Annotated in this window: 50 protein-coding genes; 31 read left to right on the forward strand and 19 right to left on the reverse strand. The window is 72.1% G+C overall.

Features of this window, described 5'->3' with window-relative positions; all coding sequences use genetic code 11:
- Nucleotides 1–1536: 1536 nt before the first annotated feature.
- Nucleotides 1537–2637, forward strand: coding sequence for a Replicase polyprotein 1ab (locus KZ829_RS43170; protein ID WP_372453889.1), 1101 nt, complete (start codon nucleotides 1537–1539; stop codon nucleotides 2635–2637).
- Nucleotides 2634–3650: an HAD-IIA family hydrolase gene (locus tag KZ829_RS21155; RefSeq protein ID WP_220145669.1), complete on the forward strand. Its 1017-nt coding sequence runs from the start codon at nucleotides 2634–2636 to the stop codon at nucleotides 3648–3650. The genes KZ829_RS43170 and KZ829_RS21155 overlap by 4 nt, the downstream gene beginning before the upstream one ends.
- 193 nt (nucleotides 3651–3843) lie before the next feature.
- On the opposite strand, the gene KZ829_RS21160 is transcribed toward KZ829_RS21155, so the two are convergent.
- Nucleotides 3844–4110 (reverse strand): hypothetical protein, encoded by a 267-nt coding sequence (locus KZ829_RS21160; protein ID WP_220145670.1) that lies wholly within the window; start codon nucleotides 4108–4110, stop codon nucleotides 3844–3846.
- A gap of 216 nt (nucleotides 4111–4326) precedes the next feature.
- On the opposite strand from KZ829_RS21160, the gene KZ829_RS21165 reads away from it, so the two are divergent.
- Nucleotides 4327–5541: a methyl-accepting chemotaxis protein gene (locus KZ829_RS21165; RefSeq protein WP_308285599.1), complete on the forward strand. Its 1215-nt coding sequence runs from the start codon at nucleotides 4327–4329 to the stop codon at nucleotides 5539–5541.
- A gap of 58 nt (nucleotides 5542–5599) precedes the next feature.
- Here KZ829_RS21165 and KZ829_RS21170 read toward each other — a convergent pair whose 3' ends face one another.
- The gene (locus KZ829_RS21170) at nucleotides 5600–5923 is read right to left on the reverse strand and encodes a sterol-binding protein (protein WP_220145671.1); all 324 of its coding nucleotides are present in this window, start codon (nucleotides 5921–5923) and stop codon (nucleotides 5600–5602) included.
- Between the two features lie 109 nt (nucleotides 5924–6032).
- Here KZ829_RS21170 and KZ829_RS21175 point away from each other — a divergent pair, with 109 nt between their 5' ends.
- From KZ829_RS21175 to KZ829_RS21235, 13 genes are all read left to right on the forward strand, one after another.
- A complete protein-coding gene (locus KZ829_RS21175; RefSeq protein WP_246636037.1) occupies nucleotides 6033–6839 on the forward strand; it encodes a phasin family protein in 807 nt (268 codons plus the stop codon).
- Between the two features lie 4 nt (nucleotides 6840–6843).
- Nucleotides 6844–7080, forward strand: coding sequence for a hypothetical protein (locus KZ829_RS21180; RefSeq protein ID WP_220145935.1), 237 nt, complete (start codon nucleotides 6844–6846; stop codon nucleotides 7078–7080).
- Between the two features lie 74 nt (nucleotides 7081–7154).
- Nucleotides 7155–7979 carry a TlyA family RNA methyltransferase gene (locus tag KZ829_RS21185; RefSeq protein WP_220145672.1) on the forward strand — a complete coding sequence of 275 codons (825 nt, stop codon included), beginning with the start codon at nucleotides 7155–7157 and terminating at the stop codon, nucleotides 7977–7979.
- Nucleotides 7976–8863: an NAD kinase gene (locus KZ829_RS21190; RefSeq protein ID WP_183221624.1), complete on the forward strand. Its 888-nt coding sequence runs from the start codon at nucleotides 7976–7978 to the stop codon at nucleotides 8861–8863. The genes KZ829_RS21185 and KZ829_RS21190 overlap by 4 nt, the downstream gene beginning before the upstream one ends.
- Nucleotides 8864–8915: 52 nt before the next feature.
- Nucleotides 8916–10673 carry a DNA repair protein RecN gene (gene recN / locus KZ829_RS21195; RefSeq protein WP_220145673.1) on the forward strand — a complete coding sequence of 586 codons (1758 nt, stop codon included), beginning with the start codon at nucleotides 8916–8918 and terminating at the stop codon, nucleotides 10671–10673.
- Between the two features lie 64 nt (nucleotides 10674–10737).
- Nucleotides 10738–11931 carry a putative cytokinetic ring protein SteA gene (gene steA / locus KZ829_RS21200; protein ID WP_220145916.1) on the forward strand — a complete coding sequence of 398 codons (1194 nt, stop codon included), beginning with the start codon at nucleotides 10738–10740 and terminating at the stop codon, nucleotides 11929–11931.
- A gap of 7 nt (nucleotides 11932–11938) precedes the next feature.
- Nucleotides 11939–12874 (forward strand): copper transporter, encoded by a 936-nt coding sequence (locus tag KZ829_RS21205; RefSeq protein ID WP_220145674.1) that lies wholly within the window; start codon nucleotides 11939–11941, stop codon nucleotides 12872–12874.
- 25 nt (nucleotides 12875–12899) lie between these two features.
- On the forward strand, nucleotides 12900–13730 hold the full coding sequence (locus tag KZ829_RS21210) for a hypothetical protein (protein ID WP_220145675.1): 831 nt from the start codon (nucleotides 12900–12902) through the stop codon (nucleotides 13728–13730).
- 83 nt (nucleotides 13731–13813) lie between these two features.
- Nucleotides 13814–15331, forward strand: coding sequence for a murein biosynthesis integral membrane protein MurJ (murJ, locus tag KZ829_RS21215; protein ID WP_308285600.1), 1518 nt, complete (start codon nucleotides 13814–13816; stop codon nucleotides 15329–15331).
- 97 nt (nucleotides 15332–15428) lie between these two features.
- Nucleotides 15429–16541, forward strand: coding sequence for a glycosyltransferase family 4 protein (locus KZ829_RS21220; RefSeq protein WP_220145677.1), 1113 nt, complete (start codon nucleotides 15429–15431; stop codon nucleotides 16539–16541).
- A gap of 23 nt (nucleotides 16542–16564) precedes the next feature.
- Nucleotides 16565–18769: a hypothetical protein gene (locus tag KZ829_RS21225; protein ID WP_372453886.1), complete on the forward strand. Its 2205-nt coding sequence runs from the start codon at nucleotides 16565–16567 to the stop codon at nucleotides 18767–18769.
- 207 nt (nucleotides 18770–18976) lie between these two features.
- The gene (gene pyrG / locus KZ829_RS21230) at nucleotides 18977–20656 is read left to right on the forward strand and encodes a CTP synthase (RefSeq protein WP_188126690.1); all 1680 of its coding nucleotides are present in this window, start codon (nucleotides 18977–18979) and stop codon (nucleotides 20654–20656) included.
- A gap of 1 nt (nucleotide 20657) precedes the next feature.
- Nucleotides 20658–21233 carry an NUDIX domain-containing protein gene (locus tag KZ829_RS21235; RefSeq protein WP_220145678.1) on the forward strand — a complete coding sequence of 192 codons (576 nt, stop codon included), beginning with the start codon at nucleotides 20658–20660 and terminating at the stop codon, nucleotides 21231–21233.
- 15 nt (nucleotides 21234–21248) lie between these two features.
- On the opposite strand, the gene KZ829_RS21240 is transcribed toward KZ829_RS21235, so the two are convergent.
- Nucleotides 21249–22436, reverse strand: coding sequence for a macrolide family glycosyltransferase (locus KZ829_RS21240; protein ID WP_372453887.1), 1188 nt, complete (start codon nucleotides 22434–22436; stop codon nucleotides 21249–21251).
- An 87-nt stretch (nucleotides 22437–22523) separates the two neighbouring features.
- On the opposite strand from KZ829_RS21240, the gene KZ829_RS21245 reads away from it, so the two are divergent.
- The gene (locus KZ829_RS21245) at nucleotides 22524–23102 is read left to right on the forward strand and encodes a TetR/AcrR family transcriptional regulator (RefSeq protein WP_220145680.1); all 579 of its coding nucleotides are present in this window, start codon (nucleotides 22524–22526) and stop codon (nucleotides 23100–23102) included.
- Here the strand turns inward: KZ829_RS21245 and KZ829_RS21250 are convergent.
- A complete protein-coding gene (locus tag KZ829_RS21250) occupies nucleotides 23099–24418 on the reverse strand; it encodes an alpha/beta hydrolase (protein WP_220145681.1) in 1320 nt (439 codons plus the stop codon). The genes KZ829_RS21245 and KZ829_RS21250 overlap by 4 nt on opposite strands.
- A 115-nt stretch (nucleotides 24419–24533) precedes the next feature.
- On the opposite strand from KZ829_RS21250, the gene KZ829_RS21255 reads away from it, so the two are divergent.
- A complete protein-coding gene (locus KZ829_RS21255; RefSeq protein WP_220145682.1) occupies nucleotides 24534–25781 on the forward strand; it encodes an MFS transporter in 1248 nt (415 codons plus the stop codon).
- Here KZ829_RS21255 and KZ829_RS21260 read toward each other — a convergent pair.
- On the reverse strand, nucleotides 25778–26383 hold the full coding sequence (locus KZ829_RS21260) for a YdbC family protein (protein WP_220145683.1): 606 nt from the start codon (nucleotides 26381–26383) through the stop codon (nucleotides 25778–25780). The genes KZ829_RS21255 and KZ829_RS21260 overlap by 4 nt on opposite strands.
- The gene (locus KZ829_RS21265; RefSeq protein ID WP_220145684.1) at nucleotides 26380–27462 is read right to left on the reverse strand and encodes a nucleotide disphospho-sugar-binding domain-containing protein; all 1083 of its coding nucleotides are present in this window, start codon (nucleotides 27460–27462) and stop codon (nucleotides 26380–26382) included. The genes KZ829_RS21260 and KZ829_RS21265 overlap by 4 nt, the downstream gene beginning before the upstream one ends.
- A 52-nt stretch (nucleotides 27463–27514) precedes the next feature.
- Between KZ829_RS21265 and KZ829_RS21270 the strand changes: the two genes are divergently transcribed.
- The gene (locus KZ829_RS21270) at nucleotides 27515–27910 is read left to right on the forward strand and encodes a PPOX class F420-dependent oxidoreductase (RefSeq protein WP_220145685.1); all 396 of its coding nucleotides are present in this window, start codon (nucleotides 27515–27517) and stop codon (nucleotides 27908–27910) included.
- A 20-nt stretch (nucleotides 27911–27930) separates the two neighbouring features.
- Here KZ829_RS21270 and KZ829_RS21275 read toward each other — a convergent pair whose 3' ends face one another.
- Nucleotides 27931–29142, reverse strand: a complete 1212-nt coding sequence (locus KZ829_RS21275) for a barstar family protein (RefSeq protein WP_220145686.1) — start codon at nucleotides 29140–29142, stop codon at nucleotides 27931–27933.
- A gap of 91 nt (nucleotides 29143–29233) precedes the next feature.
- On the opposite strand from KZ829_RS21275, the gene ald reads away from it, so the two are divergent.
- The 5 genes from ald to KZ829_RS44080 all read left to right on the forward strand — a co-directional run bounded on the left by ald (nucleotide 29234) and on the right by KZ829_RS44080 (nucleotide 34236).
- The gene (gene ald / locus KZ829_RS21280; protein ID WP_220145687.1) at nucleotides 29234–30349 is read left to right on the forward strand and encodes an alanine dehydrogenase; all 1116 of its coding nucleotides are present in this window, start codon (nucleotides 29234–29236) and stop codon (nucleotides 30347–30349) included.
- Nucleotides 30346–31260, forward strand: a complete 915-nt coding sequence (gene xerD / locus KZ829_RS21285) for a site-specific tyrosine recombinase XerD (protein WP_246636056.1) — start codon at nucleotides 30346–30348, stop codon at nucleotides 31258–31260. Before ald ends, xerD begins: the two co-directional genes overlap by 4 nt.
- Nucleotides 31261–31372: 112 nt before the next feature.
- Nucleotides 31373–32305, forward strand: a complete 933-nt coding sequence (locus KZ829_RS21290) for a ParA family protein (protein ID WP_183221662.1) — start codon at nucleotides 31373–31375, stop codon at nucleotides 32303–32305.
- Between the two features lie 11 nt (nucleotides 32306–32316).
- Entirely contained in the window at nucleotides 32317–32988 is a 672-nt protein-coding gene (locus KZ829_RS21295; RefSeq protein ID WP_220145688.1) for a zinc metalloprotease, read from the forward strand.
- Nucleotides 32989–33021: 33 nt separating this feature from the next.
- Nucleotides 33022–34236, forward strand: coding sequence for an MFS transporter (locus KZ829_RS44080; RefSeq protein WP_220145689.1), 1215 nt, complete (start codon nucleotides 33022–33024; stop codon nucleotides 34234–34236).
- 67 nt (nucleotides 34237–34303) lie between these two features.
- Here the strand turns inward: KZ829_RS44080 and KZ829_RS21305 are convergent, their stop codons facing one another.
- Together KZ829_RS21305 and glpK (KZ829_RS21310) are read right to left on the reverse strand one after the other, a co-directional pair.
- Nucleotides 34304–36010 carry a glycerol-3-phosphate dehydrogenase/oxidase gene (locus KZ829_RS21305; RefSeq protein ID WP_220145690.1) on the reverse strand — a complete coding sequence of 569 codons (1707 nt, stop codon included), beginning with the start codon at nucleotides 36008–36010 and terminating at the stop codon, nucleotides 34304–34306.
- Nucleotides 36011–36033: 23 nt separating this feature from the next.
- On the reverse strand, nucleotides 36034–37512 hold the full coding sequence (gene glpK, locus KZ829_RS21310; protein WP_220145691.1) for a glycerol kinase GlpK: 1479 nt from the start codon (nucleotides 37510–37512) through the stop codon (nucleotides 36034–36036).
- Between the two features lie 88 nt (nucleotides 37513–37600).
- Here glpK (KZ829_RS21310) and KZ829_RS21315 point away from each other — a divergent pair, with 88 nt between their 5' ends.
- Nucleotides 37601–38362 carry an IclR family transcriptional regulator gene (locus tag KZ829_RS21315; protein WP_204301004.1) on the forward strand — a complete coding sequence of 254 codons (762 nt, stop codon included), beginning with the start codon at nucleotides 37601–37603 and terminating at the stop codon, nucleotides 38360–38362.
- 19 nt (nucleotides 38363–38381) lie between these two features.
- Nucleotides 38382–39857 carry a glycerol kinase GlpK gene (gene glpK, locus KZ829_RS21320; protein WP_220145692.1) on the forward strand — a complete coding sequence of 492 codons (1476 nt, stop codon included), beginning with the start codon at nucleotides 38382–38384 and terminating at the stop codon, nucleotides 39855–39857.
- Nucleotides 39858–39877: 20 nt separating this feature from the next.
- On the opposite strand, the gene KZ829_RS21325 is transcribed toward glpK (KZ829_RS21320), so the two are convergent.
- Nucleotides 39878–40144, reverse strand: a complete 267-nt coding sequence (locus KZ829_RS21325; protein WP_220145693.1) for an acylphosphatase — start codon at nucleotides 40142–40144, stop codon at nucleotides 39878–39880.
- 194 nt (nucleotides 40145–40338) lie between these two features.
- Here KZ829_RS21325 and KZ829_RS21330 point away from each other — a divergent pair, with 194 nt between their 5' ends.
- Entirely contained in the window at nucleotides 40339–40548 is a 210-nt protein-coding gene (locus KZ829_RS21330) for a hypothetical protein (protein WP_220145694.1), read from the forward strand.
- 37 nt (nucleotides 40549–40585) lie between these two features.
- On the opposite strand, the gene KZ829_RS21335 is transcribed toward KZ829_RS21330, so the two are convergent.
- Entirely contained in the window at nucleotides 40586–41110 is a 525-nt protein-coding gene (locus KZ829_RS21335; protein ID WP_220145695.1) for a GNAT family N-acetyltransferase, read from the reverse strand.
- A gap of 102 nt (nucleotides 41111–41212) precedes the next feature.
- Here KZ829_RS21335 and KZ829_RS21340 point away from each other — a divergent pair, with 102 nt between their 5' ends.
- The 3 genes from KZ829_RS21340 to KZ829_RS21350 are packed head-to-tail and all read left to right on the forward strand — an operon-like array spanning nucleotide 41213 to nucleotide 43900.
- Complete coding sequence (locus KZ829_RS21340) at nucleotides 41213–42154, forward strand: segregation and condensation protein A (protein WP_220145696.1); 942 nt, start codon at nucleotides 41213–41215, stop codon at nucleotides 42152–42154.
- On the forward strand, nucleotides 42151–43176 hold the full coding sequence (gene scpB / locus KZ829_RS21345) for an SMC-Scp complex subunit ScpB (protein ID WP_220145697.1): 1026 nt from the start codon (nucleotides 42151–42153) through the stop codon (nucleotides 43174–43176). The genes KZ829_RS21340 and scpB overlap by 4 nt, the downstream gene beginning before the upstream one ends.
- Nucleotides 43145–43900, forward strand: a complete 756-nt coding sequence (locus KZ829_RS21350) for a pseudouridine synthase (protein WP_220145698.1) — start codon at nucleotides 43145–43147, stop codon at nucleotides 43898–43900. The genes scpB and KZ829_RS21350 overlap by 32 nt, the downstream gene beginning before the upstream one ends.
- On the opposite strand, the gene KZ829_RS21355 is transcribed toward KZ829_RS21350, so the two are convergent.
- The 8 genes from KZ829_RS21355 to KZ829_RS21390 form a co-directional block, all read right to left on the reverse strand.
- Entirely contained in the window at nucleotides 43897–44883 is a 987-nt protein-coding gene (locus KZ829_RS21355) for an ABC transporter substrate-binding protein (RefSeq protein WP_220145699.1), read from the reverse strand. The two genes, KZ829_RS21350 and KZ829_RS21355, sit on opposite strands and share 4 nt — an antisense overlap.
- Nucleotides 44884–45007: 124 nt before the next feature.
- Entirely contained in the window at nucleotides 45008–46300 is a 1293-nt protein-coding gene (locus KZ829_RS21360) for an ABC transporter permease (RefSeq protein ID WP_220145700.1), read from the reverse strand.
- A gap of 55 nt (nucleotides 46301–46355) precedes the next feature.
- A complete protein-coding gene (locus KZ829_RS21365) occupies nucleotides 46356–47045 on the reverse strand; it encodes an ABC transporter ATP-binding protein (RefSeq protein ID WP_220145701.1) in 690 nt (229 codons plus the stop codon).
- Nucleotides 47042–48022 (reverse strand): efflux RND transporter periplasmic adaptor subunit, encoded by a 981-nt coding sequence (locus tag KZ829_RS21370; RefSeq protein WP_220145702.1) that lies wholly within the window; start codon nucleotides 48020–48022, stop codon nucleotides 47042–47044. The genes KZ829_RS21365 and KZ829_RS21370 overlap by 4 nt, the downstream gene beginning before the upstream one ends.
- A gap of 209 nt (nucleotides 48023–48231) precedes the next feature.
- A complete protein-coding gene (locus KZ829_RS21375; RefSeq protein ID WP_220145703.1) occupies nucleotides 48232–48468 on the reverse strand; it encodes a hypothetical protein in 237 nt (78 codons plus the stop codon).
- A gap of 130 nt (nucleotides 48469–48598) precedes the next feature.
- Nucleotides 48599–49366, reverse strand: a complete 768-nt coding sequence (locus tag KZ829_RS21380; RefSeq protein WP_220145704.1) for a metallophosphoesterase — start codon at nucleotides 49364–49366, stop codon at nucleotides 48599–48601.
- A gap of 43 nt (nucleotides 49367–49409) precedes the next feature.
- The gene (locus tag KZ829_RS21385) at nucleotides 49410–51635 is read right to left on the reverse strand and encodes a putative bifunctional diguanylate cyclase/phosphodiesterase (RefSeq protein ID WP_220145705.1); all 2226 of its coding nucleotides are present in this window, start codon (nucleotides 51633–51635) and stop codon (nucleotides 49410–49412) included.
- Between the two features lie 36 nt (nucleotides 51636–51671).
- Nucleotides 51672–53024, reverse strand: coding sequence for an acyl-CoA synthetase (locus KZ829_RS21390; protein WP_220145706.1), 1353 nt, complete (start codon nucleotides 53022–53024; stop codon nucleotides 51672–51674).
- A gap of 122 nt (nucleotides 53025–53146) precedes the next feature.
- Here KZ829_RS21390 and KZ829_RS21395 point away from each other — a divergent pair, with 122 nt between their 5' ends.
- The gene (locus tag KZ829_RS21395; RefSeq protein WP_220145707.1) at nucleotides 53147–54907 is read left to right on the forward strand and encodes an ABC transporter ATP-binding protein; all 1761 of its coding nucleotides are present in this window, start codon (nucleotides 53147–53149) and stop codon (nucleotides 54905–54907) included.
- Nucleotides 54908–57328 lie beyond the last annotated feature (2421 nt).

The following is a 57328-nucleotide window of genomic DNA, read 5'->3' on the forward strand; positions in this document are numbered from 1 at the left end:
CCCTCGACTGCGTTTATGGGCAGATCGCCTAGTAACTTTGTGTATCGAGAACAGCGTGTGTCGGAGCAAGGCCACCCGGGCCGAAGTAGCCCGCCGCCGTACTGGAAGGAATGATCCGTGAGTACAGGACCGCAGGACGGCGGCTCCAGCAACCGCGACGACGACCGTCGGGCCGACCGTGGCCGCGATGGAGGTAACGACGGGCGCCGCGGTGACCGGGGCGGCTACCAGGGCGGCGGTGACCGCAGCGGTTCCCGTGGCGGCTTCCGGAGCGATGACCGGGGCGGCTCGCGCGGCGGCTACCAGGGTGGCGGTGACCGTGGCGGTTCCCGTGGTGGTGACCGTGACCGTGGCGGCTACCAGGGCGGCGGCGACCGTGGCGGCTTCCGTGGTGGTGACCGTGACCGTGGTGGTTACCAGGGTGGGCGTCCGAGTGGCGACCGTCCGGGCTACCAGGGTGGCGGCGACCGTGGTGGCTTCCGCCGGGACGACCGTGGCGGCGCCGGTGGCGACCGTGGCGGCTACCAGGGCGGTGGCGACCGTGGCGGCTTCCGTGGTGGCGATCGTGACCGTGGTGGTTACCAGGGTGGGCGTCCGAGTGGCGACCGGCCCGGCTACCAGGGTGGCGGTGACCGTGGCGGCTTCCGTGGCGGCGCCGGTGGCGACCGTGGCGGCTACCAGGGCGGTGGCGACCGCGGTGGGTTCCGTGGTGGGGACCGTGACCGTGGTGGTTACCAGGGTGGGCGTCCGAGCGGCGACCGGCCCGGCTACCAGGGTGGCGGCGACCGTGGCGGCTTCCGTGGCGGCGCCGGTGGCGACCGTGGCGGCTACCAGGGTGGCGGTGACCGCGGTGGGTTCCGTGGTGGGGACCGTGACCGTGGTGGTTACCAGGGTGGGCGTCCGAGCGGCGACCGGCCCGGCTACCAGGGCGGTGGCGACCGTGGCGGCTTCCGTGGTGGGGACCGTGACCGTGGTGGTTACCAGGGTGGGCGTCCGAGTGGCGACCGTCCGGGCTACCAGGGTGGCGGCGACCGCGGTGGGTTCCGTGGTGGCGACCGTGACCGTGGTGGTTACCAGGGCGGGCGTCCGAGCGGCGACCGTCCGGGCTACCAGGGTGGCGGCGACCGCGGTGGGTTCCGTGGTGGCGACCGCGATCGGGGCGGCTACCAGGGCGGGCGTCCGAGCGGCGACCGGCCCGGCTACCAGGGTGGCGGCGACCGTGGCGGGGCCCGGGAGAGCTTCCAGGGCGGTTCGGGCGGATTCCGGGGCGACCGTGACCGCGGTGGCGACCGTGGCGGGTTCCGCGGTGGCGACCGTGACCGGGGTGGCTACCAGGGCGGGCGTCCGAGTGGCGACCGGCCCGGCTACCAGGGTGGCGGCGACCGCGGTGGGTTCCGTGGTGGCGACCGGGACCGTGGCGGCTACCAGGGCGGCGGCGACCGGGGTGGCTTCCGCCGGGACGACCGGGACCGCGATGGCTACCAGGCCGACGGTGGCCGGGGCACGGACGGCGAGACCGGTGGACAGCCGGCGTTCGTGGCGCCGGAGATCCCCGAGGAAATCACCGCCAGCGACCTCGACCAGGAGGTCCGTGCGGAGCTGCTGAGCCTGGCCCGGGACATCGCCGAGAAGGTCGCGCGGCACCTGGTGGCGGCCGGCCAGATCATCGACGAGGACTCCGAGGTGGCGCTGCTGCACGCGATCGCGGCGCGGCGGCTGGCCTCGCGGATCGCCGTGGTGCGGGAGGCGGTCGGGCTCGCGGCGTACGCGGCGGGTGACTGGACGACCGCGATCGCCGAGCTGCGGACCTACCACCGGATGACCGGGCGGCAGACGCATCTGGCCGAGCTGGCCGACTGTGAGCGGGCGCTGGGCCGTCCCGAGCGGGCCATCGACCTGTTCCGCGGCGCGGACACGGCGAACCTGGAGAAGGCGGGCGCCATCGAGCTGCTCATCGTCGCGGCGGGTGCCCGGGGCGACCTGGGTCAGCACGACGCGGCCGTGGCGATGCTCCAGGTCAAGGAGCTGACCGGGGACGAGGACGCCGAGTGGGCGGCGCGTCTGCGGTACGCCTACGCCGACGCCCTGCTGGCGGCGGGTCGCCGGGACGAGGCGCGGGAGTGGTTCGCCCGGGCCGCGACCCTCGACGAGGAGCAGGTCACCGACGCGGCCGAGCGGCTGCTCGAGCTCGACGGCGTCACGATCGAGGGCGACGACGAGTTCGAGGACGAGGACGGCGAAGACCGGGAGCGGGCTGGCGCTGACACGTCGGACTCGGACCGTGCGGACGACCAGGACGACCAGGACGACCAGGACGACCGGGACGACCGGGACGACCGGGACGACCGGGACGGTGACGAGGACGAAGACGACTTCGACGACGAGGACCAGGACGAGGACGGCGAGGACCGGGAGCGGGCCGCCTTCGACGCGCCGGGCTCGGACCCTGCGTACGACGAGGACGACCTCGACGGTGACGACGACGAGGACCTCGACGGTGACGACGACGAGGACCTCGACGAGGACGCGCCGGTGGCCGTTGCGGAGACGGACGTGAACACCGACGTGGTCCGGGACGAGAAGGCGCAGGCGGACGAGTACGTGGGACAGGCCGGCGAGGACAAGCCGCAGGCATGAGGGAACACCTCGCCGGTGGCTACGACCTGGTCATCTTCGACCTGGACGGCGTCGTCTTCCTGATCGACAAGCCGATCCCGGGGGCCGCCGACGCGGTCGAGCGGCTGCGTGCGGGCTCGACGTCGATCGCGTACGCGACGAACAACGCGTCGCGGCGGGCCGTCGAGGTGGCGGCGCTGCTGACCGGCATGGGTGTGAGCGCGGAGCCGGCCGAGGTCCTCACCTCGGCCGGCGCCTCCGCGGCGCTGCTCGCCGACCGGCTGCCGGCCGGTGCGAAGGTGCTGGTGGTCGGTGCGGAGGCGCTTCGCGCCGAGGTCCGGGACGCGGGTCTCGAGCCGGTCGCCTCGGCCGAGGAGGAGCCGGTCGCGGTCCTTCAGGGGTACGGGCCCGAGGTCGGCTGGAGGATTCTGGCCGAGGCGGCGCTGGCGGTTCGGGCCGGCGCCGTCTGGTACGCCACCAACACCGACCGGACCCTGCCCAGCCCGCGTGGGCCGCTGCCGGGTAACGGCTCGCTGGTCGCGGTGCTGCGGACGGCGCTCGACCGGGATCCGGACGTGGTGGTCGGCAAGCCGCAGCCGGGCCTTTTCACGACGGCTGCGACGGTTGCCGGGGCACGGCGGCCGCTGTCGGTCGGCGACCGGCTGGACACCGACATCCAGGGCGCGGTCGGTGCGGGCATGGACAGTCTGCTGGTGCTGACCGGTGTCAGCGGTCCGGCGGACCTGCTGGCCGCACCGGAGGACCGTCGCCCGACCTATGTGGCGGCGGATCTGTCCGGCCTGTTCCGCGAGGCCGGGGACGCGCGGGTCCCGGCGCCCGGCGACACGGCCGGCGGTTGGCGGGTCACCCGGGACGGTGACCGCGTCACCCTGGACGGCTCCGGCGATCCGGTCGACGCCCTGCGCCTGCTGTGCGGCGTGACCTGGGACGGCGTGGCCCCGTCCGCGATCGAGCCGCTCTCTCCGGAGGCGGGCGAGGTGCTGGCGGCCTGGGGAGTTCGGACTCCCGGCTGACACGAGCCCGCCGGGCTCGGTGGGCGATGTGTTGTGGGTTCGGTCGTGGGTCTCCCGGTAGGGAGGCCCACGATGTGCTTCTGGGGTGAGATGGACCACCCGGACAAGCCCGGATGCGGGCGCTGCGGCCTTGCGTGGCAGATGGTCGCTGTCGGCAGGATCGGGTTCGGGTAGGCGTACAAGAAATGTGTTTTTATGGGCGTATACGGGTCAGGCCGGCCAGTAGACGGGAAGCGTTGTGGGCGGCGTCGTCGGTATGGACGTCGGCCCGGCCCGTGCCGGACTGCGGCTCCGGGCTGTGGTGACTGCTGGGTGATGGGGGAGCGTCCGGGTCGATGTGCAGGAAGCCGTCGACCACAGCGACCACCGGGCCGCTCATCCAGTCGAACGAAGGTACGGCCAGTTGCTCGGCGGTCTCGTGGAGATCGGGGCGCGAAGACCTGGATCGGGCACGTCGCATGATCGCTCCCAGTTCGGGGGCCGGCCGGTCGCCGGCCGTTCATTTCCCTGACCTCCATCGTGGCACCGTCCGGGGCGGAAATCCGAACGCGTTCGGTCATTTGCCCCGAAGGGTCAGGCCGCCTGTGCCGTGGTCGATCAGGTGGGTGTGAGTTCGTTTACGTTGCCGCGCGGTGGTCACCTGTCGGAATCGTCGTGGCGGGCCCGGCACCGGATCGTGAGCGGGTTGCTCTGGCTCCACGTGCCGTTCTTCCTGGTGATCGGCGTGCTCGGCCCGCGGCCGGGGTGGGAGGCCGTGCTGCTGGCCGCGGCCGTGGGAGCGTGGGCCGCGGCGACGCCGCTCTGGCGGTCGCACAAGGCGCAGGCCTCGCATGTCAGCGTCGGGTTGATCGCGTGCACGTTCGTGGCGATCGAACTGACCGGCGGGGAGATGACCGCCCACATCCATCTGTACGCCGTACTGATCTTCGTGGCTCTCTACCAGCAGTGGACGCCGCTGGTGTGGGCGATCGCGGTGGTCGTCGTGCATCACGGGGTGCTCGGCCTGATGGTGCCGGAACGGGTGTTCGGCGACCACCACATGGATGTCGCCACCGCACTCACCATGGTCGTGGCGCACGCCGGGCTGCTCACCCTCGAGGTGGCCGGGATCCTCGCGTTCTGGCACTTCGCGGAGGAGGCGGAACGGGAGAACGAGGAGCTGGCCAAGGAGGCCGAGCAGGCGCGGCACGAAGTGGAACGGGCTGAGCGGGAGAGCCGGGAACGGGCGGCGGAGGAGTTGCACGAGCGGTCCGAGAACGCGGCTGGGAACGCCCGCCGGATCGCCGCGGAGGTGGCCGGCATCAGCACCGAGGCGCGGGCCGCGATCTCGGCGGTCGCCGCCGTGGACCGGGAGCTGGCGGCGCTGACCGCGGCAGTGCGTGACATCGCCGAACGGTCGGCGCAGGCCGCCGGCACGGCGTCGACCGGGAAGGATGCGGCCGAGTCGGCGGGGCAGAAGGTCCGGCAGCTGGAGCGGTCGGTGGGGGAGATCGCCGACGTGAACGCGATCATCGCCTCGCTGGCCGAGCAGACCAACCTGCTCGCGCTGAACGCCACCATCGAGGCGGCCCGCGCCGGTGAGCTGGGCAAGGGCTTCGCCGTGGTGGCCGGGGAGGTCAAGGACCTGGCCCGGGAGACGGCCACCTCGGTGGAGCGGGTCAATCAGGTGATCACCGCGATCGTGGCGGAGACCGGGGACGTGGCGCACACCTTCGCGTCCACGGCGGGGGCCGTCGACGGCATCCATGAGCTCCAGCTGAACATCGCGTCCTCGGTGGAGGAGCAGGCCGCCGTGCTGGCCGAGGTGACCATCCAGCTGTCCACCGCCACGGCGGCGGCCGGCCAGGTCCTCGCCGGTCTGGAGACCCTCACCACGACCGCAGAACGCTGAGCCGTTGAACCGCCGGCCGGTCGAGCCCGTATCCCTGGGCCCGGCCGGCGGACGTGGTTCAGAGGAGTTTGCGGAGCTTGAGCAGGTCGAACGGGTTCGCCCGGATGGACGAGATCACGCGTGTGAGCTCCAGCCTGCCGTTGACCAGGTCGATCAGGTCGTCGCTCGTGATCACCAGGGCGATCTTCGCCTTCGGGTCGTCGCCGTCGGTGATGTCGACCAGCCGCCCGCCGGTGATCCGGCCGTGGAACGCCGCGCCGAGATCGGTGAGCCGGCAGGCCAGGGTGCGGTCGAGATCCAGCTTCCCCTGGGCCTCGGCGTTGGCGGCGAGCCGGGTGGCGAGGTCGTTCAGTGCCTGCCGGCACTCCTCCACGGTGGCCATCAGCATCCTTTCCGGTGACACCAGCCTCACGACACCAGCACGGTACCCCAGTAGTTTTCCCGGAAGTGCCCGGTAGCGTGGCACCCGACGTGGCGAGAGGAGGCGGGACATGCCGGACGCATGGCGGGCATATCTGGACCTGGCACTCGGTTTGACGGAGGCGCCCCGGAAGAGGGCGCAACAGGTCGCCGGGGAGTTGCTCAACCGGGGTGGGGCCACCGCGGTGCAGGTTCAGGGCCTGGTGGAGGACCTGCTGTCGGCGGGTATCGCCAACCGGGAGGCGCTGACCAGCATCGTGCGGTACGAGGTGGACCGGGCGCTCGGGCGGGTGGGCCTGGCCACCGCCGAGGAGGTTTCCGAACTCACCTCGCGGGTGCACGACCTGGAGCGGCAGCTGCGTGAGGCGCAGGCCCGGGTCGGCGCGGCCGAGTCGGTGGGCGGGACCCGGCTGGACAGGCCGGCGCCCACGCCTGCTCCCGCTTCTGCTCCTGCTCCTGCTCCCGTGAAGAAGGCGGTCGCGAAGAAGGCGGTCAAGGCCAAGCCGAACGCGATGCCGGCGGCGGGGACGGCGCCGGCCGCGGTGCCGGGGAACGCCGCGACGCCGGGCGAGGCCGCCCCGGTCAAGGCCGCGCCCGTCAAGCGGGCGCCGCGGAAGACCGCGGCGAAGTCCGTGCCGGGTCAGACCGCCGACGAGACGGCTCCGGTGAAGAAGGCCGCTGCCAAACGGGCGCCGGCCAGGAAGGCCGCACCGGCCGAGGTGCCGCCCGCGCCGCGTAGGCGCGCGCCGGCCAGGAGTACCGCGGCGGCCGAGCCGCCGCCCGCGCCGCGTAAGCGCGCGCCGCGGAAGGCTCAGGTGCCGACCCAGTCGACCCCGGCGGCGGAGAACGCCGGCCGGACGGCGAGCCCGGAGGCGTGAGGCTGTGACATATCCCAGTTCCGCGCAGCCCGGTCCGCGCCCGGGACCGCCGCCGGGTGGCTCCTTCGCCGGTGGGACGGACGTGTCCCGGGGTGGCGGGGAGGACACCGGGCATCCGGCGGTCGACGCGGTGCTCCGGTCGCTGGCCAACGCGGCACGGCTGGCGCCGGCCGAGCAGATCGCCGAGTACGAGGCCGCCCACCAGGTGCTTCAGGAGACTCTGGCCGGCATCGACCGCTGAGGCCGGGGCACGACCGGCGGCGAGTAGGTTGTGCAGGCCGTAACGAACCACCCGTACCTCGAAAAGGGATTTTGATGGCCCGCCGTGCGCGTCTCGACGCCGAGCTCGTCCGTCGTAAGCTCGCCCGCTCCCGGGAGCAGGCCGCCACGCTCGTCGCGGCCGGCCGCGTGCTGGTGCGCGGCACCACCGCGGGCAAGGTCGCCGCGATGGTCGACCCCGCCGATCCGATCGTGGTGACCGGCGAGGACCCGAAGGACGAGTACGTGTCGCGGGGCGGCCACAAACTCGCCGGGGCGCTGGCGGCGTTCGGTGCGCAGGGGCTGACCGTGGCCGGGCGGCGCTGTCTGGACGCGGGCGCCTCGACCGGCGGGTTCACCGACGTGCTGCTGCGCGCCGGGGCCCGGCAGGTGGTGGCGGTCGACGTCGGGTACGGGCAGTTGGCCTGGCCGATCCGTACCGACGAGCGGGTGGTGGTGCAGGAGCGTACGAACGTGCGGTCGATCACCCCCGAGTCGATCGGCGGCCCGGTGGACCTGACCGTGGCGGATCTGTCGTTCATCTCGTTGCGGCTGGTGCTGCCGGCGCTGGCCGGGTGCACCGGGCCGGACGGCGATCTGGCGCTGATGGTGAAGCCGCAGTTCGAGGTGGGTAAGGAACGTGTCGGCTCGGGTGGGGTGGTGCGTGACTGGCGGCTGCGCGCCGAGGCCGTGCTGGACGTGGCGGCGGCCGCGGCCGGGCTGGGCCTCGGGGTGGCGGCCGTGACGGCCAGCCCGCTGCCGGGGCCGAGCGGCAATGTGGAGTTCTTCGTGTGGTTCCGGCGGGACGCCCCGCCCGCTGACCCAGCTCGGATCGAGGCCGTCGTCGAAGCCGGCCCGGTTGCCTTCGTGGAGGAGAAATGACGCGCTCGGCCCTGCTGGTGACGCACACCGGGCGCAGGCAGAGTACCCAGCACGCCCGGGCGGTGGCGCTGGACCTGATCGCGGCCGGGTTCGAGGTGCGGGTGATCGCCGAGGAGGTCGCCGACCTGGAGCTGCCGGAGGGTGTGCAGCCGGTCGACGGCCCGGACGCGGCCGAGGGCGTGGAGATCGTGATGGCGCTCGGCGGGGACGGCACGTTCCTGCGGGCCGCCGAGCTGGCCCGCCCGTCGAAGACGCCGCTGCTCGGCATCAACCTGGGCAAGGTCGGCTTCCTGGCGGAGGCCGAGATCGACCACATCGACCAGGCGGTCGCCGACGTGGTGGCCGGGGACTACACGGTGGACGAGCGGCTCACCCTGGACGTCCGGGCGGAGTACGACGGCCGGCTGATCGCCGAGTCGTGGGCGCTCAACGAGGTGACCGTGGAGAAGGGGCAGCGGGCGCAGATGCTCGAGCTGCTCGTGGACGTGGACGGGCGGCCGTTGTCCCGGTACGGCTGTGACGGTGTGGTGTGTGCCACCCCGACCGGGTCGACGGCGTACGCGTTCTCCGCCGGCGGGCCGGTGGTGTGGCCCGAGGTGGAGGCGCTGCTGCTGGTGCCGATCAGCGCGCACGCCCTGTTCAGTCGCCCGATCGTGACGGCGCCCACGTCGACGTTCGTGGTGACGGTGGACCCGTACACGTCGTTCGCGGTGCTGTGCTGTGACGGGCGCCGCACCTGGGACCTGCCGCCGGGATCGACGGTGACGGTGGAGCGCGGGCGGCTGCCGGTCCGTCTCGTCCGTCTCGCGCCGCGCCCGTTCACCGACACGCTGGTGGCGAAGTTCGGGCTTCCGGTGGTCGGCTGGCGGGGCAATCGACGCTGATCAGAAGCCCCCGCGGTGGGCTTTTGTCGGTGGCTCCCGATACTGTTCGCCTGTGCTGGAGGAACTGCGCATTACCGGGCTCGGCGTGATCGACGACACGACGCTGCGCCTCTCGTCGGGAATGAACGTGATCACCGGTGAGACCGGCGCCGGTAAGACCATGGTGGTGACCGGTCTCGGACTGCTGTTCGGTGGCCGGGCCGACGCCGGCCGGGTCCGGGCCGATCCGGGGCGGGCCGTGGTCGAGGGCCGGCTCAAGCTCGGCGGGACCCTCGGCGACGCCGTGCGGACCCGGATCACCGACGCCGGTGGCGAAGCCGACGACGACGGCTCGGTCCTGTTGAGCCGCACGGTGACGGCGGAGGGCCGGTCCCGGGCGCACGTCGGCGGCCGGAGCATGCCGGTGTCGACGCTGAGCGAGCTGGGCGAGCAGATCCTGGCCGTGCACGGTCAGTCCGACCAGTTGCGCCTGCTGCGCCCGTCGGAGCAGCGGTCCGCACTGGACCGGTTCGCCGGCCCGGAGCACGAGAAGCTGCTGGAGTCGTATCGGGAGGCGTTCGCCCGCTGGCGTTCGGTGGTCGACGACCTGGCCGACCGGCGGCGCAACGCCCGGCAGCGCTCGCAGGAGGCGGACCTTCTCAAGCTGGGCCTCGACGAGATCACCCGGGTCGATCCGCAGCCCGGTGAGGACGACGATCTGCGTAACGAGGTGCAGCGGCTGGAGCATGCCGAGGGGCTGCGGGTCGCGGCGACCCTGGCGGGGCAGGCGCTGGCCGGTGGGGTGGAGGTGGCCGACGACACGCCCGACGCCACCCAGCTGCTCGGGCTGGCCCGGCGCACCCTGGAGGGACAGGCGCAGGTCGACCCGTCGCTCGCCGACCTGGCGGCGCGGATCGAGGAGGCGGCCACCCTGGTCGGTGACGTGTCGTCCGAGCTGTCCGCCTATCTCGGGACGCTGGACGCCGACCCGGCCCGGCTGGAGGCGATCTACGAGCGGCGCGCCGCGCTGCGGGGGCTGACCCGGAAGTACGCGGACGACATCGACGGCGTCATCGCCTGGGCGGAGCACGCGAAGACCAAGCTGAGCGAGCTGGACACCTCCGACGAGCTGCTGGAGGAGCTGGACCGGGAGCGCCAGCGGCTGGAGGCGTCGGTGGCCGAGCTGGCCGGGCGGCTGACCGCGGCCCGGCGGGAGGCGGCCGGCCGGTTCTCCGAGGCGGTCAGCGTCGAGCTGGCCGGGCTGGCGATGCCGCACGCCCGGGTCGAGGTGGCGGTGCTCACCCGGGCGCCGTCGCGTGACGAGCCGGCCGTGACGGTCGACGGCGCGACGGTGGCCGCCGGGGCGGACGGCGCCGACGAGGTGGAGCTGCGGCTGCTGGCCCATCCGGGCGCGCCCGCGCTGCCGCTGCAGAAGGGCGCCTCCGGTGGTGAGCTGTCCCGCGTGATGCTGGCCATCGAGGTGGTGTTCGCCGGGGCGGGCGGTCCGCCCACCCTGGTGTTCGACGAGGTGGACTCGGGGGTCGGAGGCACGGCCGCGGTCGAGATCGGCAAGCGGTTGGCGCGTCTCGCGCGTACCCATCAGGTGTTGGTCGTGACGCACCTGCCGCAGGTCGCGGCATTCGCCGATCGTCATCTCGTGGTCGCGAAGGACACCGGTGGGGCGATCACCACGAGTGGCGTTCGGATCGTGGAAGAGACCGAACGGGCCAGGGAATTGTCCAGGATGCTGGCTGGTCTGCCCGATTCGGACCTGGGTATCGCCCATGCGGAGGAATTGCTCTCCGTGGCGGCTCGGGAGAAACGCGCCTGATGAGGGCCTGATAAAGGTGAGCTGGAGCATGTCGCAGGGGAAGTGCGTGCGACGGCATGTCAGGATGGCCGGGATGCGACTTCCCATTCCCACCCTCCGCCGGACCAGGGGCGCCGAGCCCGGTCCGGTCTCCGGCGTGGCCAGGCTGGACCGGCGGACCAAGCGCCTGACCGGCCGTCTGCGGCCCGGTGAGATCGCCGTGATCGATCACGTCGACCTGGACCGGGTCGCGGCCGACTCGCTCGTCGCCTCCGGGGTGATGGCGGTGCTCAACGCCAAGCCGTCGATCTCCGGCCGGTATCCGAATCTCGGCCCCGAGGTGCTGATCCAGGGCGGCGTGATCCTCGTCGACGACCTGGGTGAGGACGTGTTCACCGGTCTGCGCGAGGGCCGGGTCGTCAGCATCGAGGGCGACACCGTGCTGCTCGACGGCGAGCCGGTCGCCTCCGGTGTCCGGCAGGACGCGGAGACCGTGGCCAAGTCGATGGCCGAGGCCCGCGAGGGCCTGTCGGTGCAGCTCGAGGCGTTCGCCGCGAACACCATGGACTACCTCAAGCAGGAGCGGGACCTGCTGCTCGACGGCGTCGGCGTTCCGGACGTGCAGACCCGCATCGGCGGCCGGCACGTGCTGATCGTGGTCCGTGGCTACGACTACAAGGAGGACCTGGAGGTTCTCCGGCCGTACATCCGGGAGTACAAGCCGGTCCTGATCGGGGTCGACGGCGGCGCGGACGCGCTGGTGGAGAACGGCTACACCCCCGACATGATCATCGGGGACATGGACTCGGTCACCGACGACGTGCTGCGGTGCGGCGCCGAGGTGGTCGTCCACGCGTACCCGGACGGGCGCGCCCCCGGCCTGCAGCGGGTGCAGAATCTGGGTGTCGACGGGCTGACCTTCCCGGCCGCCGCCACCAGCGAGGACCTGGCGATGCTGCTCGCCGACGAGAAGGGGGCGTCCCTGATCGTGGCCGTCGGCACGCACGCGAACCTGGTCGAGTTCCTGGACAAGGGTCGCGGCGGCATGGCCTCCACCTTCCTCACCCGGCTCAAGGTCGGCGGCAAGCTGGTCGACGCCAAGGGCGTGAGCCGGCTCTACCGGCAGACCGTCTCCGGGTCGGCGGTGCTGCTGCTGGTGCTGTCCGCGATCGCCGCGATGGCCTCGGCCGTGGCGGTCTCCACCGTGGGGAAGGCGTATCTCACCGTCGTGTCCGAGTGGTGGGACAATTTCGTCTTCCAGCTGGGCAATCTTTTCTGAGGGCGTCGTGATCAACTTTCGGTACCACGTGGTGTCGCTCACCGCGGTGTTCCTCGCGCTGGCAATCGGCCTGGTGGTCGGCACCGCGGCGCTCAACGGCCCGGTCTCCGAGAACCTGCGGGACAACCTGGCCCAGCTCAACAAGGACAACAACGTCCGACGTGAGCAGGTCAACAAGCTCAACGACGAGGTCAACCGCAACCAGGACTTCGCCCAGCAGATCGCGCCCATGCTGTTGGGCGGCCAGCTTGCCGGCCGCAAGGTCGCGGTGGTGGCGATGCCCGGCGCGGACGAGCCGGCCGACGGCGTCGCCGAGATGCTGGGCGTGGCCGGTGCCACGATCACCGCCCAGCTCCAGATCGAGGACAAGTTCCTCGACTCGAACTTCGCCACCGAGCTGCTCCAGCTGGCCGACCAGTCGTCGCAGCCGAGCATCTCGGCGGTCGGGTTGCCGCAGAACAGCGACGGTGTCGAGACCGCCGGCGCCCTGCTCGCGCTCGCCCTCCAGCAGGGCAGCGGCCCGAGCCAGCCCACCGCCGGCGACGTGACCGCGGTGCTGGCCGCCTTCGCCCAGCCCGGCTACCTCACCGCCAAGGACGGCGCGACCGGCGGCGCCGAGACGATCGTGCTCGTCGCCGGGGCGCCGGCCACCGACAAGGAAGCCGACAAGAAGAGCAAGGCCGCGGTCACGGTGGCCTCCCAGTTTCACCGGAACCGGCCGCTCGTGGTCGCCGGGGACAGCGCCGGCGAGGGAAACCTGGTCTCCGCCATCCGCAGCGACCCGACCCTCGTGCAGGACATCTCCACCGTGGACAACGTGATCACCGTGCAGGGGCAGGTCGCCACCGCGCTGGTCACGGCCGAGCGGCTGGTGCGGAACAAGGTCGGTCAGTACGGCCTGGGCGCGGGCGCCACGTCCATCGTGCCGTCGGCCGCGCCCTAGCCGTGCCCGTCTAGACTCTGCGGCCATGGCCTACCTCCGCTCCTTCGGCATCGGCGCCTCGGTCGCGCGGGCCGCACTCGACTGGGTGCGGAACGACCCGAAAGCGGGCGGGCTGCGCCGGACCAACTTCCACGGGCGGACCGTGACGCTCGCCGGTGGCCCGGCCCTGGCGATCGGCGCCACGGTCGGCGCGGCCTCCGGCGCCCCGACCGGGCGGCTCGCCGCGGCGGCGGTCGCGGCCGGGGCGGTCAGCGGGGCGGTCGGCTTCTACGACGACATCGTCGGCAACCGGCCGGAGCAGAAGGCGGCGAAGGGCTTCGCCGGGCACCTCGGCGCGCTGCGGGAGGGGCGGGTCACCAGTGGGCTCGTCAAGATCGCGGGGGTGGGTGCGGCCGGGCTCGCCGCGTCCGCGCTGATCGGCAGCGGCCGGTCGACGCGGGCCGGGCGTGGCTTCGACGTCCTGCTCGGCGCCGGGGTGATCGCCGGGGCGGCCAATCTGCTCAACCTGCTCGACCTGCGGCCCGGGCGGGCGATCAAGGCCGGGATGATCGCCGGGGCGCCGCTCGCGGTCGGGCGCAACGCGTCGATGACCGCAGGCGCCCTCGGCGCGGGGGCGGCGCTGCTGCCCGCCGACCTGAACGAGGAGATCATGCTCGGTGACGCCGGGGCGAACACGCTGGGCGCGCTGCTCGGGGTGGCGCTGGTCGCCCGCAGCGGGACGGCCGGGCGGGTCGCCGCGCTGGCCGCGCTGGCGGGGCTGACCGCGGCCAGCGAGAAGGTCAGCTTCACCAAGGTCATCCAGGACACGCCGTGGCTGCGGGCCGTCGACGAACTCGGCCGCCGGCCACCGGCGTGACCAAGCCCGCCTCACCTGCTGTGGCTTCTTCACACCTTCGGGGTACGGGGACCAGGCTCGCCGCCGCGGCAGCGCTGATCTCGGTGCTCACGATCCTGGCGCGGCTCGCCGGGTTCGGGCGGACCGCGGTGTTCTTCTACACCGTCGGCGACGACAGCCTGGCCGACGTCTACCTCGCCACCAACCTGGTGCCGAACATCGTCTTCGAACTCGCGGCGGGCGGGGCGCTGGCCAGCCTCGTGGTGCCGCTGCTCGCCGGAGCGGTCGCCGCCGGGGATCGCCGACGGGTCGACCGGGTCGTGTCGGCGCTGCTCACGTGGGTGATCGTGCTCACCGTACCCCTGGCGGTCCTGGTTTTTCTGATCTCCGGGCCGATCACCGGGCTCTTCGACATCGCGCCGGAGCATCACGAGACCGCCGCCCGGTTGCTGCGGGTCTTCGCGCCGCAGCTGCCGCTCTACGGCATCGGGATCGTGCTGACCGGGGTGTTGCAGGCGCATCACCGGTTCGCCTGGCCGGTGATCGCGCCGCTGCTGTCCAGCGTGGTGGTGATGACCGCCTATCTCACCTATGCCGGGATCGACGGCGCCGGCTCCGACTTCGCCGGGCTGAGCCGGGCCGGGGAGCTCACCCTGTCGGTGGGCACCACCCTAGGGGTGGTGGCGCTCAGTCTCTGCCTGCTGATCCCGGTGTCGCGGCTGCGGCCGCGGGTGCGGCCGTCGTTGCGGTTCCCGGGTGGCGAGGGCCGTCAGGCGGTCCGGCTCGGCTGGGCCGGCGCGGTCACGGTCGGGGCGCAGCAGGTGGTGGCCGCGCTGATCGTGGTGTTCGCGGCCCGGCAGATGGCGCCCTACAGCGGTGCGCAGACGCTGTTCCTGCTGCCGTGGGCGGTGCTCGCGGTGCCGCTCGCCACCGCGGTCTATCCGCGGCTGTCGGCGGCGGCGTCCGAGGGCGACGAGACGGGGTACGCGGCCTCGCTCTCCGCGACCGCGCGTTCGGTGGTGCTGCTCGCCGGGCTGGGCACGGCCGCGCTGGCCGGGCTGGCGATCCCGATGACGCGGCTCATGGAGGTGCCGGACGCGGTGCCCGGTGTGGTCGGCTTCGCGCCCGGGCTGCTGGGTTACGCCCTGTTCGCGTTGCTCTCCCGGGCCCTGTACGCCCGTGGCGCGACCGCGGCGGCCGCGGTCGCCTCGGCGGTGGGCTGGCTCACCGCCGGCGCCGCCGTGATCGTCGCCACAGCGGTCGCCGACGGCCCGCGGGAGGTGTACGGTCTCGGCCTGGCCAACGCCGTCGGCATGTCGGTCACCGGGTTGTTGCTGGTCCTGGCGGTGCGGAGGCACGCCGGGCGGGCCGCGCTCGCCGGCCTGGGCCGGGCCGTTGTGGCCGCGGTCGTCGCGGCCGCCGTGGCCGGGCTCGCCGGGTGGGGTGTGGTGCGGGCGCTGGAGGCGACGGTGTGGCCCACCCCAGGCGTGTTCGGCAGCATTGTTGCGGGCATGCTGGGCGGGGTGGCGGTCGCGGGCGTCTTCGCCGCGCTGGCCTTCGTGCTGGACCGGCGGGACATCGGCCCGCTGGTAACCACACTTGGGCGGCGCCTGCGCCGATAGGCGACGTGTTTGCGCAGCCCATCGCCGCCGTCGGGTGTGCCGTGGGAGGACCAGCGACCGTGCCTGCGGTCGCCGGAGGAGAGGGGTAGTCGAGGTCGTGAGCAGCGACGAGGAGTGGCGCGGCTCGGTCGTGCTGGTGGTCGCGTCGAGTACCGGCGGGATCGGTCAGCACGTCGCCTCACTCGCCCGTGGGCTGGTCGCCGGAGGGTGCCGGGTGCTGGTGTGCGGGCCGGCCGCGGTGGATCAGCACTTCGGGTTCACGGCCGGCGGGATCGAGTACGCGGTCGTGGAGATCCCGGCCGACCCCGGACCGCAGGACTCCGGCGCGATCCGGCAGCTTCGGCGGGCGATCGCCGGGCGGGACGCCGAGGTGATCCACGCGCACGGGCTGCGGGCGGCCTTCGTGGCCGCGGTCGCGCGCACCGGCGTACCCCTCGTGGTGACCTGGCACAACGCCGTGCTCGCGCGTGGCCTCAAAGGCCAGGCCGGCGCCCTGCTGGAGCGGATCGTGGCGCGTAACGCCGTGCTGACGCTGGGCGCGTCGGAGGATCTGGTGGAGCGCGCCGTCGCGCTCGGCGCACGCAACGCCCGGCTCGGCCCGGTCGCGACGCCGCAGCTCGCGCCGCCGAAGCGGACCCGGACGGCGGTGCGCGCCGAGTTCCGGCTGCGGGGCGAGACGCCGTTCATCCTGTCGGTCGGCCGCCTGCACCCGCAGAAGCACTACGACCTGCTGGTCGACGCCGCCGCCCGATGGCGGGAGCTGGAGCATCCGCCGGTGGTGGCGATCGCCGGGTCCGGGCCCAGCTACATGCCGCTGGCGCAGCGGGCGTCCCGGCTGCACGCCCCGGTCCACCTGCTCGGGCACCGCACCGACGTGCCCGACCTGCTGGCCGGCGCGGACCTCGCGGTGATCACCAGTGACTGGGAGGCGCGGCAGCTGTTCGCGCAGGAGGTGCTGCACGCCGGGGTGCCGCTGGTCACCACCGCGGTCGGCGGGCTGCCCGGCCTGGTCGGCGACGCGGCGGTGCAGATCCCGCCGGGCGACCTGGACGCGCTCGACGAGGCGGTCCGGCGGTTGCTGGCCGACCCCGGGCTGCGCGCCGACTACGCGGCCCGTGGCCCGCGGCGGGCGGCCACCTGGCCGGGCGAGGCGGACGTGGTCGCCGACGTGCGCTCGGGCTACGCGGACGTCGCGGCGGTCCGGCGGTGATCGGACCACGCAGGCTCGACCGTTTGCGGCGGGTTCGCCCACCGGGCACCCCGCGCGGGCCGATGGCCGCCGCCTGGGTGCCGTTCGTGCTGATCGCCGTGGTGGTCGCGGCGACCGTCGCCGGGCTGTCGGTCCGGCCGGCCGAACCGCAGCGGCACGGCGACGCCGACTACGTGATCGTGGCGGGCGCCGCCGGGCTGCGCTGGGAGGACCTGGACCCGCAGCGCACCCCGGCCCTGTGGCAGGAGGCGACCGAAGGTTCGGTGGGCTGGCTGTCGGTCCGCTCCGCGCACGAGGTGACCTGCCCGTCGGACGGCTGGCTGACCCTGGGCGCGGGCAACTACGCGGCCTGGAACACGCGGGCGGTGCCCGGCCGGTGCCCGCCGGCCGAACCCCGGCTCACCCGGCCCGACGGGATCGGCGCCAACCTCACCGACCAGCCGAACGTGGTCCGCACCAACCAGAACAAGCTGCCGTACGGGACCACACCGGGCGCCCTGGCCGAGTCGGTGCGCTGCTCGGTGGCGGTCGGGCCGGGCGCCGCCATCGCCGCGGCCCGCCCGTTCGGCCGCGTCGACCGGTACGTGCCCGAGCTGCCCGAGGACCCGGCGAAACTGCTCGGCGACTGTGTGCTGAACTTCGTCGACCTCGGCACGATCACCGGGGAGGGCGCCGAGCGGGAGGCCGCCGTGGCGGCCGCCGACCGGACCCTGGCCCGGGTCCTGGCGGCCCGCCCGCCGCGCTCGCTGATGCTGATCGCCGGCCTGGCCGACACCGGGACCACCTCGCGCCTGCACGTGGCGATCGCCGAGGGCCCCGGCTGGGAGGGCGGCTGGCTCACCTCGGCCGGCACCGGCCGCGAGGGCTACCTGCAACTGGTCGACCTGGCCCCGACCGTGCTGTCGGCGCTGGGCCGGCCGGCCCCGGAGAAGCTGTTCGCCGGGTACGCGGCGACCGTCCTGCCGGGCCGCCCCGGCGACCCGGGCGAGGCGATGCAGGGCGACCGGGACGCCGACCGGCGGGCCATCGCCCAGCGCGGCGTCGCTGAGATCTTCTTCACCGTGCTGGCGATCGTGCAGCTGCTGCTGTTCGCCGCGGTGATCCCGGTGCTGATCCGGGCCCGGCGGCACGCCGGGCCGCTCGGGCCGCCGCTGCCGCCGCGCCGCCTCGTCGTCCTGGCCGAGCTGGCGCTGATCGCGGCCGGGCTGGCCATCCCGGCGGCGCTGCTGGCCGACGTGGTGCCGTGGTGGGGCAGCGAACACCCGGCGTGGATGTTCGGGGCGGCGACGGCCGTGCTGATGGCCGGCGGGACGCTGCTGATCCGGCTGGCGCCCCGGTACGAGCGGACCCTCTGGCCGATGGCCGCGGTGGCCACGGTCAGCGTGCTGGTGGTGGCGGTGGACCTGATCACCGGGGCCCGGTTGCAGCTCAACGGGGTGGCCGGATACTCGGCGCTCCACGGGATCCGGTACGCCGGGCTGGGCAGTGTCGGCCTGGGCGTGTTCGTGGCCGGCCTGCTGCTGCTGGCCGGGTCGCTGGCGCAGTGGGTGAGCCGGCGGTGGCGGCCGCTGGTCGTGGTCACCTTCGGCGGGCTGGGCGTGGTCATGGTGGGCAGCCCGTACCTGGGCGCCGACCCGGTCGGTGCGATCGCGGTGACGGCCGGGGTGTGCGTGGCCGCAGCGATCAGCACCGGCGGCTGGCTGACCTTCCCCCGGTTCGCCTGGGCGGCGATGACCGGGGTCGCGGTGACCATCACGTTCGCGGTGCTGGACCTGAGCCGGGCGCCGCTGGAACAGGGCACGCTCGGCAGGTTCCTGACCGCGCTCGGCGACGGCACGGCCGGCCCGGCCATGCAGCGGGCCGCCGCGGCCAACGGGCTGGCGCTGCTGGACAGCCCGTTGAGCCTGCTGGCCCTGCTCGGGGCGGCGATGCTGGTGTTCTGCCAGTTCTCGCCGTGGGGCGGGCTGAACCGGGTCTACGGCCTGCATCCGGCGGTCCGGGCCGGGGTGGCCGGAACCGTGGTGGCCACCCTGATCGCCGGGGTGCTGGGCGGCACGGCGCTGGGTGCGGCCGGTGCGGCGGCCGCCGCCGCGGTGCCGGTGGCGGTTCTCACGGCGTTGCGGGTGCTGCTGCACGCCGCCGACCGGACCCCGCCGCCGGGTGAGACCGACGGTCCGGGCGGGCCGTTGCTCCGCAAAACGGACGATGATTCGGTTCGGGTGCCGTAACGGCGGCCGATTCACGACGGGGAGGCGCATCATAGCCGCCTCCCCGGTGGGCGCGGCGAGCGGCGGGTCGTGAACAAGCCTCATCGACACGCACGCCGACCAGCCCGAACATGGCGGCCCCGGCAAACAGTGTTACGGTGAACTCCCGTGGATGGGGCCAGGCCCCGGCCGCAAGAACCGGAACATCGGCGACCACGGGAGCGGGCGTTGGCCTCTACAGTGCGCGACACGCGGCACATCTTCGTCACCGGGGGCGTCGCCTCCTCGCTGGGCAAGGGCCTCACCGCCTCCAGCCTCGGTAATCTGCTCACCGCCCGCGGTCTCCGCGTCGTGATGCAGAAACTGGATCCGTACCTCAACGTCGACCCTGGGACGATGAACCCGTTCCAGCACGGTGAGGTGTTCGTCACCGAGGACGGCGCGGAGACCGACCTCGACGTCGGCCACTACGAGCGCTTCCTCGACCGGGACCTCTCCGGCAAGGCGAACGTGACCACCGGCCAGGTGTACTCGGCGGTCATCGCCCGGGAGCGGCGCGGTGAGTACCTGGGCGACACCGTGCAGGTCATCCCGCACATCACGAACGAGATCAAGAGCCGGATCTTCGCGATGGCCGACCCGGACGAGGACGGCAACGTTCCGGACGTGGTGATCACCGAGGTCGGCGGCACGGTCGGCGACATGGAGTCGCTGCCGTTCCTGGAGGCGATCCGCCAGGTCCGGCACGAGGTCGGCCGGGACCACGTCTTCTACCTGCACGTGTCGCTGGTGCCGTACCTGGCCCCGTCCGGCGAGCTGAAGACGAAGCCGACGCAGCACTCGGTGGCCGCGCTGCGCAACATCGGTATCCAGCCGGACGCGCTGATCTGCCGCAGCGACCGGGAGATCCCGGAGAAGATGAAGCACAAGCTGGCGCTCTACTGCGACGTGGACGCCGAAGCGGTCATCGCCTGCCCGGACGCGCCGAGCATCTACGACATCCCGAAGGTGCTGCACGACGAGGGGCTGGACGCGTACGTCGTACGCCGTCTGGGTCTGTCTTTCCGGGACGTCAACTGGAAGACCTGGAACGACCTGCTGGTGCGGGTCCACCACCCGAAGCGCACCATCACCGTCGCGCTGGTCGGCAAGTACGTGGACCTGCCGGACGCCTACCTGTCGGTGAGCGAGGCGATCCGGGCGGCCGGCTTCGGCAACAGCGTCAAGATCTCGATCCGCTGGGTGCCGAGCGACGACTGCCAGACGCCGGCCGGCGCGGCCGCCGCCCTGAAGGGCGTCGACGGCATCGTCATTCCGGGCGGGTTCGGCGTCCGCGGCATCGAGGGCAAGGTCAACACCTCCCGGTACGCGCGTGAGAACCGGATCCCGATCCTCGGCCTCTGCCTGGGTCTGCAGTGCATGACCATCGACGCGGCCCGCAACCTGGCCGGGCTCGCCGGCGCCAACTCGGTCGAGTTCGACGAGGAGGCGCAGTACCCGGTCATCTCGACGATGGCCGACCAGCAGGACATCGTCGCCGGCAAGGGCGACATGGGCGGCACCATGCGGCTGGGCGCCTACCCGGCGAAGCTCAAGGACGGCTCCATCGTGGCCGAGGTGTACGGCGCGACGGAGATCTCCGAGCGGCACCGGCACCGCTACGAGGTGAACAACGACTTCCGGGACAAGCTCTCGCAGTCCGGGCTGGTCTTCTCCGGCACGTCGCCGGACGGCCGCCTGGTCGAGTTCATCGAGCTGGACCGGGAGGTGCACCCGTACTTCGTGGCGACCCAGGCGCACCCGGAGCTGAAGAGCCGCCCGACCCGGCCGCACCCGCTGTTCGACGGCCTGGTCAAGGCGGCGATCGTCTACGCCTCCGCCGACGAGTTGCCCGTCGAGGCCTCCTGACATGGCCTTCATTCACGAGACGGTGTCCCGGGCCGAGCGGTACCACGGAGCGATCTTCTCGGTCTACACCGACCAGGTCACCATGTCCGACGGCGGCACCGCGGCCCGCGACGTGGTGGAGAACCGGGGCGCCGTCGTCGTGGTGGCCCTCGACGAGCGGGACCGGGTGGTGCTGATCCGTCAGTACCGGCATCCGGTCGGCCGGCACCTGTGGGAGCTGCCGGCCGGGCTGCGTGACGTGGTCGGCGAGGACGAGGCGCTCACCGCCGGCCGCGAGCTGGCCGAGGAGGCCGACCTGACGGCCGGGCGGATCGAGCCGCTGATCGACCTGCACACCTCGCCCGGTTTCGCCGACGAGTTCGTCCGGGTCTTCCTGGCCCGCGACCTGTCGCCGGTGCCCGAGGCGGACCGGCACGTGCGGACCGCCGAGGAGGCCGACCTCCAGGTGCGCCGCGTCGACCTGGACGAGTGCGTCGCCATGGTCTTCCGCGGCGAGATCACCAACGCCGCGGCGGTCTGCGGTCTGCTGGCCGCCGCCCGGGCCCGCGACTCCGGCTGGGCCCTGCTCGGATCCTGAGTCCTACCGTGGCGCTCATCGGGGCAGTTCCGCCTCGATGAGCGCCGCGGCGTGCCCGGCGCCACTGGCGGCGTGCAGCTCCTGGCTGATCCGGGTGCTCGTCTCGCGTACCCCGGGATCGTCGATCAGGGTGAGGAACGCGGAGCGCAACTGATCCGCGGTGATCTCGGCGGTGTCGATGCGCCGGGCGACGCCCAGCTCGACCAGGCGGTCGGCGTTGCCGAACTGGTCGGCGGCCTGCGGTGCGACAAGCATGGGTGTGCCGCAGGAGAGGCCCTCGACGCTGCCGCCCATGCCGCCGTGGGTGAGGAACGCGTCCGCCTGGCGCAGGATCTCCAGCTGGGGCACCCACGGGTGGACCTCGATGTTGGCGGGTACGTCGCCGAGCTCGGACGGGTCGACCTTCGCGCCGATCTGGAGTACGACGTGCCAGCCGGGCAGGTCGCCGAAGGCCCGGATCGAGCGGCGGTAGAACTCCGGGTGTTCGGTGAAGGCCGAACCCAGGGAGATGAGCAGCACCTTCCCGGCGTCCGGGGGACGGGTCCAGGCGCCCTGGCCGGCGCGGTCGCCGAGGATCGGTCCGGCGAACGAGTAGACCTTGTCGTCGACGCGGTCGGCGTTCGGTTGCATGTGCCGGGGGATGAGCACCAGCGCGCGGTCGGGGCGGCCCTGGAAGGCGGCGCTGTCGGTGATGGAGGAGCCGTTGTCGCACAGCCACTGTTCGAAGCGGCGGTAGTAGTCGGCGCCGCGCGGGTCGGCGCGCATCTGGTCGACGTAGGGCGCCATCTCCTGTTCGTAGCCGTCCCAGGCCACGTAGGTGGGGGAGATCTGCATCGCCGGGATGCCCCACTGTTCGGCGAGCAGCCGGACCGGTGCGGCCGCGATGTCGTAGAGGAACAGGTCGGGGCGGTCGTTCTCGTACGCCTCGCGCAGCTGCGGGAGCATCGCGATCGCGTCGTCGAGGAAGAGCGTGAGCTGGTCGATCATGTCGCCGTCGGCGCCGTTGTCCGCGGCCGGCAGCGTCGATGTGTACGGCTTGAACTCGGCCCCGGTGGCGGTCACGGCGTCGGCCCAGCTCGCGTCGTTGGCGTAGGTGACCCGGTGGCCGCGGGCGACGAGCTCCCGGATCACCTCGACGCTCGGGTTGACGTGTCCGGGCGCGGGGATGCTGACCATGGCGATGTGCGGCATGACGTCCTCCATGTTGACTAGACGAGACGTAGCGTCTCGTCTCCTGCGCCCTTTGTCAAGACGAGACGTCACGTCTCGGCAAAGGGGTATGATCTCGCCATGCCCAATGCCGCCCGCCGCAGCGAACGTTCCCGCCAGGCGATCCTGGAGTCCGCGCTGGCCCTGCTGCACGAGTCGGGATACGCCGACCTGACCATCGAGGCGATCGCCGCCCGCGCCGGCGTCGGCAAGCAGACCATCTACCGCTGGTGGTCCGGCCGGGGCGCGGTGGTCCTGGACGCCCTCGTCGAGCAGGCCGGCGCGTCCGGGCCGCCGCCGCTGCCGGACACCGGCGATCTGGAGGCGGATCTGCGGCCGGTCATCCGGGCGATCGTCGCCGAGCTGGCCGACCCGCGGCTGTCGGCCACCACCCGGGCGCTCACCGTCGAGGCGCTGACCAGCGAGACCTTCGCCGAACAGGTCCGCGACCGGCTGCTGCGACCACAGCTCGGCACGATCCTGGCGCGCCTGCGGTCCGCCCGCGAGGCCGGCGACCTGCGGGCGGACGCCGACCTCGATCAGGCCGTCGAGCTGCTCATCGGGCCGATGTACCACCGGTGGATGCTGCGGACCGGGCCGCTCACCGAGGACTATGCGGACGGGCTGCTCGACCTGGCGCTTGCCGCGTTACGTCCCTAGGGGGCCGGGCAGGTCGTGCCGGGCGGTGGGACGGTCAGGTCGATCAGGTAGCGGTCGACGACGGCCCCGGTGCACGGGGTGTCCCGGTAGACGCCGTGGCCGGCGCCCTCGTAGGTGACCAGCCGACCGTGCCGGCCCAGTTCGGCGGCGATCCGGGTGGCCCAGTTCAGGCCGGTCCGCGGGTCGTGGCGGGCGTTGAGCAGCAGCAGCGGGATCCCGGTGCGGACCCGCAGCCGGTGCGGTGGGTTGGTGACCGGTTTCGGCCAGCCCAGACACGTGGAGATGGCCGCGACGCCGGCGCCGTAACGGATTTCCGGGCCGGCCTGGGCCGCCTCCCGCAGCAGCGACGCGTACTCACGGTAGTCGCGGACCGGGGCCGGGAAGTCGGCGCAGAACGCACCGGCCGCGATCGGCGGCAGCGTGATCGGCGGGCCCTGACCGGCGGCGTACCGGCGGATCAGGGCGGCCAGCCGGGGCCGGTCCGGACCGTTCAGGGTCATCAGCGGCAGCACGCTGCGCTCCAGATCGCCCAGCTTCGCCCACTCGCCGCGGATGTCCTCGCCACACTGTCCGGTGGCGTCGCACCAGGCCAGGAACTCATCGAACGCGTCCTGGAGGGCCGCCGCCTGGGTGCGGACGAAACCGCGCAGGTCCAGCCCGTGGTCGAAGACGCCCTCCAGGACGACGGCGCGGACCCGGTGCGGGTGGCGCTCGGCGTACTGTTGGCCCAGCAGGGTGCCGTAGGAGCTGCCGTGGAAGGTCAGGCTCGGCTCGCCGAGGGCGCGGCGCAGGGCCTCGATGTCACGCACGGTGTCCAGCGTGGAGGCGTGGTCGAAGACCGGGCTCGACGCCCGGCAGCGTGCCCAGAGAGCGCGGTTCCACCTCACGGTGGCGTCGAAATCGGCCTGGTCGCGGAGCACGATCGGCGGGGGCGGGAGATCCGGGTCCGGCTCGCAGACCGGCGCGGCGCTTCCTTCGACGGTACGGGGATCGAAGCTCACCACATCGAAGCGTTCCAGGATCTCCGGGCTGAACCGTGTGCCGTCGAGCACCTTGCCGACCCCGGAGTCACCGGGGCCGCCCGGGCCGAAGACCAGGGTGCCGATCCGTTTCGCCGGGTCGGGGGCCGGTCGCCGGGCCACCGCCAGCTCGAAGGTCTCGCCGTCCGGCCGGGACCAGTCGACCGGCAGCCGCAGGTCGGCGCACTGCACCGCGGCGTTGTCGGGGCACTCGCCCCAGTCCAGGACGGGGCGATCAGAGCCGGTGGCCGGAGGAGTCAGGGTCAGTGCGAGCGCTACGGCGCCATGGAGGAGCATCGATCAATCCTCGATGGACTCGGATGTCGGCCATATCCGGAAGCGCCCTGATCGCGGCCCCTAAGGGGGGCACCCCTCTTCTTCCGTGGCGGCGGCAATGATCTTATAGGCGTTGATGAATGCGCTGTGGGGAAGAATCGGGAAGATCCTGCCGCCTCCGGGGCTGCCGCGCGCGCTCGCGTTCCAGTCGGCGCTCTACGCGGTCGGCAACGGCACGTTCCTCACCGGAAGCGTGGTCTTCTTCAGCCTGTACGTCGGCCTCGAACCGGTCCAGATCGGCATCGGCCTGTCCGTGGCCGGGTTCGTCGGGCTGGCCGGATCGTTCCCGTTCGGGCACCTCGCCGACCGGCTCGGCGGCCGGCGCGCCTGGGTGGCCGGGGCGATCGCCGAGGCGGCGGCGTTCGCGGCCTACCCGCTGGCCGACGGGTTCGCGTCGTTCCTGCTGGTGATCTGTACGCAGACGGCGGCCGAGACGCTGGCGAACGCGGGCCGGGTCGTCTACACCGCGGCCGTCGTGCCCAAGGAGAACCGGGTACGCGTCATGGCGTTCGCCCGTGCGTACCTGAACGTGGGATTCACCGTCGGCTCCGGCATCGGCGCCCTCGCGCTGGCCCTGGACTCCCGGCCCGGCCTGCTGATCCTGGTGCTGACCGCGGCCGCCGGCACCGCCCTCAACGCCGTCTTCGTGGCCCGGATGCCGCACGCCGCGGCACCGCCGCCCGCCGAGGGGGAGCGGCCCAGCCCGTGGGGTGTGCTGCGGGACCGCCCGTTCACCGGCCTGGCCGCGCTGTTCGGGGTGCTCTGGCTGCACAGCACCGTCTGGGCGGAGATCCTGCCACTGTGGGCGATCACCATGACCGACGCGCCGAAACCGGTCCTCGGGGCGCTCTTCGCCCTGAACACGGCGATGGCGGTGCTGCTCCAGGTGCGGGCCGCGCGGGGCGCCGACACGCTGACCGGATCCACCCGGCTGCTGCGGTGGTCGGCGGTGGCGGCCGCGGTGGCCTGCCCGATCGTGGCGCTCAGCGGGTGGACCGGAGGCTGGGTGACGGTCGCCGTGCTGGCGGTTGCGGTGGTGCTGTTCACCGGCACCGAACTGTGGCTGTCGTCGGCGCAGTGGTACCTGAACACCGAACTGCCGCCGGCCGGGCAGCGCGGCGCCTACGTGGGGATGAGCCGGTCGATGGGCGGGCTCGCCAAGATGGTCGGGCCGGCCGGGTTCACCGTCCTGGCCATCGAGACCGGCGGCTGGGGCTGGTGGGTGATCGGCGGGGTCTTCGCGCTGTGCGGGGCGCTCTGCCTGCCGGTGGTGCGCTGGGTCGAGCGGACACCCCGCAACGTCGCGGCCGTGACGACCGCCTAGACGTCCCACTCCGGGACCGTGTCGATCAGGTCGCCGTCGATCGCGGCCAGGTGGCCGGCGGCGCCGGAGCGGCGGTACAGGCCGGGGAAACGGTCCCGGCGGTAGAGGTCGTGGTCGGTGGCGGACGCCCAGCCGGATAGCACCAGGAACTCGATCTGGCCGGGGCGGCCGGGCGCGTCGGCGGTGCCGAACGAGCAGCCGCGGAAACCGGGGGCGGCGGCCATGCCGGGGGTCCAGACGGTGTGCTGTGCGCGTACGAAATCGTGGTCGAGACCGGGATGGACGCGACAGTGGGCGAGCCGTACCAGCCCGGCCGCCGACAGGCCGGTCTCGATCGCCTCGAAGAGGCGCACCTCGATGGACCGGTAGGTCCCGGCCTGGGCGGCGGCGAGCCGGTCGTGCGGCCCGGCCATGAACGTCCGGTAGGCCGCGTGGTCCTGCCAGAGACCGAAGACGTGCGCGTAGCCGGGCGTGTTGCGGCTCCAGCCGCCGGACTGGCCGAGGAAGCCGGGCCGCGCCCGCAGCTCACCCCAGCCGGACTGGCCGGTGTGGAAGCGGTCCGTGTCGGTGACCGCGCAGGTCACCCACTTGATCAGCGTCATCGGCCGGCCTGCCGGATCGCCTCGACCAGGTCCCGCGGTGGCGGCATGGCGGCGATCTCGGCGCTGACCTCGCGGGCCGCCGTCGCCACCACCGGATCGCTGATCAGGCGGGTGAGCAGCCCGGGCGTGATGTCCCGCTCGTCGGTGGCGATGCCGGCGCCGCGGGCCGCGACCAGCTCGGCGTTGTGCCGCCGGTCGCCGGCGCCCCGGACGATCAGCTGTGGCACGCCCGCGGCGAGCGCGGCCAGGCAGGTGCCGGCGCCGCCGTGGTGGACGATCGCGGCGCCCGCGGCCAGGGCGGTGGCGATCGGGATCCAGCCGGTGGTGCGCACGTTCGGCGGCAGGGTCCGGGCGGCGGCCCGGCGGTCCGGGCGGACCAGTACGACGTCGGCGTCGACGGACTCCGCGGCGGCGGCCACCCGGGACATCAGCCGGTCCGGGCCGGGCTGGGCGACGGTGCTGCGGCTGACCAGTACGCGCGGGCGCCGGGGCGGTTCGGCCAGCCAAGCCGGGAGCGGCTCGCCGCCGGTGTGCGGAATCGGTCGCATCGGCAGGTGCAGCCCTCGACCGGCGACGCTGGCCGGCGCGATCCGGATCACCGCGGCCGGGGCGGCCAGGGCCGGGCGGCCGCGCAGCCGGGTCGCGGCGAGCAGGACGGGGCCGTCGTACAGCGAGTTCTCGTGCAGGATGCCGGGCACGTCCATGGCGGCCGCGGCCACCGCTCCGGCGGCGGCGAGCGGCTCGTAGACGATCCGGTCCGGGCGCCACTGGCGGGCGGCGGCCAGCACCCCGGGGATCAGCCGGTCGTTGACCGCGCCGAACAGGTGGCCCACCATCCGGGTGCCGCCGGTGCCGGCCATCTCGGAGCGGATCAGCAGCGGATGCCGCAGCATCGTGGCCGCCGCCACCGCACCGAACCGGAACCCGGGAGCCACGTCGCGCACCGGCAGATCGGCCCGCAACCCGTCGCCGGCGGTGGCCAGCAGCACCTCGTGGCCCGCCTCGCGGACCGCCCGGGCCAGGGGGGCCAGCGGAAAGGCATGTCCCGTCAGCGGCGCGGAGACGAAGAGGACACGCATCGATCCATCGTAGTCTTGACCTCAACCTCTGTTGAGGTCACAGGGTGGGTCCATGGCATTCACCGCAGAGGAGCTCGCGTATCTCGCCGGACAGCGGCTCGGCCGGCTGGCCACTGTCCAGCCGGACGGGACGTTGCAGGTCAGCCCGGTCGGCTTCACCTACAACCCGGAGACCGCGACGATCGACATCGGGGGCTGGAAGATGGCGGCCAGCCGCAAGTACCGGAACGTGGCCGAGAACGGCCGGGTCGCGTTCGTGGTCGACGACGTGCCGTCGGTGAACCCGTGGCGGGTGCGCTGCCTGGAGATCCGCGGCCGGGGTGAGGCGATCGACGGGCCGGAGCCGATCATCCGGATTCACCCGCGGCGGATCATCTCGTTCGGCCTCGACCAGCCGGACCAGGACGCGCACACACTCACCGCGAACAAGCGCGACGTCAGCGTCTGAGGTGGGGTGGGCGGAATCGGTCAGCGCAGCTCGACGTCGACGTTCGAGTCGGCCAGGTAGCCGAGCAGGTCGTCCATCGTCACGGCCGGCGTCCAAAAGCGGCGGTCGTAGCCCGGGACCAGGTGCGCGCGGGCCACCTGGGAGTCGTGCCAGACCAGCCGGAAGCCGGGCCCCGCGCCCCAGCCGCCGCCCGCGCAGTCGTGCAGGGCGCCCAGGTTCCAGCCGAAGTAGCCGCCGGGGCCGTTGATCGCCTCGCCGATCGCGCAGAAGAAGCCCTCGACATCGGTGATGTGGCGTCCGGCCAGGTGGTAGGTGGCCCCGGACGGGCGGTCCAGGCGACCGTGCGCGTGGTGGGCCAGCGCCACGCCGGCCCACTCGTGGCGCATGTCGGCGTCGTACTCGGCCCACTCGCCGACCACGTCCGGGCGGCCGGCCCGCCAGCGGTGCCACACCGAGCGGGCGCCGGTCGGGCGGGGGGCGCCGATGGCGTCGCCGTACGTGGGTTCCAGGGTGACGTCGACCAGCCCGTCGCCGAGCCGGGACGGGCGGACCTCGGCGACCTCCGCGCCGATCGCGGCGCCGACCATGCCGACCGCCGTGCCGTCCCGGTCCACGCTGAAGATCGACGCCTGGATCCAGCGCCGTCGCCGGGCGCCGCCGCGGGCCAGCGCGTCCAGCGCCCGTTGCAGCGGCGGCTCGGGCCGGCAGCCGATCAGGGTGGCGCCCCGGGGCGACGGCGCCGGCCGGTTGCGGAACACCCCGTCCACCTCGCGGCAGGAGCCGAAGTCCTCGTCGCCGTGGCCGGTCACGCCGACCAGCAGGTATCCGTCGGCCTCCGGCGCGCGGTCGGCGCCGCGGGCGAACCGGGCCAGCTCCTCGATCCGCAGCCGGCCCTCCAGCGTCACGTCCAGCAGGCGGGAGCCGAGCAGCGAGGGGCGGGCGCCCAGCACGGTGATGTCGAGCAGCTCCTCGGCGCAGTGCCAGCAGTGCGCCGGGTGCTTGGAGTGCGGCGGGTGGATGGCGTCCAGGCCGATGTTGCCCAGCCAGTCGGAGCCGAATCCGTCGCACGCGTCGCGCAGCCGTCCGGCCGGCTCGCAGCCGAGCAGGCTGTACCGCTCGACCGGCGGTTGCGGTGCATCGACGAACAGGCCGTCGATGTCGGAGCAGGCGGCGATGACGAGTTCACCGTCGTCGCTGTTCTGGTCCACCAGAAGCCAGGGAAAGCCGCTCATCGGGTGGAACCGTACAGCCCGGACCGCCGACCGGGGGATACCGGTGCACGAATCCGGAAAGATCCGCAGGTCAGGCGTACGCTGGCCGGATATGAGGGTCGGGATACCCACCGAGGTCAAGAACAACGAGTACCGGGTGGCCGTCACCCCGGCCGGGGTCAACGAGTTCGTCCGGGCCGGACACCAGGTCAGCGTGCAGTCAGGCGCCGGTGACGGATCGTCGATCAGCGACGCCGACTACCGGGCCGCCGGGGCGTCGATCCTGCCCGGCGCGGACGCCGTCTGGGAGGCCGGCGATCTTGTCCTCAAGGTCAAGGAACCCCTGCCCGAGGAGTACACCCGGATGCGCCCGGGGCAGGTGCTGTTCACGTACCTGCATCTGGCCGCCTCCAAGGAGTGCACCGACGCGCTGCTGGACCGCCGGGTGACCGGGATCGCGTACGAGACGGTCGAACTGCCGGACCGGTCGCTGCCGCTGCTGGCCCCGATGTCCGAGGTGGCCGGACGGCTCGCCCCGCAGGTGGGCGCCTACCACCTGATGCGGCAGGGCGGCGGGCGCGGCGTGCTGATGGGCGGGGTGCCCGGGGTGTACGCCGCGAAGGTGGTGGTGATCGGCGCCGGGGTGTCCGGGCTGAACGCCGCCGCCATCGCGCTCGGCATGCAGGCCGAGGTGCTGCTGCTGGACAAGAACGTGGCCCGGCTGCGTGCGGTGGACGCCGACTATCGCGGGCACGTCCAGACGATCGCCGCCAACGCGTACGAGATCGAGAAGGCCGTGCTGGACGCGGACCTGGTGGTGGGCGCGGTGCTGGTGCCCGGCGCGAAGGCGCCGCGGTTGATCTCGAACGATCTGGTGGCGCGGATGAAGCCGGGCAGCGTGCTGGTCGACATCTCGATCGACCAGGGTGGCTGCTTCGAGGACTCGCACCCGACCACGCACGACGACCCGGCCTACCGGGTGCACGAGTCGATGTTCTACTGCGTCGCGAACATGCCCGGGGCGGTGCCGCACACCAGCACCTACGCGCTGACCAACGTGACCCTGCCGTACGCTCTCGAACTGGCCAACCTCGGCTGGCGCGACGCCCTGCGGGGCGACCCGGCGCTGGCCGCGGGGCTGAACACGTTCGGCGGCGAGGTGGTCTGCGGTCCGGTCGCCGAGGCGCACGGCATGCGGTCGATCGCTCTGACGGAGGTGCTCCACTGAGCCTGGACCAGGCGATCCGCACCTATCTGGACCATCTGAGCGTGGAGCGTGGCCTGTCCCGCAACACCGTGGCCTCCTACCGTCGCGACCTGGACCGGTACGCCGAGGGGCTGACCGCGGCGGGCATCACCGACCTGGCCGGTGTGCGGGCGTCCGACGTGGCCGGGCATCTGGCCCGGTTGCGGGAGGAGGGGCTGGCCTCGGCCTCGGCGGCGCGGGCCGTCTCCGCGGTGCGCGGCCTGCACCGCTTCGCGGTCCGCGAGCGGCTCGTGCCGCACGACGTGGCGGCCGGCGTACGCCCGCCGGCCCCGCCGCGGCGGCTGCCCAAGGCGCTCGACGTGGATCAGGTGGAGCGGCTGCTGGCGGCGCCCGACGGCGACTCGCCGCTGGGGCTGCGCGACCGGGCGCTGCTGGAATTCCTCTACGGCACCGGGGCGCGGATCTCCGAGGCGGTCGGCGCCGACATCGACGACCTGGCCCTGGACATCGATCCCGCGGTGGTCCTGCGGGGCAAGGGCGGCAGGACGCGGCTGGTCCCGGTGGGCGGTTACGCGCGGGCCGCGTTGCAGGCCTATCTGGTACGGGCGAGGCCTACCCTGATCACCGGCGGTCGCGGGACGCCGGCGGTGTTCCTGAACTCCCGGGGCGGCCGGCTGTCCCGGCAGAGCGCGTGGGCCGTGCTGCACCGCTGGGCCAGTGCCGCGGGTCTCCCGGTGGACGGTCCCTATGCGGTGAGTCCGCACACGTTGCGTCACTCGTACGCGACGCATCTGCTCGATGGTGGGGCTGACGTTCGGGTGGTGCAAGAACTGCTGGGACACGCCTCGGTCACCACGACGCAGGTGTATACCCTGGTGACCGTCGAACGCCTCCGAGAGGTGTACGCGACCACACACCCGCGGGCTCGTTAGACGCTATGGATGCGTAGGCGCGACACGCCGAACGGCTGACCCCGAAGGGGCAGTGCGCGTGGCGTACAGTCGGGCATCGGCTCCGACAACGGGTCGGAAGGGGGCGGGGACGATGTCAGGGAACGGCGAGCGCGCAGAGGCCTGGACTTCCGCGCTCCGGGAACAGCAGAGCTCCCTGGATCTCGGCGCCGATCTGGGTCCCGCCGACCCCACGGCGTATACGATGCGCCGTCCGATCCCCGAGCCGATGCCGACCGACAAGCACGGCCCGGCCCGGATCATCGCCCTGGCGAACCAGAAGGGTGGCGTCGGCAAGACGACCACCACGATCAACCTGGGCGCCGCCCTCGCGGAGTACGGGCGCAAGGTCCTGCTCGTCGACTTCGACCCGCAGGGCGCCTGCTCGGTCGGCCTGGGCGTCAACCCGCACAACCTCGACCTGAGCGTCTACAACCTGCTCATGCAGGACGACGTCACCACCGAGGACGTCATCATCAAGAGCGATGTGGCCGGCCTGCACCTGCTGCCCGCCAACATCGACCTCTCGGCGGCCGAGATCCAGCTGGTCAACGAGGTGGCCCGGGAGATGGCGCTGGCCCGGGCGCTGCGCTCGGTCCGCAAGGAGTACGACTTCATCCTGATCGACTGTCAGCCCTCGCTGGGCCTGCTGGCGATCAACGCGCTGACCATCGCGCACGGCGTGCTCATCCCGCTGGAGTGCGAGTTCTTCTCGCTGCGCGGTGTGGCCCTGCTGCTGGACACCATCGACAAGGTGCGTGAGCGGCTCAACTTCGACCTGGAGCTCGAGGGCATCCTCGCCACCATGTACGACTCCCGGACCACCCACTGCCGCCAGGTGCTGCAGCGCGTGGTCGAGGCGTTCGGCGACAAGGTGTACCAGACGGTCATCACCAAGACGGTGAAGTTCCCCGAGTCGACCGTGGCGGGCGCTCCGATCACTACGCTGGATCCCGCCTCCTCCGGTGCCCGTAACTACCGTCAGCTCGCTCGCGAGGTCATCGCCGCCCAGGCAGATCGAGGCTAGGTTCCACTCTCGTGCTCTTCGCGCTCGGCGATCCGGTGGCGTTCGTCGCCCTGCTCGCCGCCTTCCTGCTGGCCCTGTGGCTGCGTGCCGCGGCCATGCGGTTCACCGCGCGCACCGTCGGGCTGGCCGAGCGCCGGCAGTCGCTGCGGTTGCGGCTGCGGGAGGACATCGATCCGTTCGGGGCGGTCGCGGCGGCGGTCGGCGGCACCGGCTGGGGCAAGGTGGTGTCGGTCGACGAGGTGCCCCGCTGGCGGGGCCGGGGCCGGGCGGCGGCGGTGTTCGCGGCCGGGCCGGTGGCCTGCATCCTCAGCGGTGAGGTGATCATCGCGGGGTACTCGCTGGCGTTCCCGGACAATCCGCTCGCCGACCTGAGCGTGGGGCAGGTGCTCTTCGGGGCCGGATATCTGCCGTACGTGCAGCAGGTGGTCCTGTCGCTCGGGGTGGGGCTGCTCGCCTTCGGTCTGCTGGCGCTCATTCCGATTCCGCCTTTGGACGGGTTCGGCATCCTGTGGAACGCGCTGCGTACGCCCGGCCCGAGCATGAACTGGATGCGGCTCTGGTTCGAGGACAAGAACATCGGTGTCCTGATCCTCCTGATCTGCGCCTTCTTCCCGACCGGCTACCCGATCACCATCAGGATCATCGACATTCTGGGTGCGCTTTTCCTGCAGATCTGGGCCTGATTTTTCCCGCTCGGCACAGCTACTGTTTGAGCGATGTCGATGTCACTGGCTGTCGCTGTGCTGCTGCTCGGCGTCGCCGATTCGATGGTCGGCTCGTACTTCGTCCTGTTCGTCACCGATGTGACCGGGCTCAGCCCCTGGCAGACCGGCGTCTTCGTATCCGTCCACGGCGTCGGCGGCATCCTCCTCAGCTGGCTGGCCGGCCGCGGATTCGACCGGCGACCATCCCGCGGCTACGCCGCCGCGGCCATGCTCTCCGGCGGCGTGGCCCTCTGCCTGATGACCGTGATCACCTCGTTCCCCCTGCTCATCCTGCTGGCCGTCACCCTGCTCGGCGCGCTCGCCGCGGCCTTCCCTCAACTGTTCGCCCTGGCCCGCACCCTGCCCGGCGGCGGCCCGGCGGCCCGGCGCTCGGTGCCGCTGCTGCGGTCGGTGTGGTCGCTGGCCTGGGCGCTCGGCCCCCTGCTCGGCACCGCGGTGCTGGCCACCGCCGGGCACGCCGCCATTCCCCGGTACGCCGGAGCCGTCCTCGCCGTGGCGGCCGCCTGGGTGCTCGCCGCCGTCCCCGCGCCCTGCCACGACCCGCCGGCCGGTTCGCTGGTGGGGGTGCCGGCCGGCGGGCCCCTCTCCCGGACCGCCACGGTCCTGCTGACACTCGGCATCACCCTGTTCTTCACCGCCATGTTCGCCGGGTCGGTCGCCATGCCGCTGTTCGTCACCCGGGAACTGCATCAGCCGTACTCGGCCGTCGGCGTGCTGTTCAGCGTCTGCGCGGCCGTCGAGGTGGTGGCCGCGCTCGCGCTGGCCGCCGTACCCGGCCACGTCAGCCAACCTCTGCTCATCCTCGCCGGGATGGGCTGCTTCCTGTTCTTCTTCGCCCTCACCGTCCTGGCCGGCGGCCTGCCCCTGCTGGTCGCCGGCCAGGTGGTACGCGGCGTGGCGGTGGCGGTCGTCGGCGCGGCCGGGATCCGGTACTTCCAGGACGTGATGGCGCCGGCCACCGGGCGCGCCACCACCCTGTTCGCCAACGCCACCACGGCCGGGATGGTCATCGCCGGGATCGTGGCCGGCGGCGCCGTCGAGATCCTCGGCTACACCGGAACCCTCATGCTGTGCGGCGGCGTCACCGTGGCGGCGGCGGTGGTCTTCGCCCTCGGCACGGCCTCGCGCGTCCGGCGGCCCCGCTTACCGGTCTCGGTTCCGCCTCACGGCGCTTTCCCCCGCCGCGTCCCGGACCCCAACCGCTGACCCCACCGCGCGCCGCTGAGGTGAGGCGCTCCGGCGTGCCCCCTCGCACGCCGGAGCGCCGGGCCGGTCAGGCCGGGGTGAGGGCCGTGCCGCGGAGGGTGGCGTCGGCGGACTCGTCGTCGGGCTGGGACTGGGCGGCCAGTTCGGCGATCACGTGGGATTCGTAGGTGCCGGCCTCGCGGTCCGCGTCGGCTGACGACCAGCCCAGGATCGGCGCGATCAGGGCGGCGGCCGCGCGGGCTGCCGCGACGCCCCGGTCGGGGGTTTCGAAAGCGATCCGGGTACGCCGTGCCAGCACGTCGTCGAGGTGGCGGGCGCCCTCGTGGCTGGCCGCGTAGACGATCTCGGCGCGCAGGTGGCCGGGTGCGCCGTCCAGGGGGAGGCCCAGAGCCGGGTCGTCCTCGATGAGCGTGAGCACCTCGTCGATCAGGGTGCCGTAGCGGCGGAGCAGGTTCTCCACCCGGGTCACGTGCAGGCCGTGGGCACGGGCCAGGGCGGCGCGCCGGTTCCAGGCGGCCCGGTAGCCGTCGGCGCCGAGCAGCGGCACCTGGTCGGTGCAGGACGCCGGCACGCGGGTGGCGAGGTCGCGGGCGGCGGCGTCGACCGCGTCCTTGGCCATCACCCGGTACGTCGTGTACTTGCCGCCGGCCACCACGATCAGTCCCGGGACCGGGTTGCCGACCGCGTGCTCGCGGGACAGTTTGGCGGTGCTGGCCGCCTCAGCCGACAGCAGCGGGCGCAGGCCGGCGTAGACGCCCTGCACATCGTCCCTGGTCAGCGGCGTGGCGAGGGCCTTGTTGACCTCGTCGAGCAGGTAGTCGACGTCCCGGCCGGACGCCGCCGGGTCGGACTTGTCGAGGTTCCACTTCGTGTCGGTGGTGCCGATGATCCAGTGCCGGTCCCACGGGATCACGAACAGCACGCTCGTCGCCGTACGCAGGATCATGCCGGTGCGGCCGGCGATCCGGTCGCGCGGCACCACCAGATGGATGCCCTTGCTCGCGGTGATCTTGAATTCGCCGCGTTCGCCGGTGAGCAGGGCCTGGCTGTCGCCGGTCCACACGCCGGTCGCGTTGATCACCGTGCGGGCGCGGATCTCGAACTCGGCGCCGGTCTCCAGGTCGCGGGCCCGGACGCCGACCACCCGGCGGCCCTCCCGCAGGAAGCCGACCACCTCGGTACGCGACGCCACGTGCGCCCCGTGCGCGGCCGCCGTGCGGACCAGGAACATGGTGTGCCGGGCGTCGTCGACCTGCGCGTCGTAGTAGCGGATCGCGCCGACCAGCGTCTCCGGGCGCAGCGACGGGAACGCCTTGAGCGCCTCGACCCGGCTCAGGTGCCGGTGCACGGGCACGCCCGCGCCGCCGCCGGAGAGGGCCAGGATGTCGTAGAGGGCGACGCCGGCGCCGACGTAGAGACGCTCCCACGCCCGGCGTTGCAGTGGGTAGAGGAACGGCACCGGGCGGACCAGGTGCGGGGCGAGTTTCTGGATCAGCAGGCCGCGTTCCCGCAGTGCCTCCCGGACCAGGCTGAAGTCGAGCATCTCCAGGTAGCGCAGGCCGCCGTGGATGAGTTTGCTGGACCGGCTGGAGGTGCCGCTGGCGAAGTCGCGGGCTTCCAGGAGGCCGACGGACAGGCCACGGGTGGCGGCGTCCAGGGCCGAGCCGGCCCCGACCACACCGGCGCCGACGACCAGCACGTCCAACTCGTCGCCGGACGACATGACTGCGAGAGCCTTGGCACGGGCCTGGGGCGAGATCACTCCGGTTTTCATTCTGGTTCCTTCCGGAAATTCGGTCAGCCGACGCTGACCCAGTCGAGGGTGCGGTCGATGGCCGCTCGCCAGCGGGTGATGCCTTCGGTGCGCCGGGCCGCGGACCAGGACGGCTGCCAGCGCCGGTCCTCGTGGCGGTTGGCGCGCAGGTCGTCGAGGGACGTCCAGAAGCCGACCGCGAGCCCGGCCGCGTAGGCGGCGCCGAGGGCGGTGGTCTCGGCGACCACCGGACGGCTGACCGGTACGCCGAGGATGTCGGCCTGCAACTGCATGCAGAGCGCGTTGGCGGTGACGCCGCCGTCGACCTGGAGGCAGTCGAGGACGGTGCCGGAGTCCTGGGCCATCGCCTCGACCACGTCGCGGGTCTGGTAGCAGACGGCCTCCAGCGCGGCCCGGGTGATGTGGGCGGCGGTGTGGAAGCGGGACAGCCCGACGATGGCGGCCCGCGCGTCCGGCCGCCAGTAGGGCGCGAACAGGCCGGAGAACGCCGGGACGAAGCAGACGCCGGCGCTGTCCTCGACCTGCCCGGCGAGGGTTTCGCTGTCCGCGGCGCTGTCCAGGACGCCGAGCTGGTCGCGCAGCCACTGGATGGCGGATCCGCACGCCGCGATCGATCCCTCCAGCGCGAAGACCGGCTTCTGGGTGCCGAAGCGGTAGCCGACCGTGGTGATCAGGCCGTGGCTCGACCGGACCTGCTTCGTGCCGGTGTTCATCAGCAGGAATCCGCCGGTGCCGTAGGTGCACTTGGCCTCGCCCGGCTCGAAACAGGCCTGCCCGAACAGCGCGGCCTGCTGGTCGCCGATGGCGGCGGCGATCGGCACGCCGGGCAGCACCGCTTCGGCGGTGCCGTAGACCTCGGCCGACGACCGGATCTCCGGGAGCATCGCCCGTGGGATGTCGAACAGCCGGAGCAGTTCGTCGTCCCAATCAAGATCGTTCAAATTCATCAGCATCGTACGGCTGGCGTTCGTCACGTCGGTGAGGTGGCGTCCGCCGGTCAGATTCCAGATCAGCCACGAGTCGACGGTCCCGAACAGCACCTCACCGCGTTCGGCACGCTCCCGCAGCCCGGGCGTGTGCTCCAGCAGCCACTGGATCTTCGTGGCCGAGAAGTAGGTGGCCGGCGGCAACCCGGTGCGGTCCCGGATCAGGTCAGGATCGAGAGCGGAGACCAGATAATCGGTACGGGTGTCCTGCCACACGATCGCGGGCGCCACCGCCGTGCCGCTCGCCCGGTCCCACAGCACCGCGGTCTCCCGCTGGTTGGTGATCCCGATGGCGGCGAGGTCGGCCGGGGCCAGCCCGGCTCCGGCGAGCGCCCCCTCGATGCACTTGAGGGTGTTCTCCCAGATCTCCGCCGGATCGTGTTCGACCCAGCCGGAGCGTGGCTGGATCTGCCGGTGTTCCAGCTGGTGGCGGCCGATCTCGCGACCGGCCCGGTCGAAGATCATGAACCGCGTGCTGGTGGTGCCCTGATCGATCGCGCCGACGTAGCGCCCCACATGCCCTCCCTGTCCAACCGTGTTCTCGACCGCGACGCTATGAACGGATCGGGGGCGCGGCAACGGCTCGCGTGCGACAATGTCGCACGTGCCCGGCATGATCCAGTCCATCGAGCGGTCGTCGGCCGTGTTGCGCCTGCTCGCGGCGGGGGAGGACCGGCTACGCGTCAAGGAGATCGCGGACGCGCTCGGCCTGCCGAAATCCACGGCGCACAGCATCCTGCGGACCCTGGAGCACGTCGGGTTCGTCGAGCGGGATCCGCGGACCGCCCGGTACCGGCTCGGCCGCGGGCTGCTCGAACTGGGCTCCGCCGGGATCGACGCCAACGAGCTGCGCGGGCGTGCCCTCAACTGGGCGGACGCGCTGGCCGCCCGCAGCGGCGAGGAGGTCCGGCTCGGCGTGCTGCGTGACGGTGAGGTGGTCGTGGTGCACCACGTGTTCCGGCCGGACGACTCGGCCCAGTCACTCGACACCGGGGTGCGGCTGCCCGCCCACGCGACGGCGCTCGGTCAGGTGCTGCTCGCCCACGACGCGACGGCCACCGAGGCCGCCGTGACGGGCGGGCTGGACGCGTACACCCGAAGGACGGTGACCGACCGGAGAGCCCTCGCCCGGGCACTCGCCGAGACCCGCGCCCGAGGCTGGGGTCTCTCGGTGGAGGAGTGGCGGCCGGGCCTGGCCGCGATCGCCGCGCCGGTGCGCACGTCGGGCGGGCTGGTCGTCGGCGCGGTCGGGATCGCCGGGCCGGTGGAGCGGCTCACCGACACGCGGCGGCAGGCCCGGCCCGGCCTGGTCGAGCACGTGGTGGCGGCCGCCCGGTCGATCTCGCGGGACGTGGCCGGCTCATGAGCGGGGCGGAGGCGGCGGCATGAGCTACGTGCTGGCGGTGGATCAGGGGACGACGTCGACGCGGTGCATCCTGTTCGACCGGCGGGCGACCGTGGTGTCGGTGGTGCGGGCCGAGCATCCACAGTCGTATCCGCGGCCCGGCTGGGTCGAACACGACGCGGCCCGGATCTGGCGGGACGTGCGGCGGCTGATCGAGCGGGCGTTGCGGGACGCCGGTGTCCCGCCCTCCGAGGTGGCCGCCATCGGGATCGCCAACCAGCGGGAGACCACGGTGCTGTGGGACCGGGCGACCGGTGTGCCCGTGGCGCCGGCGATCGTCTGGCAGGACACCCGCGCGGTCACCGGCGACATCGACGCGGAGTTCGTGAGAAGCCGGACGGGGCTGCCGCCGGCCACCTACTTCTCGGCCACGAAGATCCAGTGGCTGCTGGAGCACACGCCCGGGCTGCGGGAGCGTGCCGAACGCGGTGAGGTGCTGTTCGGGACCGTCGACTCGTGGCTGATCTGGAATCTGACCGGCGGACGCCACCTCACCGACGTGACGAACGCCAGCCGTACGATGCTGATGAATTTGAACGATCTTGATTGGGACGACGAACTGCTCCGGCTGTTCGACATCCCACGGGCGATGCTCCCGGAGATCCGGTCGTCGGCCGAGGTCTACGGCACCGCCGAAGCGGTGCTGCCCGGCGTGCCGATCGCCGCCGCCATCGGCGACCAGCAGGCCGCGCTGTTCGGGCAGACGTGCTTCGAGCCGGGCGAGGCCAAGTGCACCTACGGCACCGGCGGATTCCTGCTGATGAACACCGGCACGAAGCAGGTCCGGTCGAGCCACGGCCTGATCACCACGGTCGGCTACCGGATCGGCGCCGAGAAACCGGTCTTCGCGCTGGAGGGATCGATCGCGATCGCCGGCTCGCTGGTTCAGTGGCTGCGCGACAACCTGGGCCTGATCGGCACCGCCTCGGAGATCGAGACCCTCGCCGGGACGGTTCGCGACAACGGCGGCTGCTACATCGTGCCGGCGTTCTCCGGCCTGTTCGCGCCCTACTGGCAGAGCGAGGCACGGGGCGTCATCGTGGGGCTGACCTCGTACATCACGAAGGCGCACCTGGCCCGTGCGGTGCTGGAGGCGACCGGCTGGCAGACCCGCGACGTGGTCGACGCCATGAACGCCGACTCCGGCCTGGCGCTGACCGCGCTCAACGTGGACGGTGGGATGACCGCGGACAACCTGCTGATGCAGATCGTCGCCGACTTCCTGGAGGTCCCGGTGCTGCGGCCGATGGTCGCCGAGACGGTGTCGCTGGGCGCCGCCTACGCGGCCGGGCTGGCCGTCGGCTACTGGTCGGACCAGCGGGATCTGCGCGCCAACCGGCACATGGCCGGCCGGTGGCGGCCCCGGATGGACGCGTCCCGGCGCGCCGGCGAGTACGCGAACTGGCGGCGCGCCGTGGAGTGCTCGATCCTGTTCAGCCGGCCCGAACCGTCCTGACCGTCCTGATCAGGCGGAGGTCAGCGGATCGTGAAGGCGTCGAAGCCCTCGGCCGGCTCCTCGTGAACCTCCAGGTTGTCCACGCGGGCGCCGGTCGGGCCGGTCCGCGCCCAGCTGACCAGCTGGGCGACGCCCTCCGGGTCGCCCTCGAAGACCGCCTCGACCCGGCCGTCCGGCAGGTTGCGCACCCAGCCGCGGACCGCGTGCCGGCAGGCGACGCGGCGGCACGAATCGCGGAAGAAGACGCCCTGCACCAGGCCTTCGGCGAGGACGCGTTTGCGGATCACCGGCCCACCCTACGTCGGGATGTGTCACCGGGAGTCGTTATTGAACCGGCGTCCGGCGGGCTTTCCGGTTAGCCGGATGGTGAACATTTCACTTCGATCACACCAACCCCAGCTATCTCAAGATCCACTACAGTCGCGTGCACACACGCGCGCCGGCCGGGTCGCGTGAAGCAGGCATGCGAAAGGAGGCCGACGTGGGTAAGACCAAGGAGAAGGCCAAGAAGGCGGTAGTGGTCGAGGCCGCGCCGGTTGTCGAGGCGCCGGTCGTCGAGGCCAAGGTCAAGAAGGAGAAGAAGGCCAAGAAGGAGAAGGCGGCCGCCCCCGTCGAGGCCGCTCCCGTCGAGGCCGCTCCCGCCAAGGCGGAGAAGAAGTCCAAGAAGGACAAGAAGGCCAAGAAGAAGTGATTCACCGGACCGCCGCGCAATCGTGCGGCGGTCCGTTTCACGATGCGTTCGTGAACAGTTCGCAAGTCATGTTGTAGTACCGGTCCGTCTGTCCTACGTGGCGCATTCCGAGCCGTCGGCAGACCGCCTGCGAGGCCGTGTTCTCCGGCCAGGTGACGGCAAGCACGGGCGAGACGCCGGAACGGGCCGCGTACGCCATCACGGCGTTGGCCGCCTCGGTGGCGTACCCCTTGCCCCACGCGTCCGGATGCAGGTGCCAGCCGATCTCGGTCTCGCCGGTGGGGGCCAGTTTCTCGCCGGAGCCGAGCAGCGGGACCAGCAGCGCGGTGCCGAGCAGGTGACCGGTCGCCCGGTCCTGGATCGCCCAGATCGTGTGCACGTCGTCCTGCCGGGCCCGCCACCGGGTCAGCGTGGCGACGGCGTCGTCGTGGCCGGCGAGGGCGCGTGGCGCCGAGCCGAGATACCGGGCCACCTCCCAGCGCGAGTACATGTCGAGGAGGAAGTCGATGTCCTTCTCCTCCCACTCACGCAGAAGCAGCCGTGGCGAGATCAGTGACCGCATCGCCGCAGCGTAACGGGGAAAGTGAAGGAATGTAACCGGCCGGTAACCCGGCAACGTCTGTGACGTTGGAAAGGCGTGCGCTCGGAGGAACTCGTCATAGGCATGGTCTACGGTCGGCACGTGCTTGAAGAGGAGACGGAGTCCAGTGGTGGCTTCACGGTCCGGTTGGAGAATTTCACCGGGCCGTTCGATCTGCTTCTGCAACTGATCGGCAAGCACAAGCTGGATGTCACCGAGATCGCGTTGCACCAGGTCACCGACGACTTCATCGCCTACATCCGGGCCATGGGCGACGGCTGGGACCTGGGCGAGACCAGTGAGTTCCTGCTGGTCGCGGCGACCCTGCTGGACCTGAAGGCGGCCCGGCTGCTGCCCGCCGCCGAGGTCGAGGACGAGGAGGACCTGGCCCTCCTGGAGGCGCGCGACCTGCTGTTCGCCCGGCTCCTGCAGTACAAGGCCTTCAAAGAGGCGGCCGCGCACATCGCGGAGCTCGAGGCCACCGGGGCGCGGCGCTGGCCCCGGCTGGTCACCCTGGAGCAGCGGTATGCGGACGCGCTTCCCGAGCTGGTCCTCGGCGTCGGTCCGCAGCGGCTGCTGAAACTGGCGCTGAAGAGCTTCCTGCCCAAGCCCGGCCCGCCGCAGGTGTCGATCGCCCACATCCACCAGGTGCGGGTGAGCGTCCGGGAGCACGCCGCGCTGCTGCGTGACCGGTTGCGCCGGGCCGGCACCGCCACGTTCAGCCTGCTGGTCGCCGACTGTGCGAACACACTCGAGGTGGTGGCCCGGTTCCTGGCCCTGCTGGAGCTGTACCGGGAGGGGCTGATCGAGTTCGAGCAGCCGGTGTCGCTGGACGAGCTGACCGTCCGTTGGATCGGCGGTGACTCGGACGTCGAGCTCGACATCGACGACTACGAGGGCAGCAAACCGGAGGCCGAAAGTGCCGAATCGGGCGAAACACCGGCGGAGCGGCTTGACGATCCCGGCTCTGATAGCGATCTTGGCACGGGTGATGAGGCCCCGGTGGCTGTGGAGGAGGGTTCGTGAGCAGCGAGGAGCGTCCCGAGTCGCTGGCGGCGCAGGCGGCCGCGTGGGTGCCGCCGTGGGAGCGGCGCCGGGAGCCGGACCGGGAATACCAGGACGCGGCCGAGTCCGAGCTTTCCGAGGAGCCTTCGCCTTCGTCGGAGCCTCCGGCCCAGGCCGAGCTTTCGACCCAGGCGGAGCCCGAGCCTTCGGACGAGCCCTCAGCCGAGGCGGGGTTCGAGCTTTCGGACGAGCCCTCAGCCGAGGCGGGGTTCGAGCTTTCGGACGAGCCGGAGCCCTCGCAGGCTGAGGCGGAGCTTCCGCAGTCCGAGACGGAGCTTCCGCAGTCCGAGACGGAGCTTCCGCGGCCCGAGTTTGCGGCGGAGCCTTCGTGGCCGGCGCCGGAACCGCAGCCGGAACCCAGAGCCGCGGTCCCCACCCAGGCGCGGCCACGGCGGGAGGATTCGCCCGCTCCCACCCGTACCCCCGCTGTTGTGATGGACGACGCAGAGCTGGCGGCGACCCTCGAATCGATCATGCTGGTGGTCGACGAGCCGGTAGGCGAGTTGCAGTTGGCGCAGGTCCTGGAGCAGCCGGTGGAGCGGATCGCCCGCGTCCTGGAGGACGTCTCGGCGCGCTACACCGCGGCCGGGCACGGCATCGACCTGCGGCGGGCGGCCGGCGGCTGGCGTCTTTACACCCGCCCGGAGTACGCGCAGTACGTCGAACGGTTCGTCCTCGACGGCCAGTCGGTCCGGCTCACCCAGGCCGCCCTGGAGACACTCGCAGTGGTCGCCTACAAACAGCCGGTGACCCGATCGCGCATCTCGGCCATCCGCGGTGTGAACTGTGACGGGGTGATGCGTACGCTGGTCACTCGCGGCCTGATCGAGGAGTGCGGCACCGAACCGGAAACCGGGGCATACCTGTACCGGACGACGTCACTGTTCCTCGAGAAGCTCGGCCTCAACTCGGTCGACCAGCTGCCGCCGCTCGCCCCATTCCTGCCCGACGATGTGGAAGAAGTGCTCGATGCCTCAGGCTGACACCGCCGAACGCCTCCAGAAAGTCCTGGCTTCGGCCGGTGTTGGATCCCGGCGCGCCTGCGAAGACCTGATCTTCCGGCGGCGCGTGACCGTCAACGGCCGGGTCGCCAAGCTCGGCGACAAGGTCGACCCCGCCACAGCGGAGATCCATGTCGACGGGCAGCGGGTGATCACCAACACCAAGCTCGTCTACGTGGCGCTGAACAAGCCGCGCGGCGTCGTCTCCAGCCTCGACGACGAGAAGGGCCGCACCGAGCTGGCCGACTTCCTCGGCGCCAACTTCGAGCAGCGGCTGTTCCACGTGGGCCGGCTCGACGCCGAATCCGAGGGGCTGCTGCTGTTCACCAACGACGGCGGGCTGGCGCACAAGCTGATGCACCCGTCGTACGAGATCAACAAGACGTACCTGGCCGAGGTGGTCGGGCCGCTGCCGCGCACCGTGGGCCGGGCCCTCCAGAAGGGCATCGAGCTGGAGGACGGCCCGGCGAAGGTGGACTCCTTCCGGCTCGTCGACGCGATCGGCAAGACCGCCCAGGTGGAGATCGTGCTGCACGAGGGCCGCAAGCACATCGTCCGCCGGATGATGGACGCCGTGGGGCACCCGGTCACCCGGCTCATCCGGACGGCGGTGGGCCCGATCCGCCTCGGCGACCTGCGGCCCGGCGGGTTCCGCCACCTGTCGCAGGCGGAGGTCGCCGCCCTGTTCAAGGCGGTCGGCGACTAGTAGGTGCGGTCGGGCAGCGCGTCGGCCGCGCTGTCGGAGTCGAAGACCGCCTTCTGCGACTCCACACGCTTCTGCACCTGGCCGCCGAAGAAGAGGTCGACGACCACCTCCATCAACTGTTCGCCGATCTCCGGGCTGCACTCGACGACGTAGTTGAGCTTGCCCGCCACCAGGGCCGTCAACCCGGCCCTGGTGGCGTCCACGGTGACGATGCGGACGTCGGTGCCGGGCTTCTTCCCGGCGGCCTGCAGCGCCTTGATCGCGCCCAGGCCCATGTCGTCGTTCTGCGCGAAGACGGCGTCGATGTCCTTGACCCGGCGCAGCAGCTTCTTCATGGCCGCCTCGCCGCCGGCCACGGTCCAGTTGCCGGTCTCGCTGTCCATCACCCGCAGCTTGCCGTGCCGGGAGGCGGTCTCCCGGAAGCCCTCGGTACGCAGTTTGGCCGGCGACGATCCGCGGGTGCCGAGCAGTTCCACGACGTTGACGTGGCCGCTCGTGTCCTCGTAGTCGTTCTCCAGGTAGAGCGCGGCCAGGTTGCCCTCGGACGCGAACTCGGCGCCGATCGAGCTGACGTACAGCGACTCGTCCGAGGTCTCGATGAGCCGGTCGGTGAGCACCACCGGGATGCCGGCGTCGCGGGCCTGGCGCAGCACGGCGTCCCAGCCGGTCTCCACCACCGGCGAGAAGGCGATCACGTTCACCTCCGCGGCGATGTACGACTGGATCGCCGCTATCTGCTTCTTCTGGTCGCCGTCGGCGTTGTCGAATTTCAGCGTGATCCGGTTGCGCTCGGCCGCTTTCTTGATCGACGCGGTGTTCGCCTCACGCCAGCCGCTCTCCGAGCCGACCTGGGAGAACCCCAGGACGATCGGGCCGCTGGGGACGTCCCGCAGGTTGAAGCCCTCTTGCCCGTCGTTCCCGCAGCCGGTCAGCACCGAGCACATGCCGGCCGCTCCGAGTGATATGAACAAACGTCTGCGCATAGGTGAAACCCCCGTCAACGGCGATCATCAATCCCGGAACGGGTGTTGACGATAACAACGCGTTGATCGTGGCTCTACCCCATGTGGCGCCAGCAGTGGAAACCACCGCCGGCGCCACAGATGATCACGCTCTCATGACCGTGGCGATGGGGATTCCGGCCGCCCGGACCGCCGGGACGAAGCCGCCGAGCACACCGGCGATCAGGCCGGCGATCACCCCGGCCACCCCGGCGTCCCAGGGGAAGACGACACCCTGCAGGAACGGCTCGGAGTTGCCGGCCACCATGACCACACCCTTGAGGGCGACGGCGCTCACCCCGATCGCCAGGGCCGCGGTGAGCAGGCCGGTGATCAGCGTTTCGGCCAGGACGATGCCGGCCAGCAGGGCGCGGGGTGTGCCGACCGCACGGCGCAGCGCGAACTCCTCGACCCGTTCGCCGACGGTGGCCAGGCCGACGTTCAGAATGCCGGCCACGCCGATCAGCAGGACCAGGCCGGCCATCGACAGGAAGATCAGCCGCATCAGGGCCAGTTCCTTCTCCTGGTCCTTGCGCGAGTTGATCAGTTCGACGTACGGCTCCGCGTTGATCGCCTTCAGCTTGCTGGTGAGCACCTGCTCGACCGGTGTGTTCCCGGTCATCAGCACGTTCATCTCGCCCATCGACGGATCGACGAGTTTCGTGGCCGGGATCCAGTTGGCCATCTCGTCCATCCGCACGTACGCCCGCGGCTGGTAGTCCCCGTCGTCGACCACACCGATGAGCTGCGGCGTCATGTTCGCGCTCGCGCCCGGCACGCGCATCTCGGCGGGCACCTTGTAGCGCTCGAAGCCCTTGACCGCCTCCTTGTTGAGCACCAGCCGCGGCGCCATCATCGGCATCGAACCGAAGTCGAGCCACTGGCCGGACTCCGGGCGGAAGGGCTTGAACTGGCGGATGTCGCCGGTGAGCGCGGTCAGCCGTACCTCGATGGCCTGCCCTTCCGGACCGGCCTCCGCGGAGGTCTGCTCCCGGCAGTTGCCGGTCGCGTCGCACACCATCGGCATGCCGTAGAACCCGATCTCGTCGAACGGCGAGGCGTTCGGGTTGACCGGCCGGACGCCGGGCTCACCGATGATCGCCGAGACGCCCACCACGGCCACCGCGTCGTCCCGGCCGGGAACGGTGTCCATGATGATCTCGCTGACCCGCGGCTGCGGGGCCATGCCCATGACCTTGGTGCCGTCGATGCCGCGCTGGAGCTCCATGTCGGCGAGCAGGGCGCGTTCGGCGATGCTGGCGCCGGCCTGCACCACCACGACGGCGAGCACACCGAGGAAGAGGCTCACCATGGACAGCAGGGTGCGGGTCTTGCGGGACCGGATGCCCTGCAACCCGATGATGAGAGCCGAGCGGAATCGCCCCGAAAGGCGCATCATGCTGTACCTCCAGGAACCCGTACAAGACCGCGATCGTGACGCTCGCTTCGCTCGGTCACGCCGCAACCTGCTCGGCCAGCACACCTTCGTTGAGGTGCAGGATCCGGCCCATCCGGGCCGCGTGGTCCCGGTCGTGGGTGACCAGGATGAGGGCGCACCCGCGGGCGGTGACCCCCTGGAGGGCGTCGATCACCAGCGTGCCGGTCTCGGTGTCCAGGGCGCCGGTCGGCTCGTCGGCCAGCAGGATCCGCGGCTGCCGCACCAGCGCGCGGGCGATCGCCACCCGCTGCTGTTCACCGCCGGACATCTTGGCCGGCCGGTTCTTCGCCAGATGCGCGATGCCGACCTCCTCGAGAGCGGCCATGACCTTGGCCCGGCGCTGCCGCCGGGGCAGCCAGCCCTGGCCGTTGACCAGCGCCATCGCCACGTTCTGCGCGGCGGTCAGGTGCTTGAGCAGGAAGAACCGCTGGAACACGAAGCCGAAGTGCGAACTGCGCAGCTTCGCGGCCCGGCGCTCCGGCAGCCGGCTGATCTCGGTGCCGTCCAGCAGGTAGCTGCCCTGGTCCGGGCGGTCGAACAGGCCCAGCACACTGAGCAGGGTGCTCTTGCCGGAGCCGGACCGGCCGACGATGGCCAGGCTCTCCCCGGGGTGCACGCTCAGGCCGACACCGTCGAGGATCGTCCGCGGCTGTTCCTGTCCCTTGAGGACCTTGGTGATGCCGTTCAGCTCGATGAGGGCCGTCACCCGGTCACCTCTCCCGGCGGCGGGGTCGGCAGGTTCGGCCCGGGCACCGCGATGGTCTCGTTCCCCTGGAGGCCCTTCTTGATCTCGATGACCTTGCCGTCCGAGATGCCCAGCGTCACGTCGATCGTCTTGCGCCGCCGCTCCTCGCCGATGACCAGGTCGACCTTGCCCTTACCTTGCGAACCGGCGACCGCCTCGACCGGCAGGACCAGCGCGTCCTCGGACCGTCCGGTGATCACGTCGAGGGTGACGTCCGAGCCGTTGATCAGCTTGATCTTGGCCGGGGCGACGCAGACCACCTGGAGGCCGGTCGGTTCGGAACCGGTCGCGCCACCGGCGTCGGGCGCCGGCTCCTCCTTGAACACCGGGGGCGCCGACGGGTTCGCGGCCGGCTGCGTGGTGGGATCCGGCTCGGGCTCCGGCAGCGTTCCGGCCGGCAGCGCCGCGATGGTGCCGATCGGCTCACAGTTGAACGGTCCCGGGCCGTTCTTGATCTGCGCCTTGATCGACTTCACGGCGCCGGAGATCCGGTACGCCTGCGCGCTGTCGATATCGGCCACGATGCCGTAGCCGCCGTGCTTCGCCGAGATGATCGGCATGCCCTTCGACACCGGCGACTTGTCGGCCATCAGCCGCCCGGCCATGATCGAGCCCTCCGGGATGTACACCCGGCGCGGGGAGCCCCCGGCCCACACCGACGCCACCCAGGTGTCCCGCACCACCGGCACGGTCGTCGGCTGCCGGTCGGTGAACCGCAGCTCACCCTCGGCCGGCGCGACGATCCCGAAGGTCGGGTTGATGGTCACCTTCCCGGCCAGGCTGATCTGGTTCACCAGATCCTGCCGCGTCGGCTGAACGGTGGTGAGCACGGTCCCGCGGGCCTCGAGCTCCGGGGTCTGCGGCTGCTCGCCCTCCGACGTACAGCCACCCAGGAGCACCACGACAGCCGAGGCCATCACGCACACACGTCTCTTCACCCGGTTCCCCGTTCACGCTGACAGCGGACATTCCGGTATCGAAGGTGATCCCCACCCGACCCCGGCGCGACGGAACGGTACATGACCGTCGCAAGCCAGGGCGAGCCCTGTGAGTCTCGGTATTCGAGACGCCACGATGAGTCATCACCAGGTGCGACATCCGTTGCTGTGCGGCAGCTGTGCGTGATCGGCGGGCCGGAGCCCCGGGCTCAATCGGTGCGATATCCGTGCGCCGCGAGCACCGTCAACAACCGCTCATCGAACGCGGTCTCGTCCCCGTCGCGCCATCGGTGCCCGCCGGGACACTCCCAGTTGGGTGGCTGCGGGGGCATGAGACAGCCACCGAGGGCCAGCTCTCCGCTCCGCGCGGCCGCGACCGCCTCCGGCACCGGAAGACCGAAGATCAGTGGCACCCCGGCCACGCCGCATTCGGGACACGAACTCACTCCCGCACCGTACCCGTGACCTCGCCCACCACACCCGGGTCTTCCGCCTCGGCTACGCCTGCACGCCCGCACGAATGGGGAGCGCGTAGGCGTACCGAAGTGGGAAGGAGGCGAAGCGGAGCGAGCCGGGTCAGGTCAGACGGGTGACCAGGATGCGGCCGCCCTCGAAGACGCCGCCGTCGATGGCGATGACGCGGCCGCCGGTGTAACGGTGGGCCGAGACGGCCTGGGCCGGGGTGAGACCGAAGTGGCTGAGCAGCGTGCTGTGGCCGTGCACGATGGCCGAGCCGCCGTAGGCGGACAGCAGCTTGTCGACGGCGGCCGGGGAGCGGAGGTCGCCGCGGCCGCAGAAGCGGGACCACAGGTGCAGCCAGATGTACGGGTCGCTGCTGGCCAGGGCGCCGATCACGTGATCGTTGACGGCGGTGAGGGTGGCGCCGAACTCCAGGTACGCGGTGCTGTCGCAGTGGGTCAGCAGGTGGTCGTCGGCGACGGTCAGCGCCGGAAGGGTGGCCAGCCAGCCCAGGTGGTCGGGGGTGAGGCCGCGCAGGTCGTTCTCACGGCCGCCGTAGAGGCGCCAGGCCCCGTAGTAGCCGCCCTCCGACAGCGGCCATCCCGGCACCGGATCGGTGCCGAAGCGGTGTGCCGCCAGCAGGAACACCTCGTGGTTGCCGAGCAGCGCCCGGACGTTGCCGCCGGACTGGGCGTTCAGGCGGCGGATGTCGTCGACGATGCCGAGGCCGTCGGGGCCGCGGTCGAAGTAGTCGCCGAGCAGCCACAGCCGGGCGTCCGCGCCGCACCAGTCGCCGGCCGCGTCGATCAGGCCGGCTTCGTGCAGGGCGTCGCGGAACTCGGTTCGGTGTCCGTGCATGTCACTGGCGGCGAAGAGAGGCGGCACGGGCGAGGACTATAGACCTGTCATATGTCGGTGGTGTTGAGATTCATGCGGCCAGCACCGGGGCGTTGAGCAGGGCGTCGATGTCCGCGGCCGGGATCGGGCGGGAGAAGTGGAAGCCCTGGGCGTACCGGTAGCCGAGCGCGTGCAGCCGGTCCGCCTGGTCCTGGGTCTCCACGCCCTCGGCCACGGCGCGCAGGCCGAGCGTCGACGCGATGGTGCTCAGGGACGAGGCGATCGCCTCCTGCTCGGCGGTGCCGTTGAGGTCGTCGATGAACGACTTGTCCACCTTGAGGGTGGTGACCGGGCAGGTCCGCAGCAGGGTGAGCGAGCTGTGCCCGGTGCCGAAGTCGTCCAGCGCCACGCCGACGCCGAGCTCGCGGAGCTCGCGGACGGTCTCCAGAGCCGCGCCGCCGGCGAACACCGCGGTCTCGGTGATCTCGATGGTGATCCGGTCCGGGGTGAGCCCGTGCCGGTGCAGGGCGTCGGCGACCATGCCGGGCAGGACCGGGTCGAGCAGCTGCCGGGCCGAGACGTTGATGTTGACGCGTGGTCCGGCGATGCCGTACCGGAGCTGCCAGGCGGCGGCGTCGGCGCAGGCGGTCTCGATGATCCAGGCGCCCAGGTCGATGATCAGGCCGCTGTGCTCGGCGACCGGGATGAACTCGGCCGGCGAGATCACCGGCTGGTCGTTCGGCTGCCAGCGGATCAGCGCCTCGACACCGGCGACCGAGCCGCTGGGCAGTTCCACGATCGGCTGGTAGAGCAGCTTGAACTCGCCCCGTTCGAGGCCGCGGCGCAGGCCGGCGGCCAGTTCCGCGTGGTGCTGGGCGGTGGCGTCGAGGGCGCCGGTGTGCTCGCGGGCCCGGTCCGCGCCGGTGTACTTGGCCGCCTGGAGGGCGAGTTCGGCGCGGCGCAGCAGGTCCGGCACGGCCTTCCCGGTGCCGGTCGCCACCCCGGACGTGACGGTCACCAGTAGGTCGCGGTCGTCCACCCGCAACGGGGTGCGGAACGCGTCCACCAGGGTTTCGGCGAGGTTCCCGTCGATGCCCGGCATCAGGACGCCGAACTCGTCGCCGAGCAGCCGGGCCACCACCACGGCGCCGCCGGTGACCGCGGCGACCCGTTCGGCGGCGGCGCGCAGCAGGGTGTCACCGGTGTCGTCACCGAGCTGGTCGTTGAGCGCCGCGAACCCGTCCAGGTCGCAGACCGCGACCGTGGTCGGCGCGGTGCGCTCCGCCAGGGTGGTGGTGAACAGGCGCCGGTTCGGCAGGCCGGTCAGGTCGTCGTGGTGGGCCTGATCCTCCATCCGGTCGAGCAGCACCGTGTTGTCGAGCAGGGCGGCGAGCTGCCGGATCATCACGAGGACGGTCAGCGCCACGGAACCACCGGCCAGATCGGGCGGCAGGAAGCCGGTGTGCAGGGTGACGGTGATCAGCATGACGAGGGCGACCGCGACCGCGATGTACGGGACGAGGCTGATCCGGCGTCTGGTGGACCGGGGCTCGGACGTCACGGTCCGGGTCTGGACCCAGGCGGCCAGCGTGAACAGGAGAGCGGCGACCGGCGCCGTGACGACGGCGCCGCTCAGGTGCGGCCAGTGGTCGAGGACGGGCTGCAGCACCCAGGCGGCCGGGCCGAGCAGGCCGCCCGGGGCGAGCGCCCACAGTGCCGGGGCCACGACCGGGGCGGTGCCGGTGACGCTCACCTTGAGCACCATGACGATCGTCGAGGACGCGATCACCACCACGGTCACCATCAGCGTGGTGGTGATCGGGCTACCGGCGGCGAAATCGGGGGTACGCCGGAGGAAATGGGTGAGGACGACCGCGGCGGCCACCCCGACGATCGCGACGTCCAGGAAGGTGGCGAGGGCGGCCCGCCAGGTGCGGCGGGCCGTCGGCAGCCGGAAGACCGCCAGCATCGCGTAGCCGGCCGCCGCGGCGAACAGGGCCGCCGTGATCGGGCTCATCGGCTTCAGCGCGTTGCCGAGGATCACCTGGCTGACGATCTGCGTTGCGACGCCGGCGAGCAGCAGTGAACAGGCGGTCGAGAACCGCCGCCAGAGGAGACGGACCGGCCCCTCCCCGAGCGCCGCGGCGACCCGGCAGGCCGCGATCGCGGTGCCGATGCCGCCGACGGTGGCGGGCCAGATCAGCCAGGACGGCACCGGCCGCAGTACGCCGACGACGCCGAGCGCGAGGGCCGCCAGCGCCCAGGCTGCCGCCGACACGGCCAGCAGGTTGGCGGTACGCAGGGATGGTCTCGTCACGGCCGCTCGATCGGCAACGGAGGTCCGCCGGTTGAGTCAATCCGTGGGGAGTAAACCTTTTTGCACCTTGCCCATAACGTTGCGGGGCAGTTCGCTGAGGTGGCGTACCCGGCGGGGCCGTTTGTGGGCGGCCAGGCGCCCGGCGACGAAGGCGATCAGTTCCTGCTCGGTGACCGGGTCGCCGACCACGTACGCGGTGATCTGCTCACCCAGGTCGGCGTGCGGGGTGCCGATCACCGCTGCCTCACGCACCGCCGGGTGCAGCAGCAGGGCGTCCTCCACCTCACCGGCGCCGACCCGGTAGCCGCCGGTCTTGATCAGGTCGGTGGAGGCGCGGCCGACGATGCGGTGCCAGCCGTCGGGGGCGATCGTCGCCACGTCGCCGGTCGGGTACCAGCCGTCGGCCAGGTCCGGGGCCCGTACGCCACCGTCGCGCAGATAACCGTCGAGCAGGGTGGGGCCGGTCACCTGGAGGTGGCCGATGGTCTCGCCGTCGGCGGGCAGGGGTGCGCCGGACTCGTCGACCAGCCGGGTCGCGATCCCGGGCAGGGGAGTGCCCACCTGGCCGGGGCGGCGTTCGCCGTCGGCGCGGGTGCTCACCGTGATCAGGGTTTCGGTCATGCCGTACCGCTCGACCGGGGACTGCCCGGTCAGCGTGGCGAGACCGTCGAAGACCGAGGGCGGGAGCGGGGCGCTGCCGGAGACCAGCAGGCGGGCGGGTCGCAAGGCTTTCGCGGCGGTGGGGTCGGCGGCGATCCGGGACCAGACGGTGGGTACGCCGAAGTACATGGTTCCGGCCGCGGCCGCGTAGTTCGCCGGGGTGGGGCGGCCGGTGTGGATCAGGCGACATCCCAGGCGCAGTGGTCCCAGGACGCCGAGGACCAATCCGTGGACGTGGTAGAGGGGCAGGCCGTGGACCAGGGTGTCGCCGGGGGTCCATTGCCAGGCCGCGGCCAGGGCGTCGAGGTCGGCGGCGATGGCGTCCTCGGAGATCACCACACCTTTGGGCGCGCCGGTGGTGCCGCTGGTGTAGAGGACGAGCGCCGCAGCAATATCCGACTTTTCAGAATTTAGAGTCTTGTTTTCGGGCAGGAGAAGCGCCGCTCGTGAATCCTCCAGGATGTGCCGCCGCTCCAGAACGCCCGCGTCCGGCGGGATCGGCACGATCGGCACCCCCGCCAGCAGCGCCCCGGCCACCGCCACGATCGTCGACAGGCTCGGCGTCGCGTCCACCGCCACGATCGGCGCCCCGGCGATCTCGGCGGCCACCCGCCCGGCCCGGTCCAGCAACTCGTGACGGGACAGCGACCCGTCCGGCGCGGTCACCGCCGCCTCCAGGTCGGCGGCTTCGCCCAGAGCGGCTTCGTGCAGTGCGGTGAGCAGCGGCATGACCGGATCCTACGAAAGGGCGACGGCTCGCCCCTTGCCGCGCCTGACATCCGGGCACCGGCGTTGTCGCTGCCCGAAACGTCTGCCTACGGTCTAAATCTCCTGGTGAGAGGGGCGGTGGGATGGCTGACCTGGCCCGGTGGCGGGATCTGCACCGGCTGGCCCGCGGCTATCGCGGGCGCATCCTGGGAGCGGCGGCGCTCAGTCTGTTCGGAACCCTGCTGGCGCTCACCCAGCCGCTGCTGGCCCGGATCGCGGTCGACGGCGCCGCGGCCGGCCGGCTGCCGTGGCCGGTGATCGGCGCACTGGCCGCCCTGTTCGCGGCGCAGGCCAGCGCTCTGGCCCTGGCCCGGTACGTCCAGGCGCACACCGGCGAGACGATGACCCGCGACCTGCGCCGGAACGTGACCGGTCACCTGCTGCGGGTGCGGCTGTCGGTGCTGGAGCGTGGGCGTACCGGTGATCTGATCGCCCGCGCCTGCGGCGACACGGCCGCCGTGAAGACGCTCATCGCGCAGAGCCTCGGCACCGGCGTGGCCGGGCTGATCGGCCTGATCGCGGCGGTCGCCGTACTCGCGTGGCTGGACCCCTGGTTGCTGGCCGCCGTGGCGGTGCTGTTCGGCGGCTCGTTCGGGGCGCTGCTGGCGGTGGTGCGCCGGGTGCGGATCGCGTCGCGCAGCGCCCAGTCCGCCGAGGGGATGCTGCTGTCCGATCTGGAACGCGTCCTCGGCGGCATCCGGGTGGTGCGGGCCTGCCGGGCGGAACGGGCCGAAGCCGACCGCCTGGACTCGTCGGCGCGGCACGCCTACCTGGCGAACCTGCGGATGGCCGGCATGGTCGCCCTCAGCGGCCCGGCCAACGACCTGGCGGTCAGCGGCGCGTTCCTGGCGGTCCTGCTGGTCGGCGCGTCCCGGGTGTCGTCCGGCGCGATGACCCTCGGCGAACTGGTCGGCTTCACCCTGGCGATGACCTACCTGGCGGCGCCCATCTACGAGATCTTCCAGGCGGTGAGCGCCGTCCAGCAGGGCTCCGGCGCGCTGCACCGGATCAACGAGGTGCTGTCCCTGCCGGTGGAGGGCGACCGCCCGATCGCGGTGGCCCGGGTCCGCGGCACGTCCCACCGGCCGTCACCGGTGCTGGAGTTCCGCGACGTCTGGTTCGGCTACGAGCCCGGCCGCCCGGTGCTGCGCGGCATCGGCTTCACCATCCCGTCCCGCGGCCAGACGGCCCTGGTGGGCCCGTCCGGCGCCGGCAAGTCGACGATCTTCGCCCTGGCCGAACGCTTCTACGACCCGGACCGCGGCACGGTCCTGCTGAACGGCCGCGACGCCCGCTGGACCCGCTACGCCCACCATCGCGCCGCGGTGGGCCTGGTCGAACAGGACTGCCCTTTGCTGGCCGGCACCCTCCGCGAGAACCTCCTCTACGGCGCCACCCGGCCCGACGACCGCGAACTGACCCGCGTCCTGGCGATGACCGGCCTGCTCCCGGTGGTGGCCGCCCTCCCCCTGGGCCTGGACACCCCGCTGGGCGAACGCGGCCGCCGCCTCTCCGGAGGCCAGCGCCAGCGCGTCGCGATCGCCCGCTGCCTGCTGGCCCGCCCCGAGTTGATCCTGCTGGACGAACCCACCGCCCACCTGGACCCCGACAGCGAACGGGCCCTGACCGCCACCCTCCGCGAGGTCTCCGCGGTCTGCTCCCTCATGGTGATCGCCCACCGCTCCACCACCATCCGCTCCGCCGACCAGATCCTCGTCATAGACGCGGGCGTGGTCACAGCCACAGGCACCCACAGCGAGTTGTCCCGCTCCGACCCCTACTACCGCTCCTTGGCAGATCAAACCCCATCAATTGTACGAATTTCCCCGTCCCCTCTCCTATGACCGCCCCACCAGCTCCCGCGACCCAGTCCCCACTCCAGCCCGTGCCGCCCCCGCCGGGCTGAGCTGCCCACTCACCCTCTCCCACCCCCACGAGCCCCTCACCCGTCCGCCACGCGTCGGGCCGACTCGCCCCCTCACCCCTCCCACGCCCATGTGCCCCGCACTCGTTTGCCGCGCGCCGGGCCGACTCGCCCCCTCGCCCTTTGCGCGCCCGTGTGCCCCGCACTCGTTTGTCGCGCGTCGGGCTGAGTTGCCCCCTCGCCCTTTGCGCGCCCGTGTGCCGCTCAGGCGTTTGCCGCGCCGGGCCGAGTTGCCTCACTCACGCTTTCCGCTGCCCCGCGTGCCGCTCGGGCGTTGCCGCGCGCCGGGCTGAGTTGCCCCCTCGCCCTTTGCGCGCCCGTGTGCCGCTCAGGCGTTTGCCGCGCCGGGCCGAGTTGCCTCACTCACGCTTTCCGCTGCCCCGCGTGCCGCTCGGGCGTTGTCGCGCGTCGGGCTGAGTTGCCCCCTCGCCCTTTGCGCGCCCGTGTGCCGCTCAGGCGTTTGCCGCGCCGGGCCGAGTTGCCTCACTCACGCTTTCCGCTGCCCCGCGTGCCGCTCGGGCGTTGCCGCGCGCCGGGTTGGGTTGTCCGGTCATCTTCCGTGGCCGGGCGCCGCTCCGAGTGCCGTCTCAGCGCCGTTGAGATGGCACCCAGAACCAGCCGGACAAGATTTACCTCATCGCACAGTCGCCCTGAAAACGGACACGCCCGAGCCGGCCTTGCGTATTGCGCGCCGATTTCCTGTGCCCCGCTTCACGGCGTCGCCATTGAAGGCGCGACACCATTATGAATGGCCTTGCGGAAAAGCGCGGCACGCGGAGGAATTGGAGTGTGCAGCGGGGGTGCTCGGTTCCTGCCTCAACCACAAGAAGAATTCCTCAAGGCGGTTCGTTCGCCGAAATGCGGCTCAGGCCTCCGGATCTATCCGATTTCGCGGCGCGGGTTCGGCGGTATTTTGTGCCTGAATAGATGAGTTGGGCTTGTCTGGGCTGCCGGCTGCGTGGGACTGGCCGGCGTACCACCCGCGTTCGCTGAGGTGGGCTGATCAGTGGGCTTGGCTGACCACCGGTTGGTGGTCCTGGACGGCGTGCGATGGAGCTTCGTCGGCGAGTCGCACCACATGGCGGACCCGCTGAGGGGTTCCGTAGGCCTGCGAGCCCGGCAGCAGCCCTGTTCTCGCTGACGGGTGCCATCGCTGAACGCCCCTGCCCTGGCGTCTGGCTTGGAGCGGCGCCGGGCCGACCGAGTCCGAGAGCCTCCAAGCCCATTTGGAGCGACGCTGGACCGACCGAGTCCGAGAGCCTCCACGACGATGAGGTTTTGAGTTCTACCTTCGGCTGTCGAGAGCTGGGCTCCCACGACCGCTCGTTGATCGGGCGTCGTTGCCCGGCCGACGACCGTCGGTGAGCTGGTTGGGCACCATGCTGCCGCTTCGAAGTGACGGGCTCGAACGCAAATACGGGGCGACCTCGCAGCCTGATCGGCGTGGGCGTCACCTTCAGCCTGATCGCGGCTCTTGGCCCCGGCATGGGCATGGGCCGCAGGAAGGGTTGAGCGAAGACGCCGGCGTCGGTGTGGGCCTCGGGGAGACTTCGTGAGGGGATGTCGGTGTTACCCCAGTACTTGGGCATGTCGCGGGACTGGTTACGGGGCTCCGGCAGAGCGTCGGCATCGGCGGAGGGATCGGGAAGGGTTTGAGCGCGGGCGTCCGTGTGGGCCTGGGCCTTGGGCGTGGTGTCGGCGTGGACCTTGGGTGCGGCGTGGGTGTGGGCCTGGGCCTTGGGCGTGGTGTCGGCGTGGACCTTGGGTGCGGCGCCGGTGCGGGTCTGGGCCTCGGGCGCGGGGTCGGCAGGGGAGTGGGGCTCCGGAAGGGCCTGTGTGCGGGCGCGGCGCAAGCGCTCTGCGTGACGCTGGCTCAGACCCCATGCGCGATGACGCTCATGCTCGCGGCGGAAGTCCTCAGCGGCCGGAGAGTAATTGCGACGTGCGCGCCGATCGCGCATTGTGGCAATTGCTCTCGCAGTGAACAACTGGATCTGGGCCATGCATAAATTGTCCTGCACCCGAAAGAAAAAGTGTAAGGCCGCACAAGAAGTCGATCATGCCAATCTGGGCGCGCGGTCTGTGGGGAAATTGTTGTCACGACTCTCGCCAGGTTTCCCGGCAGTGGGATGCATGCCTGATTCACCTGATCGCAATCGGTCCTAGCCGGCCTGGTGCCGTGGTGGTGAGTGTTGGGTTGCGCTGATCGAGTGCCGGGTTGATGAGTGGCGGGGCGCGGTTGGTTGGTGGGTGGCGGGGCGCGGTTGGTTGGTGCGTGGCGGGAGCGCGGCTGGTCGGTGGGGGCGCGGCTGGCTGGTGGTGGTGAGCGTTGCTGGTTGGG

Origin of the sequence: Actinoplanes hulinensis (assembly GCF_019429605.1) — a bacterium.
Lineage (GTDB): Bacteria > Actinomycetota > Actinomycetes > Mycobacteriales > Micromonosporaceae > Actinoplanes > Actinoplanes campanulatus.

Bases quoted from the DNA above. Each gene is read 5' to 3' on its own strand.
- KZ829_RS21290 (WP_183221662.1), top strand. From the start codon at position 31,373: ATGTCAGGGAACGGCGAGCGCGCAGAGGCCTGGACTTCCGCGCTCCGG.
- KZ829_RS21175 (WP_246636037.1), top strand. From the start codon at position 6,033: ATGCCGGACGCATGGCGGGCATATCTGGACCTGGCACTCGGTTTGACG.
- KZ829_RS21270 (WP_220145685.1), top strand. From the start codon at position 27,515: ATGGCATTCACCGCAGAGGAGCTCGCGTATCTCGCCGGACAGCGGCTC.
- KZ829_RS21360 (WP_220145700.1), bottom strand. From the start codon at position 46,300: ATGATGCGCCTTTCGGGGCGATTCCGCTCGGCTCTCATCATCGGGTTG.
- KZ829_RS21260 (WP_220145683.1), bottom strand. From the start codon at position 26,383: ATGACGCTGATCAAGTGGGTGACCTGCGCGGTCACCGACACGGACCGC.
- KZ829_RS21340 (WP_220145696.1), top strand. From the start codon at position 41,213: ATGGTCTACGGTCGGCACGTGCTTGAAGAGGAGACGGAGTCCAGTGGT.
- KZ829_RS21245 (WP_220145680.1), top strand. From the start codon at position 22,524: ATGCCCAATGCCGCCCGCCGCAGCGAACGTTCCCGCCAGGCGATCCTG.
- ald (WP_220145687.1), top strand. From the start codon at position 29,234: ATGAGGGTCGGGATACCCACCGAGGTCAAGAACAACGAGTACCGGGTG.
- KZ829_RS21170 (WP_220145671.1), bottom strand. From the start codon at position 5,923: ATGGCCACCGTGGAGGAGTGCCGGCAGGCACTGAACGACCTCGCCACC.
- KZ829_RS21210 (WP_220145675.1), top strand. From the start codon at position 12,900: ATGGCCTACCTCCGCTCCTTCGGCATCGGCGCCTCGGTCGCGCGGGCC.
- KZ829_RS21250 (WP_220145681.1), bottom strand. From the start codon at position 24,418: ATGCTCCTCCATGGCGCCGTAGCGCTCGCACTGACCCTGACTCCTCCG.
- KZ829_RS21240 (WP_372453887.1), bottom strand. From the start codon at position 22,436: ATGGAGGACGTCATGCCGCACATCGCCATGGTCAGCATCCCCGCGCCC.
- KZ829_RS21350 (WP_220145698.1), top strand. From the start codon at position 43,145: ATGTGGAAGAAGTGCTCGATGCCTCAGGCTGACACCGCCGAACGCCTC.
- KZ829_RS21190 (WP_183221624.1), top strand. From the start codon at position 7,976: ATGACGCGCTCGGCCCTGCTGGTGACGCACACCGGGCGCAGGCAGAGT.
- KZ829_RS21275 (WP_220145686.1), bottom strand. From the start codon at position 29,142: ATGAGCGGCTTTCCCTGGCTTCTGGTGGACCAGAACAGCGACGACGGT.
- KZ829_RS21265 (WP_220145684.1), bottom strand. From the start codon at position 27,462: ATGCGTGTCCTCTTCGTCTCCGCGCCGCTGACGGGACATGCCTTTCCG.
- KZ829_RS21185 (WP_220145672.1), top strand. From the start codon at position 7,155: ATGGCCCGCCGTGCGCGTCTCGACGCCGAGCTCGTCCGTCGTAAGCTC.
- KZ829_RS21355 (WP_220145699.1), bottom strand. From the start codon at position 44,883: ATGCGCAGACGTTTGTTCATATCACTCGGAGCGGCCGGCATGTGCTCG.
- KZ829_RS21335 (WP_220145695.1), bottom strand. From the start codon at position 41,110: ATGCGGTCACTGATCTCGCCACGGCTGCTTCTGCGTGAGTGGGAGGAG.
- KZ829_RS21255 (WP_220145682.1), top strand. From the start codon at position 24,534: ATGAATGCGCTGTGGGGAAGAATCGGGAAGATCCTGCCGCCTCCGGGG.
- KZ829_RS21305 (WP_220145690.1), bottom strand. From the start codon at position 36,010: ATGAAAACCGGAGTGATCTCGCCCCAGGCCCGTGCCAAGGCTCTCGCA.
- steA (WP_220145916.1), top strand. From the start codon at position 10,738: ATGGCCGGGATGCGACTTCCCATTCCCACCCTCCGCCGGACCAGGGGC.
- KZ829_RS21155 (WP_220145669.1), top strand. From the start codon at position 2,634: ATGAGGGAACACCTCGCCGGTGGCTACGACCTGGTCATCTTCGACCTG.
- KZ829_RS21390 (WP_220145706.1), bottom strand. From the start codon at position 53,024: ATGCCGCTGCTCACCGCACTGCACGAAGCCGCTCTGGGCGAAGCCGCC.
- KZ829_RS21235 (WP_220145678.1), top strand. From the start codon at position 20,658: ATGGCCTTCATTCACGAGACGGTGTCCCGGGCCGAGCGGTACCACGGA.
- KZ829_RS21395 (WP_220145707.1), top strand. From the start codon at position 53,147: ATGGCTGACCTGGCCCGGTGGCGGGATCTGCACCGGCTGGCCCGCGGC.
- glpK (WP_220145692.1), top strand. From the start codon at position 38,382: ATGAGCTACGTGCTGGCGGTGGATCAGGGGACGACGTCGACGCGGTGC.
- KZ829_RS44080 (WP_220145689.1), top strand. From the start codon at position 33,022: ATGTCGATGTCACTGGCTGTCGCTGTGCTGCTGCTCGGCGTCGCCGAT.
- KZ829_RS21160 (WP_220145670.1), bottom strand. From the start codon at position 4,110: ATGCGACGTGCCCGATCCAGGTCTTCGCGCCCCGATCTCCACGAGACC.